Below are 56,082 nucleotides of genomic sequence, written 5' to 3' on the forward strand. Positions count from 1 at the left end.
GAGACGGAGGGATTCGAACCCTCGATACAGTTTAACCCGTATGACGCTTTAGCAAAGCGTTGGTTTCAGCCACTCACCCACGTCTCCGGATCGCAGCAGCGAGCGGGCTGTAGCGAAGGCGGAAGGCGGGTTCAACCGGGGAGAATGGTCAATTATTGGTGATGTTCGACTTCGACTTAACGATCGTCTTCGCTGCCGCGCCCGCGCTTTCGCACAGCCCATCGGTATTGCGCAGGGTCATCGGCAACCAATCATCCATGCCCGCGGTCCGCGCCCCCTTGAGCATCTTGACGTCGTAAGTCGGCTTTACCGCGCTCAATTGCGGGGTCGCCGGCCCCCATTCCTTTACGAACGTCACCGGCTTGTGCTGGCGCTTGCCGGAGGCCAAGCCGCTGGCGGCGTCGCGCGGGCCCTTCACCTGGTACCAGGTCTGGGTCAATTTGCCGTCCGAGCAGGCGAGTTTCAGATAAGCGTCGTCGGACACGCCGTCGCCGTCGAGATCGCCGGCCTGGACGACAATATAGGTCGCCGGACTGGTCGGGGACGGGCTGCCGACCGAAATGATCGTCGCCGGGAGCCAGTCGTCGTGGGCCATTGTCTTGGCTTCGGGCGCGGGGGATGCGAGCGCGAACAAGGTGATGAGCAACATGGGGCGTCTCCTCGTGCCTGATGCGAGAATATTGCGCCTCCGTTCCGAGTCGCGCAATGGCCAATCAGGCGAGACGCCAGCCCAGCGCCTGACCGGCATGGAACGGAATCAGGTCGCCAATCGCATCGGGAACCTGGTTTGGCGCGCGGTGCAACGTCACTGATCCCTGGTTTAGCGGCAGGCCGTAGAAACGCGGGCCGTGTTCGGCGGCGAAGCCCTCGAACTTGTCGAGCGCGCCTTCCTCGTCGAACACGCTCGCATAGCTTTCGAGCGCAAACGGGGCGTTGAAAATCCCGGCGCAGCCGCACGCTGATTCCTTGGCGTCGCGGGCGTGCGGCGCACTGTCGGTGCCGAGGAAATATTTCGGGCTGCCGCTGGTGGCGGCGGCGCGGACCGCGAGACGATGCTCCTCGCGCTTGAGGACCGGCAGGCAATAAGCGTGGGGGCGAAGGCCGCCGTCGAACAAGGCGTTGCGACTGAGGTGGAGATGCTGCGGGGTGATGGTCGCGGCGACCGTGGCAGGGGCGTCGGCGACGAACTGCGCGGCTTGCCTGGTCGTGATATGCTCGAACACGATCTTGAGCGCCGGGAAATCGGCGATCAAGCCGGTCAGGATATGGTCGATGAACATTGCCTCGCGGTCGAACACATCGACCTCTGGATCAGTTGCCTCGCCGTGGACGAGGAGCGGCATGCCAATCTTCTCCATCCGCGCGAGCGCCGGGCGGATATTGGCGATGTCGGTCACGCCGCTGGCGCTGTTGGTGGTCGCGCCCGCGGGGTAGAGCTTGGCCGCAACCCACACGCCGTCGGCAAGGCCGCGCGCGAGGTCATGGGGGTCGGCCTGATCGGTCAAATAAGCGGTCATCAGCGGGGTGAAATTGGGGCCGGCCGCGGCAATGATTCGGTCGCGATAGGCGGCGGCTTGCTCGACCGACGTTACCGGTGGGGCGAGGTTGGGCATGATGATCGCGCGGGCGAATTGCCGTGCTGTGTAAGGCGCGACCCGCTCCAGCATATCGCCGTCGCGCAAGTGGACGTGCCAGTCGTCGGGGCGGCGGATGGTGATTGTATCGGTCACCCGCGCCTCTTAGCTAAGGGCGATGGCTCAAACCACCCTCACTGACCGCGCGGTCATCCGCCTCAGCGGCGAGGATGTGCGCGGGTTCCTCGACGGGCTGGTGACCAACACGCTCGATATGCTTCCCGCTTATGCCGCCCTACTCACGCCGCAGGGCAAGGTGATCGCCGATTTCATCATCTGGGGTGATGGCGATGATGTGTTACTCGATGTAGCGGATGCGGATGCGGAGGCGCTGGTGAAGCGGCTGTCGATGTATCGCTTACGACGGGCGATCGTGATTGCGCGTGATGAGGCGCTGGCGGTGCATTGGAGCCGCGACGGTGCCGATGATCCCCGTCTTCCCGCGCTTGGGGGGCGGTGGATTGGACCGCCCGACGATCGTGCGCGTGGCTGGCTCGAACATCGATTGCGACTGGGGGTGTGCGAAGGGGCGAGCGAACTTGGCGACCTGCTGTGGCTCGAGTGCAATGCCGACGAACTTCACGGCGTGAGCTTCACCAAGGGTTGCTTCGTCGGGCAGGAGAATACCGCCCGGATGAACTGGCGAGCGAAGGTCAATCGGCGGTTGTTCGTGGTTGAGGGCGATGGCGGGGAGCGTGTTCGCGTGGCCTATCCCGAACTTGGGTTTGCAGTGGTTCACGCGCGGGTCGAGGCCGTGCCGGCGAACGCAATCATTCCGGAGTGGCTGAACCTTGCCGATTGACGTCGCGCCGGTCGAACAGGCGATCATCATTACCGGCCACGGGCTCGAGGCGGACGACAAGCTCGCCGCCGCCCGCATCATCGACCGCGCCGCGATCGAGCGGTCGGCGTCGGGGCGGCTCGAGGATGTGCTGCGCGATGTCGCCGGGCTGGCGAGCTTCCGGCGATCGGACTCGCGCTCGGCGCACCCGACGAGCCAGGGGCTGACCCTGCGCGGGCTGGGCGGAAATGCCGCGAGCCGGGTCACGCTGAGCCTCGACGGGGTGCCACAGGCCGACCCGTTTGGCGGCTGGATCGCGTTCGGCGCGATCGACCCGCACGCGATCGACCGTATCCGCGTGGTGCGAGGCGGCGGGATAGATGGGCTGGCGGGGAACATCGAGATCGACAGTCGCAAGCCCGATCACAGTATCGCCGGGTTGCTATCGGGCGGCTCGCGGTCATCGTTCGAAGCGCGTGGCTTTGGCGGCGTGCAATGGGCGAGCGGCTTTGCCAGCCTATCTGGAAATTTCGGACGCGGCGACGGGTTCGTGCCGGTGGTCGCGGCTGATCGCGGGGCGGCCGACGAGCGCGCGCCCTATCGCCAAGGCGGCGGCCGGGTGCGGCTCGTGCAATCACTGGGCAGCGACGTCGAAGCGCAATTCAGCCTGTCGACCTATCGCGACCGCCGGAGTCGCGGGACCGATTTCTCTTTCAGTCGCCAGCACGGGACCGATGCATCGGTGCGGCTGGTCGGGCGCGGCGGGCTGCGCTGGTCGGCGCTCGCTTATGCCCAGCAGCGGACGTTCGACACCCAGTTCGCGGCGGTCAATGCCAGTCGCAGCGCCGCCAGCCTGACGCTCGACCAACATGTCCCCGCAAGGGGGGTTGGCGCGCGGCTGGAGGTGCAGCCCAAGATTGGCGCGGTGCGGCTGACCGCCGGAGCCGAATGGCGGCGCGTGACCGGCAAAACCGACGAAGACTTCCGCTTCATCGCCGGATCGCCGACCCGGACGCGGGAAGCCGGCGGGCGCAACGTCACGGCGGGGCTATTCGGCGGCGCGGCCTGGTCGGCGGGCGGGTGGAGCCTTGCGGGCGATGTGCGGGCGGATCATTGGACGATGGCCGAGGGGCGATTGATCGAGGCCGATCTGTCCGGGGCCTTGCTCACCAACAGCCGGTTTGACCGGCGGTCGGGCTGGGAATGGTCAGGGCGGATTGCGGCCGGGCGCAAGCTCAGCGATGCATTGGCGCTTCGCACAGCGGCCTATCACAGCTGGCGCTTGCCAACGCTCAACGAACTCTACCGCCCGTTCCGTGCCGGAGCTGACGCCACCGCCGCCAATGCCGCGCTCGATCCCGAACGGTTACGCGGGGTTGAGGCCGGGGTGGACTGGACCCCGGTCGACGAAGCCAAATTGTCCGCCACCGCCTTCGCCAACCGGCTGTCGGGCGCGATCTCCAACGTCTCGCTGGGTCGCGGCCCGGGCGTGTTCCCCGGGGTCGGCTTTGTTGCCGCAGGCGGGGTCTATCGCGCGCGGCAGAATGTCGACGCGATCGACAGCCGCGGGGTCGAGATTGACGGGACGCTCCAGCGCGGCGCTTGGCGGGCGGAGTTGAGCTACGCCTTCACCGACGCACGCGTCCGGGCTTCAGGCCAAGCAGCTGCGCTCGACGGCAAGCGCCCGGCGCAGGTCGCGCGGCACAGCGGCTCGGCGTCGCTTGGATGGGCCAGCAGCAAGCTGTCGCTCGACGCCACCGCGCGGCTGACCGGGCGGCAATTTGAGGATGACAGCAACAGCCGCGCTTTGCCCGCCGCTTTAACCTTCGACGGAGTCGGCCGGGTCAACCTCAATCGCCACATCGGGATTGGACTTCGCGCGGAAAATATCTTCGACCAAAAGGTGATCGCGACTCTCGCCGCCGACGGCACCCGCGAGCGCGCGCTTCCGCGCACCCTGTGGATCGAATTGAAGCTGCGCTAGCCGATCCGGGCGTAGGCACGGACCGGGAAGGTGCCCATGCCCTTCACTTTGGGCGTGACGGCGGAGAAACGGAAGCCTTGGTCGGGCAGTTTGCCAAGTCCCGTGAGATGCTCGCCGATCGGAATGTCCGCGCCAAGCAGGATCGTATGCACCGGCCGCGAGCGCTGCGCGGTGTCGTCGATATTGTGGCTGTCGATCCCGACGAACGCCGCGCCATTGGCGACGAGCCACTGCGCGGCGGCGGCAGTGAGGAAGGGGTGATCGGTGTAGTAGGCCTCGGTCCGCCAGTGCCGATCCCAGCCGGTGTGGACCAGCACCGCCTTGCCCCGCAAATCGATGCCGGCGAACGCCGCCGCATCGACCGCAAGCCCGCCCTCAAACGGCGCGCGGACGACCAGCCCATCGAGATCGGCAAGCGACTCCAGCGGCAGTTCGGACAGATCCTTGCCGTCGGCATAGCGGTGGAACGGGCTGTCGACGTAGGTGCCGGTGTTGGCAACCATGTCGATCCGCCCGATCTGGAAGCTCGACCCGTCATCATATTTCTCGGCCGACGCTTCACGGGTCCAAAAATCGCAAATGTGCGGTCCGGGCAGGCCCTTGAAGGTAACCATGTCATGCTCGATGACATGGCTCAGGTCGATCAACTGGTGGCTCATTGCGAGATCAACTCCACAGCACGGATAGCGGATAAAGCAGGATCAGGACGACGAGCGCGCCAATCACGACCCGGCGCTGGTTGCTGAGTGCGGCGATGATCGCCAGCGGGAAGAAGGCCCAGCTGATGACGATCGTCCGGATCGCGAACATGTCGCCCATCACGCCAAACCCGATTGCCGTCGCCAGCAACGCGACGTTGCACAGGAAGATTGCGCCAAGAACGGTTCGGCGATGCTTCCAAAAATGCGCGTCGAGGTCGCGCCATTCCTCGGGATCGTCGGGGAAGATCAGCGAGGCGGCGATGTAATAGGTCGCGGTGACCAGGAACCCCGCGAACAGGCTCGGCCAGCTGAACGTCAGCAAGGTCCGCATTGACCAACCATAGGCCCAGAAGGTGACGACGTCGCATGACACAAACAGTCCGAGCAAGGCAGTCAGCCAGCCGATCCGCACCGCGTGGCTGGCCTTCAAGGCGCGCGCGAGGCCGCCAAGTCCCTCTGCAAGGGCAAGCCCAAGCAACAGCCCGAACAGCGAAAAGGCAAACTCGAACCCGCTCATCGTCTCGCCCCTCGGCAGATCAAATTCAGCGAGCAACCGCGCTGCGCTTCATTGCTATCCCGATCAGCGCGACGACGCCAATCCCGACCCAGATGATATTGAGCACCGCCGATGGCCAGGCGCCGTTCCACGCCGAATTGGCGATGAAGCCGAGCGCGCCGACGACGTTCATCAGCTGATAGGAGATGCTCTTGGCGGTGACCTTGCCCGCGGTCAGCAGGCCATAGCCGGCAAGGATCAGCACCGCGCCGATCCAGCCGACGATTTCCATGAAAAGTGCCAAGGTCACGCCGCCAGATTCCGCAGCACATATTGCAGGATGCCGCCTGCCCGATAATATTCGAGCTCGTTATAAGTATCGATCCGGCACCGCGCGATCAGGTCGAGTGTCTCGCCATTAGCGCGCACGACCTTGACGGTGATGTGCTGGCGGGGCTCGATGGTGGCGACCCCATCGATCGAGAAAGTCTCGGTCCCGTCGAGGCTGTAGGTGCCGGCATTTTCGCCGTCGCGATATTGCAGCGGGATCACGCCCATGCCGACCAGGTTGGAGCGGTGGATGCGTTCGAAACTCTCCGCCAGCACCGCGCGGACGCCGAGCAGAATCGTTCCCTTCGCTGCCCAGTCGCGCGACGATCCGGTGCCATATTCCTTGCCAGCTAGCACCACCAACGGAACGCCATCGGCCTGATAGGCCATTGCCGCATCGTAGATGGGCTGCGTGGTGCCGTCGGGCCCGCGCGTCATCCCGCCCTCAACCCCGTCGAGCATCTTGTTGCGGATGCGGATGTTGGCGAAGGTGCCGCGCATCATCACCTGGTGATTGCCGCGCCGCGCACCATAGCTGTTGAACTCGGCGCGCGGGACTTGATGCTCGCTGAGGTAGCTCCCCGCCGGGCTGTCGAGCTTGATCGCGCCGGCAGGCGAAATGTGGTCGGTGGTGATCGAATCGCCGAACAACGCCAGCGCCCGCGCACCGACAATGTCGGTCAGCGGCTTGGGGGTCATCGTCATCCCCTCGAAATATGGCGGGTTCTGGATGTAGGTCGAATGCGCTGGCCATTTGTAGGTGTCACCGCCGGTCACCGCGATGTCGCGCCACTGCTCGTCGCCATGATAGACGTCGGCATAGCGCGCGCGGAACATATCCGAATGGACATGCGCGTCGATCAGTTGGCGGACCTCGTCATTGGTCGGCCAGATGTCGGCCAGCATGACGTCCTTGCCATCGCGGTCCTGCCCGATCGGGCATTTGGTAATGTCGCGGGTGACGGTACCGAATAGAGCGTAAGCGACCACCAGCGGCGGCGAGGCGAGGTAATTGGCGCGGCAATCGGGCGACACGCGGCCCTCGAAATTGCGATTGCCCGACAGGACCGAGGCAGCGACGAGGTCGTTATCGGCGATGGCGGCGCTGAACTTGGGGTCGAGCGGGCCCGAATTGCCGATGCAGGTGGTGCAGCCATAGCCGACCAGGTTGAAACCAATCGCGATGAGGTCTTCGCTTAGGCCCGCCGCGTCGAGATAGTCGGTGACGACCTTGGAGCCCGGCGCGAGGCTAGTCTTGACCCACGGCCGGCGGTCAAGACCCAGCGCGCGAGCCTTTCGCGCGACCAGTCCGGCGGCGACCAACACCGAAGGATTGGAGGTGTTAGTGCAACTGGTGATCGCGGCGATCATCACGTCGCCATGGCCGACGGTGAACTCCTCGCCCGCGATCGCGACCCGCTCGCCGCCTTCCTTCTTGTACGTGCCAATCAATTCGGCGTTGAACAATTCGTCGACTTCGGACAATCGCACCCGGTCCTGCGGGCGCTTGGGGCCGGCGAGGCTCGGCTCGACGATGCTCATGTCGAGTTCGAGCGTGTCGGTGAAAAAGGGATCGAGAGTCGTCGCGTCGCGCCACAGGCCCTGCGCCTTGCAATAGGCCCGGACCAGCTCGATCCGCTCTGCATCGCGGCCGGTCAGTTCGAGATAATCGATCGTCCGCTCGTCGACCGGGAAGAAGCCGCAGGTCGCGCCATATTCGGGCGCCATGTTGGCGATCGTCGCGCGGTCGGCGAGGCTGAGCGCATCGAGGCCGGGGCCAAAGAATTCGACGAACCGCCCGACCACGCCCTTGGCGCGGAGCATCTGGGTAACGGTCAGCACCAGGTCGGTGGCGGTAATGCCTTCTTTCAACTGGCCGTCGAGGCGGAAGCCGACCACTTCGGGGATCAGCATGCTGACCGGCTGGCCAAGCATCGCCGCCTCGGCCTCAATCCCGCCGACGCCCCAGCCAAGTACGCCGAGGCCGTTGACCATCGTCGTGTGACTGTCGGTGCCGACCAACGTATCGGGATAAGCGACTTCGACCCCATCCTGGTCGGGGCCAGTCCACACTGTCTGCGCGATATTCTCCAGATTGACCTGGTGGCAGATGCCGGTACCCGGCGGCACGACCTTGAAATTGTCGAAGCTCTGGCTGCCCCACTTGAGGAATTCATATCGCTCGGCATTGCGCTGATATTCCAGCTCGACGTTACGAGCGAACGAACTGGGGCGTCCGAATTCGTCGACCATCACGCTGTGATCGATCACCAGGTGGACCGGCACCTGCGGATTGATCTTCTGCGGATCGCCGCCGAGCTGCTTCATCGCATCGCGCATCGCGGCGAGATCGACCACCGCTGGGACCCCGGTGAAATCCTGCATCAGCACGCGGGCGGGACGATACTGGATCTCCCGGTTGATCGAGCGGAGCTTCAGCCAGTCGGCCATCGCCTGGAGATCGTCGCGGGTGACCGTCACCCCATCCTCGAAGCGCAGCAGATTCTCGAGCAGCACCTTCATCGAGAAGGGCAATCGTGACACATCGCCAAGCGACTCCGCCGCCTTGGGCAGCGAATAATAAGCGAAACTCTTGCTCCCAACCTCAAGCGTCGAGCGAGTGTTCAAGCTATCGTGGCCCGTCGGGATCATGTTTGCCTCATCTGCTGCGGCGCGGGGCCGAACCCCACGAAACTGCCCGCGCCCTAGCAAGAAGACGCCTTCAAGACAAAGGGCCTAGAGCCAGCCCTTCTTGCGCGCATACCAGTAAGGGAGGATCGCGCTGGCAACGATCAGGGTCAGCGCATAGGGATAGCCAAACAGCCATTTCAATTCGGGCATATGCTCGAAATTCATCCCGTAAATCCCGGCGATCAGGGTCGGCGGCATGAACACCACCGCGAACACCGAGAATAATTTCATCACATCATTCTGCTCCAGGCTGATCAGGCCCAACGTGGCGTCGAGCAGAAAGGTGAGATTGTCGCCGAGGAAATTGCTGTGGTCGTTGAGCGCGAGCGTGTCGGCGACCAGGCTTTTGACGTGGCGGCGGTTGGCTTGATCGGCCTCCATCGAGTCTGTCGTCTGGAGAAAGGTCAGCAAGCGGGTCGAGCTGACCGAGGTTTCGCGCAGCTTGGCGAGCAATTGCTGGGCCTTGCCGATCCGCATCAGCAAGGCTTCGAGCCGCCGCTCGGGGGAGCCGCCGCGGTGGGTGTGGCGATGGAAGATCTGACGGCTGATCGCCTCGATTTCCTTGCCGGCAATCTCGAACTCGTCGGCCAGCCGGTCGATCACAGTATCAAGCAAGCGGACAAACAGGGTGCGCGCATCGCTCGCCATGTCGGGCTCGGCATAAAAATGCTCGGCAAACAGGACGAACGGGCGCGGATCGACGTAGCGGATCGTCACCAGATGCTTATCGGTCAGGATAAAGCCGATCGGATCGCTTGACGGCGACCCTTCGTCGATCCCGTACAGCACCGACATGGTCATGAAGGTTGCGCCGTGAAGCTGGTAGAGGCGGCTCGACGGCTCGATTTCGGCCAGATCTTCGCGGGTCGGGATATTCACCCCGACCAGCTTCTCGGCCAGTTTCTCCTCGTCGGGCGTCGGTTCGAGCAAATCGACCCAGATCGTGCCCTTGGGCAACGTCTTGACCTTGCCGAGATCGATCGGCTTGGCGGGACATTGGGGGCCGAATACTCGAAGCATGGCGCGGGTGATTGCCCGAAGACCCAACTTTTGCAAGCGGCGCCTGTGCAAGTCGTCACGCTTTGCTATGCCGTTCGCCATGACAACAACAACCCGCCGCGCCGCACTCGCCGCGATCCTGTTATTAGCCCTCGCCGCAACCATCCTGTGGGTGATGGGGCGCCCGTCGATCTGCACCTGCGGCACAGTCGATCTGTGGGGTCAGGTCGGCCCCGAACAGAGCCAGATGCTGGCCGACTGGTACTCGCCCAGCCATTTCATCCACGGATTGATCTTCTATGCCTTGCTGTGGCGCTTTGCCCGGCGGCAATCGCTTGAACGGCGGTTCCTGTTGTCGCTTGTCGTCGAAGCGGCGTGGGAGATTATGGAGAATACGCCGCTGGTCATCGACCGCTACCGCGAGGCGACGATGGCGCTGGGCTATAGCGGCGATACGGTCCTCAATTCGATGAGCGACATTGCGATGATGGCAATTGGCTTTCTCGCCGCGCGGCGGCTGCCATTGTGGGCGAGCGTGGCGCTGGTGATCGGATTGGAATTGCTCACGCTGGTGGTGATCCGCGACAATCTGACGCTCAACGTCTGGATGCTGCTTGCGCCGAACGATGCGATCCGTAATTGGCAGGCGGGCACCTGAGGCTAAGGCATTGGCAAAGCGTTGAATTTGCGCCATCAATAGGCGAAAATCTGGAGACGCCCGATGAAATCACTGATCCTGACCGGCCTGGCAATCGCCCTTGCCGGCGCTGCCCCTGCCAATGCCGGTGAGCTGTTCGGCGGACTTTATGTCCACGGTGTCGACACCCCGCTGAGCCTTGGCGGGTCGCCCGAAGGCGGACTCGATGTGCAACTCGGTTATCGGGGCAATGGCGTGACCGGCCTCAAGCTCGAGCCGTACATTTTCGGTGCGGTCAACACTTCAGGCGACACCAATTATGCGGCAATCGGGCTATCGCGGAAGTTCGGCGACAGGATCTACATCCGTCCCGGCGTTGGCCTCGCGATCCACACCGGATCGGCGCGCAATTTCGACAATCCGTTCAACGACAAGATCGAATTCGGCAGCCGCATCTTGTTCGAGCCCGAGCTTGGCATCGGCTTCAAGGCTAGCGAGCGCATGAGCATCGAGGCGAGCTGGGTCCATTTGAGCCACGCGACCTTGTTCGGCCGCCAGAATCCCGGCATCGACAACATCGGCGCGCGGATCAACTTCAAGCTTTAGCGGCCGCGAATTCTCGCCAGATTGCGCTGGGTCACTGGCGCGGCCATTTCTGCCACCGGCCGCAGGGTCGCGCTCGATCCGCCCCGCGCGAAGATCTGATGCGCCTCAAGTGCCCTGCTCAATGTCTGGCCGACCAGCCGGCGATAATCGCGATCGAAATCGGACGATGCCGCGAGCATTGCCAGCTCAGCGGCCAACTCTGGCGACATTTCGGCGCGCGGCAACAGATCGACCCGGCGACCGGCGAAGCTCAACTGCGATCCGATCCCGCGCTGGTCGGCCGCGACCTCGCGCGCATCGGCCAGGATACCCGCGTTGCGCGATTGCTGTTCCGCCAACTCCGATGCGCGGACCGCAAACAAGGCCGCGTTGCTGACCAGTTCCATGTAGATCGCTGGCGACAAGGATGCGGCTGCGCTCGGCAAGACAGTGACCGCTCGCGGCGCTGGGCGCGGGCTGCTCGAGCAAGCGGCGAGGGCGAGCACAAGAGTCACTGCCGCTCCGCGCAGGATCGACGATCTAACGGCCAAGCATGGCTTCCGGTTTGACGACACGATCGAACGTCTCCTCATCAACGAGGCCCAGATCGAGCCCGGCCTGTTTCAGCGTCACGCCCCTCTTGTGGGCATGTTTGGCGATCGTCGCCGCATCGTCATAGCCTATTTCGGGCGCCAGCGCAGTGACCAGCATCAGCGACTGGTTCATCAGCGCCGCGATCCGCAGCTCATCGGCTTCCAGCCCGTCGAGCGTGCGCTGTGTGAAGCTTTCCATCCCGATGCTGAGCAGGTTGATCGAGCGGATCACATTGGCGGCGATCAGCGGCTTGAACACATTGAGCTCGAGATGGCCCTGCAGCCCGCCGACGGTCACCGCGACATGATTGCCCATCACTTGCGCCGCGACCATCGTCAGCATTTCGCACTGGGTCGGGTTGACCTTGCCCGGCATGATCGAACTGCCCGGCTCATTTTCAGGCAGCTTCAATTCCCCAAGCCCGCAGCGCGGCCCCGATCCGAGCAGGCGGATGTCGTTGGCGATCTTGGTCAGGCTGACTGCGAGCGTGTTGAGCACCCCCGACAGCTCGACCATCGTATCATGCGCGGCAAGCTCGGCGAACTTGTTCGGTGCCGAGGTGAATTTGAGCTGGGTCAGGTTGGCGACTTCCTTGGCGAAGGCCTCGCCAAATCCCTTTGGCGCGTTCAAGCCGGTGCCGACCGCCGTCCCGCCCTGCGCGAGGCGCATCACCCGCGGCAACACGCCTTCGACCCGCGCAACATTGTCGGCGATCTGCGCGGCGTAACCCGAGAATTCCTGACCCAGCGTGAGCGGGGTCGCATCCTGCAAATGCGTCCGGCCGATCTTGACGATCGAATCCCACTGGCCCGCGAGCGCATCGAGCCGTTTGTGGATCAGGCGCAGCGCGGGGATCAGCTTGCGACTGACCGCAATCCCGGCAGCGATGTGCATTGCGGTCGGGAAGCTGTCGTTCGACGACTGGCCCGAATTGACGTGATCATTGGGGTGGACCGGGGTTTTGCCGCCGCGCGTCCCCGCCAGCGCTTCGTTGGCGCGCCCGGCGATCACTTCATTGGCGTTCATGTTCGACTGGGTGCCGCTGCCGGTCTGCCAGATAACCAACGGGAATTGCCCGTCGAGGTCGCCGCGCGCCACTTCGCCCGCCGCTTGCTGGATCGCTTCGGCGAGTTGCGGATCGAGCCCGCCAATCCGCGCATTCACCCGTGCTGCGGCCTGCTTCACAAAGCCCAGGGCGTGGACGATCTCGGCCGGCATCCGCTCGGTGGTGCCGAACGGGAAATTGGCCGACGAACGTTCGGTCTGCGCCCCCCAATAGCTGTCGGCCGGGACTTCCAATGGCCCGAAGCTGTCGGTTTCGGTGCGAGTAATGCTCATTGTTCGCCTGTGCTATTGAGAAATCTGCTCGCCAGTCCACCGGACTGGCTGCGCTATTTCTTCTTGGTGAAATCGACGCTGACGACGTTCGAGCCATCATCGACCGCCTCGACGATCGGGCGGTCATTTTCGGGCTCGTCATGATCCTCATGCTCAACCGGCGCGCCATTGGCCTGGAACTTGAGGCTGAAATCGACCGCCGGATCGACGAAATCAGTGACCGCCGCGAACGGCACGATCAGGGTCGAGGGGATGCCGCCGAACGACAGGCCGACGGTGAAGAACTCATCTTCAACCTTCAAATCCCAGAAGCGGTGCTGAATGACGATCGTCATTTCATCGGGGAAGCGGTCCGACAGATGCTTGGGGATGGTTACGCCGGGCATCTTGGTCTGAAAGGTGATGTAGAAATGATGCCCCCCGGGCAACTGCCCGCCCGATCGCTCAACCTCATACAATACCCGCCCAACGACATCGCGCAGCGCCTCCTGGACGATCTCGTCGTAGGGAATCAGGCTCTCGGGTGTGTCGTCGGTCATCGATTTTCGTGGTAGCGAGCGGGCAACCACGGTCAAGCGGAGTAACAGATTTTCATGCCGATCGATCACAGCCTGCCGTATGACGACAGCAATATCTTCGCCAAAATCCTGCGCGGCGAATTGCCGTGCAACAAGGTGCTCGAGACCGAGCATTCGCTCGCCTTGCACGACATCAACCCGGTCGCGGCGATCCATGTACTGGTCATCCCCAAGGGCGCCTATGTCAGCTGGGACGATTTTGCCGCCAAGGCGAGCGATGCCGAGATTGCCGATTTCGTCCGCGCGGTGGGTGAGGCAGCACGGCTCACTGAGGCCGACACCCAGGGCTATCGAGTGCTGAGCAACACCGGCAAGCGCGCGGGCCAGGAAGTCCCCCACCTTCACGTCCACATCTTCGGTGGCCAGCCCTTGGGGCCGATGCTTGCACGTTAGGCCCAATGCTTTGCACGTTAGGCATTGCGCGCCCCGATTGAGGCGCTAGGCTCCCTCCCCGACAGTCAATGATGAGCATCCGCACCTCAAGCGGGGCCGCCGACCAAGGGGAATTTTTCATGCTACTCGACCGCGTCAAACCGCTCGACGCCATTTTGGCGACGGCCGAACGAAAATCGCTGCATCGCTCATTGGGCTGGTTCCAGCTGATGCTGTTCGGCATTGGCTGCATCATCGGCACGGGCATCTTCGTGCTCACCGCCGCCGGTGCACAAAAGGCCGGTCCGGGCCTGATGCTGGCGTTCGTCATTGCCGGCGCGGTGTGCATCGTCGCCGCGCTTTGTTATGCCGAAATCGCGGCGATGATCCCGGTCGCGGGCTCGGCCTACACCTATAGCTACGCGACGATGGGCGAATTTCTCGCCTGGACGGTCGGCTGGGCGCTGGTGCTCGAATATGCCATCGCCGCTTCCGCCGTCTCGGTCGGCTGGTCCGGCTTCTTTACCGGCACGATCCTGCAGGAGACCTTCGGAATAGCTTTACCCGCCTATCTGACCGCGGGGCCGCTCGCGCTCGGCGGCGCGCCCGGTGGGTTCATCAACTTGCCGGCGATGATCATTGCCTTGCTCGTCACTTGGCTGCTGATGATCGGCACCAGTGAGAGCGCCAAGGTCAATGCCGTGCTGGTAATGATCAAGCTGACCGCGTTGACCGCCTTCCTTATCCTCACCCTGCCGCGGATCGACTCCGCCAATTTCAACCCGTTCCTGCCCGCCGGCATCTTCGGCGGTTTCGGCACCGGGGTCGGCGCGGTTGGCGCGGCGGCGACGATTTTCTTCGCATACGTTGGCTTCGATGCGGTCTCGACCGCGGCGGAAGAAACCAAGAACCCGCAGCGCAACGTGCCTATCGGCCTGGTCGGATCGTTAATTTTCTGCACGATCATTTACATCCTCGTGGCGGCTGGTGCGGTCGGGACGATCGGTGGTCAGCCGATCATGGACGCGCTCGGCATACCGCTTGAAACCGGCTCGCCCGAATTGGCTCGCCAGTGCGCCATGCCGCAATATGCCGAGGCTCTGGTCTGCTCGAACGAAGCGCTGGCGCATGTCCTGCGCGTGATCGGTTTCGGCACGGTTGGCAATTTGCTCGGCTATGGCGCCATCCTCGCGCTCCCGTCGGTCATCCTGATCCTGCTGTTCGGCCAGACTCGCATCTTCTTCGTGATGGCGCGCGACGGCCTGCTTCCGGAAAAATTGAGCGAGGTCCATCCCAAGTGGAAGACCCCGTATATCGTGACTGCAATCACCGGGATCGTGGTTGCCGTGGCGGCGGCTTTCCTGCCGGTCGGTAAGCTCGCCGACATTGCCAATGCGGGGACGCTCTATGCGTTCATGATGGTGGCGATCGCGGTCATGCTGTTGCGCAAGCGCGATCCGGGCCGCAAGCGGGCGTTCAAGGTTCCGGCGCTGATCATCATCGGTCCGCTGACCATTGCCGGCTGCATCTTCCTGTTCTTTAACCTGCCGACGACCGCGATGCTGGTATTGCCGATCTGGTCGGCGATCGGCTTCCTGATCTACTTTGGATACAGCCGCCGCATGAGCCACCTCGGCCAGGGGCGCGTCGAAGTTCACGAGGGCGAGGTGGAGGATATCAAGCCGCACGTCCCGGGGGTCGATGTCCCCAAGTCGTGATAAGCCGACGAATATGAACGAAGGGCGGTCCGGAAACGGGCCGCCCTTCTTCGTTTCAATCGAGCAAATCGCCCGCCAGCGCCTTCAGTGCCTTCTCCGGCCGCGCGCCATAATGCTGGATCACTTCGGCGGCGGCGATCGCGCCGAGCTTGAGCGAGCTTTCCAGCCCCAGCCCGCGCGCCTCGCCCGCGAGGAAACCGGCGGCGAACAGATCGCCCGCACCGGTGGTGTCGACCAGTCGCTCGATCGGCTCGGCCGGGACCGATGCCCGCTCACTCCCGCGCACCGCGACCGCGCCATGCTCGGACCGGGTGACGACCAATGTCTCGACCCTGGCCGACAATATCGCCAGTCCGGCGGCGAAGTCCGCCTCCCCGGTCATCGCCGCCAATTCGGCCTCATTGGCGAACAATATGTCGATCTTGCCCGCATTGATCAGCGCCAAGAAGCCGTCGCGGTGGCGGTCGATGCAGAAGGTGTCGCTAAGCGTGAACGCCACCTTGCGGCCGGCATCGCGCGCGGCAGCAATCGCCGCTTCCATCGCCGCGCGGGGCTCGGCCGGATCCCACAGATAGCCTTCGAGGTAGAGGATCGCAGCGTCGGCGACCTTGGCCGGGTCGATGTCCTTCGCCTCCAGCCGCTGCGCCGCGCCGAGGAAGGTGTTCATCGTCCGCTGCGCATCGGGGGTTACCAGGATCAGCGACCGCGCGGTCGCACCGACATCGCCGCGCGCGGGGACGAGGAAATCGACCCCCAAGCTTGTCACATCGTGGCGGTAAATGTCGCCCAGTTCGTCGCTCGCCACCTGGCCGATGAAGCCCGCCTTCAATCCGAACGACGCCAGCCCGGCCGCGGTGTTGCCCGCCGACCCGCCGCTGATCTCACGGCCCGGGCGCATCACGCCATATAATCGCACCGCCTCGGCTTCATCGATCAGCCGCATCGATCCCTTGTCGAGCTTTTGCTCGCTCAGGAAAGCGTCGTCGGCGTCGGCGATGACGTCGACGATGGCATTGCCGATGCAAAGCACATCGAGGTGGGCTGCGGTCATGAATTTATCCTGTCGGGAAGGGGAAAGTCGCGGCGCGCCTAGCCGGTGGATGGCGGCGCGGCAAGCTTGCAAGCCCACGCCCCAGCCGCCATGCTTGGCCGATGCGTCGCCTCACCCCTGCCCTCGTCATGGTCCTCGCGGCCTGCTCGACCATCCCCAAAACCACCCCGATCCCGGTCGCGACCAAGCCCAGTCCGCGCCCCAGCGGCGAACTGGTCGGGTTGACCGTCCACGATCTCGGCCAGCGCTTCGGCCAGCCGCAATTCCAGGTCCAGGAAGGCCCCGGCACCAAGCTGCAATGGGCCGGCGGGGGGTGCGTGCTCGACGTCTATCTTTATCCCCCGGCGAGCGGCCAGGGCGCGGTCCGCGTGACCTATGCCGACGCCCGCCGCCCGTCAGGCGCGGACATTGACGTGCGCAGCTGCCTGTCGCTGATGGGGCGCTAGGCCAGCCGCGCCAGCGCCCACCGCGCTGCTTCCGCGACCACCGGATCGGGATCGCCGAGATGCGGTTCGACCGATGTTGTCAGTCCCGCCTCCTTGCTGTTCCCCGCCGCGATCAGGCAGTTGCGGATCATCCGGTTGCGGCCAATCCGCTTGATCGGCGACCCCGCAAACGTCTCGCGAAACGCCGCATCGTCGAGCTCGAGCAGGTCCGCCAATCGCGGCGCGGCAAGTTCGGCACGCGGCAGGAAGGCACGATTGGCCTGCGCAGCTTCGGCAAAGCGGTTCCACGGGCACACCGCGAGGCAATCGTCGCAGCCATAGATGCGGTTGCCGATGCTGGCCCTGAACTCCTCGGGGATCGGACCGGCATGTTCGATCGTCAGATAGGAAATGCAGCGCCGCGCATCGATCCGCCCCGGACCGGTGATCGCCGCCGTCGGACAGGCCTCGATGCACCGCATGCAGCTTCCGCAATGCTCCTCGGCCGGGGCATCGGGCGCAAGCTCCAGGCTGGTCATGACGACCCCGAGGAACAACCAATTGCCATGCTCGCGGCTCAATAAATTGGTATGTTTGCCCTGCCACCCCAGCCCCGCCGCGGCGGCGAGCGGTTTCTCCATCACCGGCGCAGTATCGACGAACACCTTCAATTCGCCGCCATGCGTTTCGGCCAGCCAGCGCCCAAGCGCTTTCAGCGCCTTCTTGACCGTCTTGTGGTAATCGGTCCCTTGCGCATAGACCGAAATCCGCCCCAGTTCGCCATGCTCAGCCAGCGCCAGCGGATCGACCGCCGGGGCATAACTCATCGCCAGCGCGATCACCGATTTCGCCGCCGGCCACAGGCCGTTGGGGCTGGCGCGCTGCTCGGCGCGATCCTCCATCCAGCGCATGTCGCCATGCCGCCCCTCGCCAAGCCACGCGCGCAAGCCATCCCCCGCCTGCGGCGCGGCGTCGGCACGCGCGAAACCGCAGGACGCAAAGCCCAGTTCGACCGCCTTGGCGCGGATTTCATCTTCGATGGTCATTGCCATTTAAGCATCAGCCCTTAGCACAGGCTCCATGAGCACAAGCTACGCCGTCGAGGCGCATGATCTCGTCAAGGATTTCGGGGACACCCGCGCGGTCGACGGGGTCAGCCTCGCGGTCCCGACCGGGTCGATCTATGGCATCCTCGGCCCCAATGGCGCGGGCAAGACCACCACCATCCGCATGCTGCTCGGGATCATCGATCCAAGCTCGGGCACCCGCCAACTGCTCGGCCGCGACAAGCCGCTCGATGCGGCGCAGGAGGTCGGCTATTTGCCCGAGGAGCGCGGTCTCTACCCGGCGATGACATGCGTCGACGCAATTGCCTTCATGGGTGCCCTGCGCGGGCTGCCGCTGCGCGAAGGCAAGCGCCGCGCGGTCGGTTTGCTTGGCGATCACAACCTTGGCGACTGGGCGAGAAAGCCGATCCGCAACCTGTCCAAGGGCATGGCGCAGACCGTCCAACTGCTCGGCACTATTGTCCACAAGCCCAAATTGATCGTGCTCGACGAACCTTTCTCGGGCCTCGACGCGATCAACCAGGGCAAGCTCGAGGATCTCATCCGGCGCGAGGCGGCGGGCGGCGCGACGATCATCTTCTCGACCCATGTCATCGCCCATGCCGAGCGATTGTGCGAGCGGGTCGCGATCATCGCCGGCGCCAAGGTGGCGTTCGAAGGCGAAGTCGACGAAGCGCGCGGCAAGCTTCGCCCGATCGTCCGCCTCAAAACCCGCGCGGCCGACGGCCCGTGGCGAAGCGCGCTGCCCGCCACTGCCCGGCTCGACAATGGCGACTGGACATTCGAACTCCCGCCATCCGGGCCCGAACCCTTGCTCAAGGCGCTGATCGACGGCGGCGCGGGGATCGAGACATTGAGCATCGAGCGTCCCGGCCTCCACGATGCCTTCGTCGCCATCGCCGGTGAAGCCGCCGCGCGCCAGATGGACGAGCCAGTCGGAGAAGCCGCATGAACCTCCCCCATTTGATCCGCTCGTCGTTCGTCATCGCGCGGCGGGATTTCACTGCGACGGTGATGAGCAAGACTTTCCTCATCTTCCTGCTCGGGCCGCTGTTCCCGGTGCTTGCCGGGGTCGCCTTTGGCGGGATTGGCGCATCGATCGACCGCAACGGCACGCGGCCGGTGGTCGCAGTGATCGGCAGCGCGGCGGAGTTTCAGGCGCTCGATGCGGCCCGCGCAACGATGCAGCCCTTGCTGATCCAGGGCAATGGCGTCGTGCTGAGCGCGGTTGCGCCCGCCGGCGATCTCACGGCCCAGCGCGCCAAATTGCTCGCCCAGACCGATCCGCCGGTGCTCGGCGTGCTCGACGGCGGGATCGACGCGCCGCACTTTACCGGTGCGGTCAATGCCGATGGCACCACCGTGAGGCAGCTCGGCTTCATCATCGACCAGGCCCGCCGCGCCCGCGCCGCGCCCGTTCCGGCGGGCAAGCCGCTCGACGTCGCGCTGATCCAAAGCTCGTCGGGCTCCCTGCTCTCGGCCCGATCGGCGACCGCGCGCGCCGGACAATTGGTGTTGTTCACCCTGACCTTGTTGCTCGCCGGCATGCTGCTGTCGCAATTGATCGAGGAGAAATCGAACAAGGCGATCGAGGTCATTGCCGCCGCCGTCCCGGTCGAGGCGATCTTCATCGGCAAATTATTCGCGATGCTGGCGATGGCATGGGTCGGGATCACCGTGTGGACCCTCGCCGGTGCCGCCGGAATCGCCTTCTACCTCCCCGGCGGGCTTGGCGCCTTGCCCGCGCCCGCGGTCGGCTGGCCGACCTTCATCGCGCTCGGGATGATCTATTTCTCGATGAGCTACCTCCTCATCGGCTCGCTGTTCCTCGGTATTGGCAGCCAGGCCTCCACCGCGCGCGAGGTGCAGACTTTGTCGATGCCGGTGACCATGGCGCAGATGATGATCTTCGGCCTCGCCGCGCTTGGCGTCGGCCACCCCGGCAGCCCGATCGCGATCACCGGCATGCTGTTCCCCTTATCCTCGCCGTTCGCGATGTTCGGGCGGGCGGCGGAAATGCCGGCGATGCTGCCCCATCTTTTGGCGCTGGCGTGGCAGATATTGTGGGTAGCCCTGATCCTCCGCATCGCCGCCAAACTGTTCCGGCGGAGCGTCCTCAAGAGCGGTCCGGCGTTTCGGTGGCCGTGGCAGAAGAGAGTGGCGGCTTAAGTTGTAGAAATGGCCAGAGCGGAGTTTTGGCATGAGCAAGTTCGACGATGTTATCAAAGCGCCTCGGACACACCCAGTCGGTGTGCTGGTGACACACATTCCGCTATTCTTATTGTGGATCGCTTTTGCGGTGCGGGACTTGGTCGACGGGAGCTTCAAAATGAGGGGCGGAGGCCTAGTGTCTCTCGCTGCTGAACCGATGAAATTCTACGTGGTTGCAGCGCTGATCCTCGGCGTAGCCGCAGTCGTCGCAATTCGCATCTTGCAGGCAGGCTTTGCTATTGCTGACAAAGACGGCGCCTAAAATCACCCGATCGCCGCCTTCGCCATCTCGGTCAGCGTCGCCATCAGCGCCTTGTGCGGGAAGGGGCCGTGGCTGATCCGCGCGACTCCCGCCGCCGCCCACTCGGCCTTGGGCGGAGCCCCGGGGAAGGCGATGGCGTTCAATGGCAGCGGCACGTCGCGCACCACGCGTTCGATATGGCGCGGGTCGGCGATCCGGGGGACGAAGAATCCGCTTGCCCCCGCGTCGGCGAACGCCTTGCCGCGGACAATCGCCTCGTCGATCAGCGCGTCGTCGGTGTCCTTGTGCTTGAGCAGCAGATCGGTCCGCGCGTTGATGAAGAAGTCGTCGCCAACCGCCTTGCGAATCGCGGCGATCCGGCGGACTTGCAGCTCGAGCGGATGAATCCCCTCCCCGCCAACCACCTGATCCTCGAGATTGCACCCCACCGCGCCGGTTGCCTTGAGCGCCGCGACATTGGCCGCGCCTTCCGCTGGATCGACCGAATAAGCCCCTTCGAAATCGACCGACAGCGGCAGGTCGACCGCCTTCATGATCCGCCGAGCATTGGCGAACACATAATCGAGCGGCACCTGGTGGGCGTCGCCAAATCCCGAGGCATCGCCGACCGGATGACTCCCCGTCGCCAGCGCCTTCGCCCCCGCCGCTGCAACCGCAATCGCGCTGCCCGTGTCCCAGATATTGTACAGGATTACCGGATCGCCCGGCACATGAAGCGCGGCAAAGGTGGCGAACTTGCTCATCACGGGGCCCCTCCAATTTGTTGAAACAGCTCGACCTTGACCCCGTCCGGATCGAGGATCCACGCAAACTTTCCATAATCCTCGTCTTGCCGCCCGAGGATCGCGACCCCCTTGCCTTCAAGCTCAGCGATCATCGCGTCGAGGTCGTCGACCCGCAAATTGATCATGAACGCGGCATCGCTCGGCGCGAAATAATCACTCTCGGCCTTGAACGGCGACAGCAAGGCATAGCCTTCCGGATCGTCGCCCTTGAACGGAAACATCGCGCCCCACTCGCCGCCGACCCCAAGCGTCTCAAGATACCATTTCTGAGTCGCCGCAGGGTCCGCCACCTTGTAGAAAATCCCGCCCAATCCCGTCACCTTGGCCATTCAATCCCCCCTCGGATCAATGCTGCGCGAAGACCTTCCTTTTGCCGTCGCGGGTAAAGATGATCGTCTGATACGCTGGCTTGTTGGCGCCCATCTCCATGCCCGGCGATCCCGCGACCATCCCCGGCACCGATAGCCCCGCCGCCTTTGGCTTTTCCTTAAGCAAGCGCGCAATATCAGCCGCGGGCACATGGCCCTCGATCGCATAGCCGCCAACGCTTGAAGTGTGGCACGAGCGCAAATCGTCGGGCACGCCGAGCTTGTGCGCGGTCGGGGTGACATCCGCGACATTGGTCACGCGCACGTCATGGCCGGCTTTGCGCATATGCTCGACCCACTTGCCGCAGCAGCCGCAGCTGGCGGTCTTGACGACATTGATCACCGCAGCCGCAGCGGGCGTGGCGCAGGCGACCATCGCGAGCGGGGTGGCGATCAGCAAAAGCAATTTCCGGCCGGTATTCATGGCATTCTCCGTGTTGCGCGTTCGTCGGCCAGATGGCCGCCCGCCGCTGACCGACTAATGAACGAACCGCGCCACCACGTCGCGATAGCTTCGGCTGACCTTCACCTGCGCGCCCGAATCGAGCACCAGGAAGCATTCGCCATTGGTGTGCGGCTTGACCTGGCGGACGAGGTCCAAATTGACGATGGTCGAACGGTGGACCCGCTGAAAGCGGCGCGGATCGAGCCGTTTCTCCAGATCCTTCATCGTCTCGCGCAGGATCAGCGTGTTGTCCCCGGTCATGATGCACATATAATCGCCCGCGGCATCGATCCGTTCGATCGTATCGACATCGACCCGGAAGATCTGCCCCTGGTCGCGGATGTTGATCATTTTCTCGAAGCGGTTGGCGGCGGGGCCTTCGGCGGCGGTTTCTTCGGCCAGTTCCTCGGCGGCTTCGGGAGCATGCTCCTCGAGCGCTTCCTTCAGCCGTTCGGCTTCCTCGGCGCCGCGCTTCTCCGCCAGGCGCTGGCGCACCCGGTCGAGCGTCGCGGCCAGCCGGTCTTCCTCGACCGGTTTCATCAGATAATCCGCCGCCTGCGCCTCGAACGCGCGGATCGCATGCTCGCCAAAGGCGGTCACGAACACGAACAAGGGCGGCTCGACCTCCATCAACCCCTGGACCACCGAGAAGCCGTCGAACCCCGGCATCTGAATGTCGAGGAACACGAGATCGGGCTTGTGGGTCTTGATCGCTCGGATCGCCTCGCGGCCATTGGCGGCGGTGGCGATGATCTCGACATCGTCATGCGCCTGGAGCCGCAACTGCAGCCCCTGCGTCGCCAGCGGTTCATCGTCGACCAGGATGGTTCGAATGGTCATGAGTTGGCCTTCTTCAAATGGAATCCCCCGCGTTATCGTCGAGCGGGATATCGATAATGACGCTGAACCCGCCATGGTCGTTCGACTTGGTCGAAAAGGCATGGCCCCCGCCATAGGCTTGCGCCAGACGGTCCTTGATATTCGCCAGTCCGACGCCGGTCGACTGATGACCGCCGAACATGGCCGCTTCGCCGGCCCCGCTGTCGGCGACCTCGATCCTGACCCCCTGCCCCTGCCGCTCGGCCTTGATCCAGATTTCCGCGCCGGTCTCGCTCGGGGTGACCGCATATTTGATCGCATTTTCGATCAATGGCTGGAGCAGTAGCGACGGCAAGCGCGCACCGATGGTCGAACTGTCTATCTCGAAATGCGGCCGCAGCCGGTCCTCGAACCGCATCTTCTCGATCTCGAGGTACAGCTTCAATGTCTCGACCTCCTGCGCCAGCGTGACCTGCGCGGTCGGCTCATTGGCCAATGTATAGCGCAGGAACGACGACAGTCGCGCGAGCATCGCATTGGCGCGTTCGGTCTGTTTCAATAGCACCAGGGTCGAGATGGAGTTCAACGTATTGAACAGAAAATGCGGGTTGAGCTGGTAGCGTAGCATCGCCAACTGCGCGCTCGATGCGGCGCTTTCGAGATGCGCGCGCTGGTCGATCTCTTCCTCCAGCAGGAGGTAATAATTGATCCCGTAATAAAGCGCGGTCCACGCCACCAGCAGCACGAAATCGAGCAGCAGGGCGCCGAGATATTCAAGCCCGACCGGCTGGTAATCGGGCTTGAGGAAGGTGACGTAGCTCCACGTCTCGATCACCGAGAAGGTCGCTGCCGCGATCGACACCGTCGCGAACGACAGGATCAGCGTCCACAGCACTTTCTTGGTGATCAGCCGGCGGAACAGGCTCGCCATCAGCAGGGTCAATGAATAGCCGGTGGCGGTCAGCAGCAGCGTATGGACGATGAACATCGCGCCCATCGAATTGGCCAAGCCGGACAACGATCGGAGGATGAAATAGCCGCCCCAGCCGATCGACTGGAGCACCCAGAAAGCACGATTCTTGTCGTCGAAAAATGGCGCGTCGAGCCCAACCCCCTTGAGGATCGGCTTGGCCGGCCCCTTCGGCTTGGCCTTCAATGACACGGGTGCGGCGGGCAGCACGGCGCGCTCACCCGCATCAATCAACCGGGCGCCATCGCTCGCCATTAGCCGTTGAGTTCCGGAGCCTGCATCATGTCGATATAGGCGAGCCGGGATCGATCCCCAAGCCGCTTGCGAACCCGGCCCTTTCATCGCCACGCCGAAACGCGCTAGACCGTGGTCGGAGGAGACGATGATGGACGATTCCAACACCCAGGCAGGCTTCCGCCAAATGGACGAAAGCACGGCGGAGGATTGGGCGATCATCGGCCAGCATTTCGTGCCGTTCGCCGGCCGGCTTGCCGATCGAGTGTTGACCCACCTCAAGATTCTCGACGGCGATTATGGCGGTTTTCCGATCGACCGGCTGCAGCACAGCCTGCAGACCGCGACCCGTGCGCATCGCGGCGGCGAGAGCGAAGAATATGTCGTCGCCGCCTTGCTCCACGACATTGGCGACACGCTCGGCAGCTACAATCATCCCGACATCGCCGCCGCGATCCTCAAGCCGTTCGTGTCCGACAAATTGCATTGGATGGTCGAGCATCACGGCATCTTCCAGGGCTATTATTTCTTCCATTACATTGGGATGGACCGCGACATGCGCGACAATTTCCGCGGGCATGAGCATTTTGAGGATACCGCGCTCTTCTGCGAAATCTACGACCAGACCGCGTTCGACGCCGCTTATGACGCCGCCCCGCTCGAATTTTTCGAGCCGATGGTGCGCCGGGTGCTTTCGCGCCCGGTCAACAGCGTTTACAAGGCCATCGGCGAATCTGGCTAAATTTCAAGGACTTCCCAATGAAGCATATGATCGTCGCCGCGTCGGCCTTGCTGCTGGCTGCCTGTCAGTCGGGCAGCGCCCCGGCGCCCCAGGCCGATAGCGCCGCCGGCATCGCGCCGATCCTTGCCACGCCCGATGCGGTCGATGTGCACAGCTATGCCAGGCCGCTCGAGGCGCGGGTGACGCACATCGCGCTCGACCTCGGGGTTGATTTCACCGCCAAGCGCATTGCCGGCACTGCGACGCTCGATATCCAAGCCAAGCCCGACGCCAAGTCGATCATCCTCGACGACAAGGGGCTGGAGATTTCGAAGATCGCCGCTGCCGACGGCACCCCGCTGAGCTACCAAGTCGGCGCGGTCGATGCCAACCTTGGTGCCCCGCTCGAAATTGCGATCGGCACCGCGCGCAAGATCATCATCACCTACAAATCCGCGCCCGATTCCGAGGCGCTGCAATGGCTGACCCCGGCGCAGACAGTCGGCAAGAAACAGCCATTCCTGTTCAGCCAGGGCCAATCGATCAACAACCGAAGCTGGGTCCCGACCCAGGATTCGCCCGGCATCCGCCAAAGCTGGGAAGCCAGGATTCGCGTCGCCCGGCCGCTTACCGCGGTGATGTCCGCGCCCAAGGCGGCCGAACCCATCACCGACGGCGATGCGCGCATTTTCTCATACAAGATGGACAACCCCGTCGCGCCTTATCTGATCGCGATTGCGGTCGGTGACCTTGCGTTTCGTGAACTCGGCCCGCGCACCGGGGTGTGGACCGAGCCCGGCATGCTCGACAAGGCCGCCGCCGAATTGTCCGACACCGAAAATATGGTCGCTGCGGCGGAGAGACTCTACGGCCCCTACGCCTGGGGTCGCTACGATCTGCTCGTACTGCCGCCGTCCTTCCCGTTCGGCGGCATGGAAAACCCCACCCTCACCTTCCTCACCCCGACCTTCATCGCCGGGGACAAGAGCAACAACAGCCTGATCGCGCACGAGTTAGCCCATAGCTGGTCGGGCAATCTCGCGACCAACGCCACGTGGAGCGATTTCTGGCTCAATGAGGGCATGACGACCTATGCCGAGCGGCGCATCGTCGAGGCGGTTTACGGCCCCAAGGTCGCGGCCCAGCAGGTCGCCTTGGGGATCGACGCCCAGGATAAGGCCGTGGCCGACGCCGGCGGCCTGACCGGCGGCGACACGCGGCTCCACATCGACCTCAAGGGCCGCAACCCCGATGATGGCCTGACCGACATCGCCTATGAAAAGGGTGCGGCCTTCTTGCGGGTGATCGAAACCAGTGTCGGGCGCGAGAAGTTCGACGCGTGGCTCAGGGGCTGGTTCGATCGCCACCGGTTCCAGCCGGTGACCTCGGCACTATTCCTCGCCGACCTGCGCGCCAACCTCATCAAGGGCGACGCGGCGCTCGAAGCAAAGCTGATGCTCGACCAGTGGGTCTACCAGCCCGGGATCCCGGCCAATGCGGTCAAGGCCGATGCGCAGGCCTTCGTTGCGGTCGATACCGCGAGCACCGCCTTCGCCACCGGCGGCGCGCCCGATGTCACGGCGTGGAATGCCTACACCACCGACGAGCGCCTGCGCTTCCTCAACCGCCTGCCGCGCAAGCTCGACAAGTCGCGGCTCGACACGCTCGCCTCGGCCTTCGCCTTGGGGTCGACCACCAACAATGAAGTGATCTTCGCCTGGCTCGATCTCGCCACCCGCAATCGCTACGATCCGGCAGTTCCGGCGCTAACCGCGTTCCTGAGTTCGGTGGGGCGCGGCAAATTCGTCCGACCATTGTACAAGACGCTTTATGCCGACGCGGCTTGGGGCCGACAGATCGCCCAGCGCCTGTATCCGCAGGCGCGGCCGCTCTATCATCCGCTTGTTACCCGCGAGGTTGACAAGACCATGGCCGGCAAATCCTAGGCTTGCGGCTCATCAGGACCGCGTGAACCAGGCGTTGAACGACACCGTCATTCGCTCGCTCGATGCCTGGTTGGGGTGAACCCAATGCTTGAGATAGGCCGGCCACAACAGCAACGTGCCGGGGCCGGGCCGGACAGTGAACTTGGGCTTGGTGAACGGCGTTTCGATCTGCACGCTGCTGCCCAACGAGCCGCGCGGGTCGATGAATTCGATCGCCCCCGATAATTTGTCGTCGGGATCATCGGGCAACGGCACCAGCGCATAATAAGTACCTGACCAGAACGCCCCGGCATGATCATGCGGCGCGTTCATGGCGTGGGTCGGATTGATGTTGACCCAGCCGTCAAAGTTGAGCGTCAGCTTCTTGGGCAGCGCAGGCATGGTGCGCCCGCAGCCCTGGTCTGTGAAGCTGCGGATAATCTTTGCCAATTCGCTATGCGCAGGCTCCTTGCGGCTGAAAAAGTCGGCCTCGGAATGCCAGCCGTAACGGTTCGATCGGTCCATCCCCGGTTCGTTCTCCCGCCGGATACGCGCTTCGGCGAGCAGCCGCGCATCGAGCGCCGCGCTGTCATCCAGCCGCGCCATCAACAATGGCACCGGGAACATGGTGTGAATGTCGATCGGCCCGAATGCGTCGCTCATCTTCCCCCCGATCATCGAGCGCATCTACAACAGCGCTCTCGACCACGAAACGATACGCAAACCGCGTTGGCAGGTCGAAACAAATTATGGTAACCTGCATCAGCTATTTCGGAATACATGGGTTCAACCAACAGGGGACGTTGAAATGAAATGGTTTTTACTTGCAGCGGTGGCCACGAGCGCGATCAGCGCACCGGCGGCGGCCCGCGATCACAATTGGTATATGGGGATCGAAGGCGGCCTGATGTGGGCCAAGGACCTCGACTTCGATGGCACGGCCAACTTCGAGGGGCCGGTGACGATCAATGATTATTACCAGCTCGATTTCAAGACCGGCCTCGATATCGACGTCATCGGTGGCTATGATTTCGGCTTCGTCCGGACCGAAGTCGAGTTCGGCTACAAGACGGCCGACATCGACCAGGTTGGCGGCGCCGGGTTTACCGAAGGTTCGTCAATCGACGGCGACGGATCGGTTCGGGTCAAGTCGGTCATGGCCAATGCCCTGATCGATTTCGGCAATGAGGACGGCTTCAGCGTCTATGGCGGCGGCGGTCTTGGCTTGGCCGAGGTCAAGGTCAGCGACTCCACGAGCTCGAGCAACAACTTCAGCCTGAAAGATTCGGGCCTTGCCTGGCAATTGATCGCCGGCGTCCGTTACGCCGTGTGGGACAATGTCCAAATGGGTCTGAAATATCGCTATTTTCAAGGACCGAGAATCGAAGATAATCTGACGTTTTCGAATCAATTTTCGGTCGATCTGGACAGCAACCGCTTCCGCTCGCACTCGCTGCTGTTCAGCGTAATCTATCATGCGGGCGAGAGGTATGTTGCGCCGCCACCGCCGCCACCACCGCCACCACCGCCACCGCCCTTACCACCGCCCGCGACCCAGACTTGTCCCGACGGGTCGGTCATCCTGGCAACCGACGCCTGCCCGCCGCCCCCGCCACCACCGCCGCCGATGGCGGAACCCGAGCGCGGCTGATCATCGGCGAATATTGAAATCGCGGCCCGGGAAGTGGCATTCCCGGGCCGCTTTTCAATGTGCCGCAGTTCACCATCGGAACGGATATGTTTTAACCCCGCTTAAACCCTCTTGGTCTACCGCTTTTCGTGAACTTGATTTCAGGAAGCGGAATGTACGAAGCACCGGATCGGTATAAGCGCATGGTTTCTGCCCGGCTCCCGGGGGGGGAATCGCTTGCGTTGAGTACCCAGGACGGTGACGACAATGCCTCGCCGTTGCGCGATGCCCAGCTCATGGCCCGCGCCCAAATGGCGCTGTTTTTCGCCGCTGCAAACATCATTGCGGCGCTGCTGATCGTCGGCAGCCTGATGACCAGCCTGCCCTCGACGACCTTGTTCATCTGGGTCGGCTCGGTGGTCACGGTCAACCTCGGCGCGCTGCATGTCGCGCGGACCCAGGCGATCACCAATGTCGGTCGATCGGGGCGGATGGTCCCGACCTGGTTCCTGGTCGGCGACATCGTGCTTCGTGCTGCAGTGTGGCTAAGCCTGCCGCTTTATTATTTCCCGTCGCTCGACCCAGCCAGCCAATTGGTTACCGCCTCGCTGATTTCGGGGCTCGGCATTGCCGCGCTCGGGCTGGTGGTAATCCCCGCCTGCGTAAATGGCTGGCTGGCCAGCTTCACTGCCGGTTTATGCTTCGCGCTGTTCACCGCGAATGACGCCATGCCGTTCCTCAACAAATTGCAGATATTGTTCACCCTCGGGGTCGCCGTCGTCGGCGTGTTCGCGGTGGCGCGCTGGGCGTTCCGCCAGTTGCAGAGCAATGCCGACATGGGCTCGGCCAGCGAGAGCGCCTCCTTGCTGCTCCAGGAATATGAGCAGCGCGGCGTCGGCTGGCTGTGGCAGGTCGATGCCGAAAATCGAGTCACCTACATTTCGTCGCGAATGACCGCTTTGCTTGGTCGCCCGGCCAGCGCTTTGCTCGGCCATTCGCTGCCGTCCTTGCTTGGCGGCCATGCCGAATTGGGCCGAATCCTGCTCGAACGCCAGGCGTTCAATTCGCTCGAAATGGAATTGAAGACCGCGCGCGGCCCGCGCTGGATTTCGATTGCCGGCGATCCGATCGTCGATACCGCCGACCGCTTCGAAGGCTTCCGCGGGGTTGGTTCGGACATCACCGAAATCCGCCATACGCAGGAACGGCTGACCCACCTCGCCAACATGGACGTCTTGTCTGGCCTGCCCAATCGCGGCCGCGTTCGCCAGTTGCTCGGCGAGTCGCTTCGTGCGGCGGTTACCAGCAATGTGCCGTGCGCGATCATGTTCCTCGACCTCGACGGGTTCAAGCCGGTCAACGACACCTTTGGCCATCCCAAGGGCGACGCGGTGCTTCAGGCCGTCGCCAAGCGCTTGTGCGAGCAGGTTGGCCCCGATGGCCATGTCGGGCGCAGGGGCGGCGATGAATTCGCCATCGTCGTGACCGACGCGCAAAGCCGCAAACAGGTCGAGCTGCTGGCCGGCGCGATCATCAAGTCGGTCGCCGAACCGTATATGATCGACCAGACCGAAATCCGCATCGGCGTGTCGATCGGCTGCGCCTTCGGCCCGATCGACGGGGCAACCGTCGACGATCTCATCCTCAAGGCCGATCTTGCCTTGTACCAAGCCAAGGATGCCGGGCGCGGCGTCGCCAAATATTTCTCGGCCGAACTGCAGTTTGAGCAGGACGACCGGATGCAGATGGAAAATGATCTGCGCCAGGCGATCGCCAGCCACCAATTCCATCTGATGTTCCAGCCCCTGGTCAGCGCCAAGACCCAGTCGTTGGTTGGCTTCGAAGCGCTGATCCGCTGGAACCACCCCAAGCGCGGGCTGGTCCCGCCGCCAGTGTTCATCCCCGTGGCCGAGGAAGCCGGACTGATGGGCGCGATCGGCGAATGGGTCATCGACGAGGCGTGCCGCGCCATCGCCACCTGGCCCGAGCCGCTGACCATGGCGATCAACATCAGCCCCAAGCAGATCATCCTGCCGGCGCTGCCCAACGTCGTCAGCCAGGCGCTCTCGCGCTACAAATTGCCCGGCAACCGGATCGAGCTCGAAGTCACCGAGGGCGTGTTCCTTGGCGACGAGAATGCCACGCTCGACGTGCTCAAGCGGCTCCGCGCGCTCGGCGTCGGGATCGCGCTCGACGATTTCGGCACCGGCTACTCGTCGATCGGCTATCTCAACAAGGCGGTGTTCCACAAATTGAAGATCGACGGCAGCTTCGTCCGCGCCGCCGGCACCCGGCCGGAGAATGTCGCGATCATCCAGTCGATCGTTCAGCTCGCCAAAAGCTTCCGCATGAACGTCACCGCCGAGGGCGTCGAGACCGCCGAGGATTTCGAGCGCATGCGCGATCTCGGGGTCGACACCATCCAGGGCTATCTGTTCGGCAAACCCTTGTCGTTCGAACGCGCCAACCAGATGGTGATCGGTATCGGCAACAAGAAGAAGGCCGGCTGAGCGCGGCGCCTCCCGCAAGCTTTGCGAACGCGGTCGAGACTGCTAAATTGCCGGCATGTTGCTTGACCTCGACCATATCCGCGACGCCAGCGTCCGACCCGCGCCCTTCCCGTTTTTCGTCGTCCCCCTTGCGCTTCGCAGCGATCGCGCGGCCGACATTGCAGCGGCCTTCCCGACGATCGAGCGGCCCGGCGCGGTGGGCGTCGATCAGGTCGATCAGGCCCCGTTGTTCGCTACCTTGCTGGACGATCTTCGCAGCGACGCGTTTCGCGCCATCATCGCCGACAAGCTCGACCTCGATCTCGACCAGCGCGATATCGTCATCAACGTACGCGGGCAGGTTCGCCTGACCGACGGCAATATCCATACCGATACGCCGTCCAAGCTGGCGACGGTCTTGCTCTATTTCGATCGCCCCGGCGACGCGTCGGACACCGGGCTCAGAATCCTGCGCGGCAACAAGAATCTCGACGATTTTGTTGAGGAAATACCCTCGACGCTCGGTACCATGCTGGTGTTCAAGGTGACCCCCGATTGCTGGCACGGCCACAAGCCGCACGTCGGTCGGCGCCATTCGCTGCAGCTCAATTATCTCAGCGGGGTCAAGACGATCGGGAAGCACCAATTGCTTCACCGCCTGATCGGGCGAACCAAGCGGAAGTTCAACGCGCTTCGATAAATTCCCGTGCGCGGTCATATTCGTAGGTAGTGACGCGCCCGTCGCGATTGCCGTCGGCCAGTTCCTTGAATGCGGTCAGCGCCGGCTGGGCCTCGTACAAGGTCAGCCAGCCATCGCGATTGCGGTCATACAGCCGTACCGCCCATGCCTTGATCGTTGGATCGCGGTCGAACAAGGCGTTGGCATTGATGTTGACCGGCGCGCTGGCATTGACCGGGCTCGATGCCGCCACCGCCGCCTCGGCCGCCAGCCCAAGGATCATTGCCATCATTGCGCGTTCCCAATTTCCGACCAAGTTTCAGCCGCCCAACGCGCGATTGGCTAATTATGTCCCTTGGCCGAGCGCCTCGCGCACCGCGGCGTCGAGCGCGTCGGGGCGGAATGGCTTGGCCAGCATCTGTGCCAGCGGCGCGGCGCTGCTGATCGCCTCGCTTTCGCTATAGCCCGACACGAACAGGATCGGCTGACCCGGGACGGCGTTTAGGATCTGCGCCGCGACCTCCCCGCCCGACAGGCCGGGCATCGCATAATCGAGCACCACCAGATCAGGCCGCTGCTTGCCAAACATTTCCAGGCCTTCGACCCCATCGGCCGCCGCGCGCACGCGATAGCCATAATCACCGAGGCTGGAGACGATGAACTCGCGCACATCGGGGTCGTCGTCGATCACCAGGATCGACGCGTTGCGAATGGCGGGTTCGCTCGCATTGACGTCGGCCTTGGCGAGCTCCCCTTCAGCGTCACCGTCGGCGCATTTGAAATAAAGCTTGATAGTCGTTCCCTCGCCCGGGGCACTATCAATCCGCGCGGTACCGCCCGACTGGCGAGCAACCCCGTAAACCATGCTCAGGCCGAGCCCGGTGCCCTTGCCGACCTCCTTGGTGGTGAAGAACGGATCGAACGCGCGGGCCACGACGTCTGGCGGCATACCAGTGCCGGTGTCGTTGACGCACAGCTCGAGATAGTCACCATCCTCCAATTCGGGATCGTCGACGATTTGTACCGCTTTCGTCGCAATCGTCAGCTTGCCGCCGTCGGGCATGGCGTCGCGGGCGTTGATCGCCAAATTGAGCACCGCCAACTCGAGCTGGGTCGGGTCGGCCATCACCGGCATCCGCTCGTCATGAAGCTTGAATTTCTTGACGATCGATGGCCCCAGGACATTGCCCAGCAAAGGCCGCATGCCTTCGATCAGCGGCGCGACATCGGTCGCCCGAACCTCCAGCCGTTGCACCCGACTGAACGCCAGCAATTGCGCGGTCAATCGTGCGCCGCGCTCAGCTGCGGTCAGTGCGTTGGTGGCATAGCGTTTCAACCGTTCGTCGGTGACGTTGCGCAAAATCATGTCGAGCCCGCCGACCACCACGGTCAGCAAATTGTTGAAATCATGCGCGATTCCACCGGTCAATTGGCCCAGCGCCTCCATCTTCTGGCTCTGGCGCAATTGCTCCTGAGCGGCCTTCAAATCGGTGATGTCGCGCGCTTCGGCGAGGAGGTAGATGATCTCGCCATGATCGTCGCGGATCGGCTGGATCGAATAATCGAGATAGGCCGTCGCTACCCCGGCGCGCTCCATCTTGAATTCACCGTTGAACGGCTCGCCCTTTGCCGCGCTCGCGACTGCCGCCTTCATCGCCGGAATATGCTCGGGGTATGCCAGCATGGTCGGCGCATCCCAGATCTTGCCGCCGAGCGAACGCTCGGGATTGGTGTCGCGCCACGGCGTGCTGACCCGGTTGATCTCGAGGATCGTCCCGTCGGGCTCGAGCAATACGATCACTTCAAGCACGGTGTCGAAGATTGCCCGCACCCGCGCCTCGCTCGCCTGCAGTTCGGCGGTCCGTTCCTCGACCTGGGTGCGAAGCTCGATTTCGGATTGCTTGGCCAACGTGATGTCGGTCGAGACACCGATGTAGCCGATCAGGTCGCCATCGGGCCCGAAGCGCGGCTGCGACACCGCGCGCATCCAGCGCCAGTCGCCGGGCCGTCTTTCAAACCGCGCCTCGGTGACGAAGCTGCCGCCGCTTTTTTCGCCGGCGATGGTATCCTCGATGACCTTCGCTTTATCGTCGGGGTGAACCCGCCGCATCCAGTCGATCCGCCGCGATTGTTCCGCATCGACACCCATCAGCTCGACATAGGCCTGATTGACGAAGTCGCGGCTGCGGTCGAGCCGGGTGACCCACATCGGCACCGGCGCGGAATCGGCAATCCGTCGGAACCGCGCCTCGCTCTCTTTCAGCGCGCGCTCGCTGACGCGTTGTTCGGTGACGTCACTGATCAGCAGCACCAGCCCGAACACGTTGCCGTCGCTGCCGACCTGCGGCAGATATTCGGACTGGATCGCGAGCGGCCCGCGGGTTGGATGATCGAAGTCGGCGGCGAACCATTGCCGCTCCCCGGCCAGCGCCGCATCGAGCATTGGCCGACGGTCGGCCATCGCCTTGGGGTCGAGCACCTCGGCCATCGTCAGTCCGAGCAACTCTCCGCGCGACCGCTCCAGGAATTCGGCCAGCGCCCGGTTGACGAAGCGATAGCGAAACTCGCGATCGACGAACGCCAGCGCCACCGGCAGCGCATCGGCCACTGCCAGCATCTGGGCGAAATCAAACCGCCCAGTATCGCTCGAATCGTCGTTGCGGTCGCGCGCCATGCCGCTGAAATGCCTCCACCTGCCCGTCGAGACAATAACCAAGCACCGCCCCACCCGTTCCGGCCAAACCCGTTGCGCCCATTGCCGTCGCAGCCGCGCAACCCCATCTCATATTGCAACCGATCATCAGGAGCCACGCATGGCCGATAATACTTACACCCCACCCGCAATCTGGACCTGGGACGCGCCCAGCGGGGGCAAGTTCGCAAGCATCAACCGCCCGACCGCTGGCGCCACCAGCGACCGCATTCTCCCCGTCGGCGACCATCCGCTCCAGCTTTACAGCCTCGGCACCCCCAATGGCGTCAAGGTCACGATCATGCTCGAGGAGTTGCTCGCAACTGGTCATAAAGATGCGGAATATGATGCGTGGAAGATCGACATTGGCGAGGGCGAGCAGTTCGGCTCGGGGTTCGTTGCGATCAACCCCAATTCCAAGATCCCCGCTCTGCTCGACCGCACCGACCCGGCCCGTCCCCAGCGCGTGTTCGAAAGCGGCGCGATCCTGCTCTATCTCGCGGAGAAGTTCTCCGCCCTTCTCCCGACCGATCCGGCCGCGCGCACCGAGGCACTGAGCTGGCTGATGTGGCAGATGGGCGCGGCCCCATTCCTCGGTGGCGGTTTCGGCCATTTCTACGCTTACGCGCCGGACAAGTACGAATATCCGATCAACCGCTATGCGATGGAGGTGAAGCGCCAATATGACGTGCTCGACCGCCATCTCGCCGACCATGAGTATATGGCCGGGGCAGATTACAGCGTCGCCGATATCGCGATCTGGCCCTGGTATGGCGCGGTGGCGCTCGGCCAGGCCTACGACGGCGCGGCCACATTCCTCGGTCTCGACAATTACAAGCACGTCCAGCGCTGGATAAAGCGGGTCGGGCAGCGCCCCGCCGTCCAGCGCGGCCGCCGCGTCAACCGCAGCCCGAGCGACACCGAGCCCGACTTGATCCGCGAACGCCATTCCGCCGCCGATCTCGACTAGAATCTATTTCAGTCAGCTTAAAACGGTTCAGTTTGGCTGACACAGACGTTGAGCGATCAGCTCGAACGCCCTTATCCCGCCATCCTGAGCGCCATGAACGTCAGCACGATCGCCGCCGCGAGCAGCAGCCACTTGCCGATGCCGCCAACGCCGACCCGGCTCTCGCTGCCTGTCGAACCGACATAGGCTGGCGCCCCCGCCCCATCGAACACGCCTCGCTTCTCGCCACCCGACGCTGCCGCGACCGGAGCCGCCTTCACCGCCGCCGACTTCACCGCCGCCGGCTTGACCGATGCAGCCTTTACCTTCGCTGCCTTGGCCGCAGCCGGCTTGGCCGCAGCCGGCTTGGCCACAGCCCGCTTGGCCGCCGTCGGCTTTGCGACCTTGACCGGCTTGGCCGCCGCAGCACCGGCAGCGCCAAAGCTGAACGATCCTGGCGCGCTCGCCGCGCCGCCAAACAAATCATGCTTGCCGAAATAATCCGCCAGCAAATAGTAAACCGTGACTCGGTTCTTGGTCCGGTCCGCCGTCATCAGGCGCTTGACCGCATCCAGCCCGGCATCAAGGTCGGCGTCGGCCGCGGTCAGCCCCAATTTCTTGCGCAAAAACCGCTCGCGCACCCGCCCGACTTCGGCAGTATTGCTGAACGCTACCAATGACGAATCGCGGTTGCGCAGCGCAATCCCGAGGTAATTACTGATCTTCTTGACCACGCCCTCATCCGCGCCCGGATGATATTTGCGAACGTCGGCTAACCAGTCTTCAGCCATGCTTGAGCCCCTTCCCCATCATCCCAAGCGGCCGATGCTAGCCCTTATCCGCCCCACCGCAACGATTCATTTCGCCTCCTTCATTGGTTAAAAGACTTTCCTACAGCAAACCGTTATGGTTTGTGCGTGGCCATGAAAAATCGCACCCCAGCTATCGCCAATGGCGGCAAGCCGATCGCCTTCGCCCCCGTCCCGCGCAAGCATCGCCATGACGGCTGGACGCCCGAGCGGCAACGCGCCTTCATCGACGCGCTGGCCGATACCGGCAGCGTCAGCCGCGCCGCCGCCATGGTCAACATGTCGTCGGTGGGCGCCTATTACCTCCGCCGTCAGCCCGCTGCGGAGGACTTCGCCGCCGCCTGGTCCGCCGCGCTCGACCATGGCGTTCTGCGGATGAAGGACATCGCCTTCGAGCGCGCGGTCGAGGGCGAGCTGGTCCCGATCCTCGCCGGCGGCAAGCTGATCGGTTACCGCCGCCGCTTCAACGATCGCCTGCTGCACGAGACAGCCATATCAAATTGTTCGATCCTTTATCTCGGTCGGCCCAGGGGCGAACTTTTATCGAAAGGCACGTCGATGCACTTCAGGGTGTGGGGCCAGAATTGTTGACCGCAATCCCTGCGCGCCGCGCAAAGGCTGAAGAATCCAGAGACTCCTCCGTTCGCGAATGGGCTAGGTTTGTGAATGGAAAAATCAGATAGCGTTTAATGGCCGCCATAGCGCTTTGCCGTCACGAGCGCCGCTTTGGGTTCACGCCCCACGTGAACCGTCACGGCGTTTCCGCAGCGCCTATCGCCCTCCTTCCCCTCCCATGGGCAATGCGGCAATAAAAGCCTCGTGCGGGATAAACACATTCCCCGCACTGCGCTCGCTCAGCGCCCCGCGCTGACGTGCCCGCACGTTCCGAGTCACAAACAAAAAGCGGCCGGTCCCGGCAAAGCCGTGACGTCGATCCAGTCGGCCTACGGCCGCTGGTCGGTCGGAATGCGCCGTCTCTGCGCGCTGCTTCCCGGTTTGCTGAAGCAACCGCTCACCTGCGCTCGGCGGCTTATTCATCTCCCATCTTCAACGCAGCAATAAACGCCTCCTGCGGGATGGACACATTGCCATATTCCCGCATCTTGGCCTTGCCCTTCTTCTGCTTGTCGAGCAGCTTGCGCTTCCGCGACGCATCCCCACCATAACACTTAGCCGTCACGTCCTTGCGCATCGCGCTGATCGTTTCGCGGGCGATGACTTTGCCGCCGATTGCCGCCTGGATCGGGATTTTGAACAGATGGCGGGGGATCAGGTCCTTGAGCCGCTCGACCATCCCGCGCCCGCGTAGTTCGGCGGTGCCGCGGTGGACGATCATGCTCAGCGCATCGACCGGCTCCTCGTTGACCAATATGCTCATCTTGACGAGGTCGCCCTCGCGGTGGCCGATCTGGTGATAGTCGAAGCTGGCATAGCCCTTCGACATGCTCTTCAGCCGGTCGTAGAAATCGAACACCACTTCGTTGAGCGGAAGCTCATAGGTCAGCTGCGCGCGGCCCGCGACATAGGTCAAATTCTTCTGGATCCCGCGCCGGTCCTGGCACAATTTCAATATCGGGCCGAGATACTCGTCGGGGACGTAGATGGTCGCCTCGATCCACGGTTCCTCGATCGTCACGATCCGGCTCGGGTCGGGCATGTCGGCCGGATTGTGCAGCTCGATCGTGCTGCCGCCATCCTCGCCCTCGCCGACCACCACCCGGCCCGACGTCGCGCCGGGGTCGCCGCGCTTGGCCCGGCCGAGCTGGATGCGATAGACCACGCTCGGCGCGGTGGTGATCAAATCGAGGTCATATTCGCGGGTCAGCCGCTCCTGGATGATCTCGAGGTGGAGCAGGCCGAGGAAGCCGCAGCGGAAACCGAAGCCGAGCGCCGCGCTGCTCTCGGTCTCGAAGCTGAAACTCGCGTCGTTTAGGCGTAATTTATACAAGGATTCGCGGAGCTTGTCGAAGTCCGCCGCGTCGGTCGGGAACAGGCCGCAGAACACCACGGGCTGGACAGTCTTGAAGCCGGGCAGTGCCGTGGCCGTTGGGCGCTTCACGTCCGTAATCGTGTCGCCGACTGCGGTCTGGCTGACTTCCTTGATCTGCGCGGTGATGAAGCCGATTTCGCCCGCGCTCAAGCTTTCGAGCTGCTCGATCTTGGGGGTGAAGCAGCCGACGCGGTCGACCAGATGCTGGGTCCCGGTGGCCATGAACTTGACCAATTGTCCGCGCCGAAGCACCCCGTCGATCACCCGGATCAGGATCACCACGCCGAGATATTGGTCATACCAGCTGTCGACCAGCATCGCCTTGAGCGGTGCCTCGCGGTCGCCCTTGGGCGGGGGGATTTTGTCGACGATCGCCTGCAGCACTTGCTCGATCCCGATGCCGCTCTTGGCGCTGGCCAGCACCGCTTCGGACGCGTCGAGGCCGATCACGTCCTCAATCTCCGCCCGCACCTTTTCGGGCTCGGCGGCGGGCAGGTCGATCTTGTTGATCACCGGCACGATTTCATGGTCATGCTCGATGCTCTGATAAACGTTGGCCAATGTCTGCGCTTCGACCCCTTGCGCCGCGTCCACGACGAGCAATGCGCCTTCGCACGCGGCCAGGCTGCGCGATACTTCATAGGCGAAGTCGACATGACCCGGCGTGTCCATCAGGTTCATGGTGTACGTTTCGCCATCCGCGGCCTGCCAGTTGAGGCGCACCGTCTGGGCCTTGATGGTGATCCCGCGTTCCTGCTCAATCTCCATGTTATCAAGCAGTTGCGGGGACATCTCACGCGCGGTCAGCCCGCCCGTGGTCTGGATCAGCCGGTCGGCCAGCGTCGACTTGCCATGGTCGATGTGCGCAATAATCGAGAAATTGCGAATATATTTCATCTCACTCATCGCGCGCCGCTAGCAGAGGCGAATGGCGCTGTCAGCATTTGCAGTCTCGCATCGCGGGCGCGGTGATGGTAAGATGTCCTGACTACATCTTAACGGGGGTTATCATGATACGTTTTGTTTCCGTGGTGGCATTGGGCGCGGCGTTTGTCCTAGCAGCACCGGCCAGCGCCCAGACCAGCAACACGCGCGCCAGCCAAAGCCGCAACATGCAATTGAACGCGATGAGCGAAATTCCGGTGTGCCAGCGTCGGCTCGGCACGATCGCCATCGTCGAGCCCGACAATCAATGGTGGCGCGAGCTCAACCTCGGCAGCCCCGAAGCGATCCTCAAGATCTTCATCTCGCGCTCGGGCTGTTTCGGCTTGGTCAATCGCGGCCGCTCGATGCAGAGCCGCGCGATGGAACGCGCGATGGCCGACAATGGCGAATTGCAGGCCGGATCGAATGTCGGACGTGGCCAGGTCAAGACCGCCGATTATTTCCTTGAGCCCAACATCGTCACCGCCAACCGCAACTCGGGCGGCGGCGGCGTTGGCGCCGGGCTTGGCGGCGCGATCGGCGGGCTGTTTGGCGGCAGCGCGGGCAGCGTGATCGGCGGCCTGGCCGGCGGGATCAGCGTCAAGAAGGGCGAGGCCAATGTCACCTTGTCGGTGGTCAACGCCCGCACCACCGAGGAGGAAGCTTTGGTGGAGGGCTATTCCCGCAAGAAGGACGTCAGCTGGGGCGCGGGCGGCGGCGCCGGCTGGTGGGGCGGCTTCGGCGCGGCCGGTGCCACCGGTTATCAGAATACCGAGATCGGGCAGGTCATCGTGCTCGCCTATCTCGATGCCTACATCAAATTGGTGACCCAGCTTGGCGGCTTGCCGTCCAACGCGGCGCAGGCGGCCCCGCAGGCCCGCTAAAGCGACCATGCCGAACGAAAGGAGGCGCGGCTGGCAACGGTCGCGCCTTTTGCTTGCCGCCGCCGCCCTGCCATTCGTCGAATAATCGCGACCGCTCCCGGCGAATCCTGTTGCGGATGCACTAACGCCGCTTAGGGTGCGGCCACGCCGACTTTCCTTCGGAGATCAATCATCATGCGTTCGACCCTTCGCTCCTCGCTGCTGCTCGCCAGCGCCTCGTTCCTCGCCGCCTGCGCCGCCAACCCGCCGCTGCAATCGACCGCGCCACCCCCGCCCGAAGCGATGCCGCCAGCGCCGATGGCACCCGCCGCTGCCGAGCCTGCGTCGCTATCCACGCTGGTCAGCCAGGTCGATATTCCGCACGAGACCTTCAAGCTGGCCAATGGCCTGACCGTAATCGTCCATGAGGATCGCAAAGCGCCCGTGGTCGCGGTCAGCACCTGGTATAATGTCGGGTCGAAGGACGAACCCACGGGCAAGACCGGGTTCGCCCATCTGTTCGAGCATCTGATGTTCAACGGTTCGGAAAATCTGCCGGCCGATTATTTCACCTACCTGCAGCAAATCGGCGCGACCGATTATAACGGCACCACGTGGTTCGACCGAACCAATTATTTCCAAACCGTACCGACCGGCGCGCTGGAACGCGCCTTGTTCATGGAAAGCGACCGGATGGGCTATCTGCTCGCTGCGATCGACCAGAAGAAGCTCAGCAACCAGATCGGCGTCGTCCAGAACGAGAAGCGCCAGGGCGATAATAATCCGGGCGGACTGGTCGGCTATGAAGTGCAGGCCAATCTGTTCCCCGAGGGCCACCCCTACCACCACGACACGATCGGTTCGATGGCCGATCTGGACGGCGCCAGCCTGGCCGATGTGAAGCAGTGGTTCATCGACAAATATGGCCCCAACAACAGCGTGCTGGTGCTGGCCGGGGACATCAACGCCGAACAGGCACGGCCATTGGTCGAGAAATATTTCGGCGCGATCCCGGCGGGCAAGGTCAATAATCCGGCGCAGGCCGACGTGCCGACGCTGGCCGCGTCCAAATCGATCGTAATGAAGGACCGGGTCGCCGCGACCCAATTGCAGCGTCACTGGGCGGTGCCCGGGCTGAACAGCGATCAGTTGCCGGCGATCGACCTTGGCGCGTCGATCCTCGGCGGGCTTGCAAGCTCGCGGCTCGACCGCATCCTGGTGCGGGAGGAAAAGCTCGCCGTGGCGGTATCGGCCGGCGTTCAGGCGTTCCAGCGGGTCGGCATGTTCGAGGTCAATGCGACGGTCAAGCCGGGGGTTGATCCGGCGCTGGTCGACAAGCGGCTTGACGAGATCATGGCCGATTATCTCGCCAACGGCCCGACCGAAGATGAGGTCAAGCGTGCGGCCACGTCCGATGTCTCGGGCCGGATCCGCGGGCTCGAGCAGGTCGGCGGCTTCGGCGGCAAGGCCGTGGCACTGGCCGAGGGCCAGGTGTTCACCGGCGACAGCGATTATTACAAGCGCAGCCTGGCACTCTACGCTGCCGCCACCCCGGCCCAGATCAAGGGCGCGATGAACCAGTGGCTGAGCCGCCCGGTGTTCAAGGTGGCGCTGGAGCCGGGCGATCGGCCCGCTTATGTCGACGCCAAGGGATCCAAAGCGGCCAAGACCGACCTTCCGAGCAAGAAGACCGTGCGCCCGCTGCCCAGCGTCACGGATACCCCGCCGCTCGACTTTCCCGATATCCAGCACGTCCGCCTGTCGAACGGCATAATCGTCAATTACGCCATGCGGGCGAGTGTCCCGACCACCCAGATCGCTTTGTCGTTCGACGCCGGCTTCGCCGCCGATACGCCGAGCCAGCGCGGCCTGCAGAGCCTGACCCTGAGCTTGCTCGACGAGGGTGCGGGCGGGATGACCGGCCAGCAGATTGCCGAAGCCGGCGAGCGGCTTGGTGCGGGCATCGGCAGTGGCGGTTCGGCCGATCGCAGCAGCGTCTCGATGTCGGCACTATCGGCCAATATCGACCCGTCACTCGATTTGCTGGCGACCATCGTCCAGCGCCCTGACTTCAACCCGACCGACATCGACCGGCTTCGCAGCCAGACGCTGACCGGTATTGCGCAGGCCCAGAAGGACCCCAATTCGATGGCCGGGCGTGCGCTTCCGGGGCTGCTTTACGGTGCCAACCATCCCTATGCCTCAACCGGAATCGGCGACGTGGCGTCGGTGACGGGTTTCACCCGCGACGATCTGGTTGGCTTCCAGCAGCGCTGGCTGCGTCCCGACAATCTCAAAATCTTCGTTGTCTCCAGCCTGCCGCTGGCCGAACTGATGCCCAAGCTTGAGCAGCGCTTCGGTACCTGGGCGGCACCGGCGGTGGCCAGGGGGGTGAAGAATTTCACCGCCCCGCCGGCACGTCCGACGGCGCAGCGGATCGTGCTGATCGACCGTCCGGGGTCGCCCCAGTCGGTGATCCTCGGTGGGCAGCTGACCCCGATCGACCCGCGCGGTAACATCATCCCGGTCAGCGGCGCGAGCGAAGCGCTGGGCGGCAACTTCCTGTCGCGGATTAACATGGACCTGCGCGAAACCAAGGGCTGGTCCTATGGCGTTCGCAGCTCGGTCGGCTACACGCTCAACGCCTCGCCTTACCTCGTCAACGCGCCGGTTCAGGCCGACCGCACCGGTGATTCGATCAAGGCGCTTAACGACAATATCGTCGACTATCTTTCGAAGAAAGGCATTACCGCCGAGGAACTGGCGCGTGCGGTGTCGAACAATGTCCAGGCACTGCCCGGACGGTTCGAAACCTCCAACGCCGTGCTGGCAGCAATGATGAGCAACGACATGTACGGCCGCCCCGACAATTATTTCGAATTGCTCGGCGATCGCTATCGCGGGTTGACCCGGGCCAGCACCGATCAGGCGTTGCGCAGCGCGCTCGATCCCAAGGGTTTCGTGTGGGTGGTGGTCGGCGACGCCGCGAAGGTCCGCCCGCAACTCGACAAGCTCGGCATCCCGGTCGAAGTGATGCAGGCGAAATAAGCGCGCATCTGGTAAAATTGGTAACTTGGGCCGCGTCACTTCAATCGGGTGACGTGGCCCATTTTGCGTCCGGGCCGCGCTTCGCCCTTGTGGTAGAGGTGCAGGCTGGCGTCGGGGGCGGCCAAAATCGCGGCCCAAGCGTCGACGTCGCCACCTATCAGATTGTCCATCACCGCGCCATCGGCGACCAAGTCCGCGCTGCCCAGCGCGAGCCCGCAGATCGCGCGGACATGCTGTTCGAATTGCGAGGTCACGGCGCCTTCGATCGTCCAGTGACCGCTATTGTGGACGCGCGGCGCGATCTCGTTGACCAATGCCCCATCGGCGCAAGCGAAAAACTCCACCGTGAACATCCCGACATGGTCGAGCGCGTCGGCGAGCGTGGCGGCGGTGGCGATCGCGGTTTCGGCCATTGCCTCGATCGGCTGGCCTGCGGGCACCGTGGAATGGCACAATATCCCGTCCGAATGCACGTTGCGCGGGGGCGGGAAGGCACGGGTCTGGCCATCGTGCGTGCGCGCAATCAGCACCGAAAATTCAGCCTCGAACGCGACCCCCGCCTCGGCCACCGCCGGCGCATTGCCGATGCTGTCCCACGCGCTCCGTGCCTCGGCCGGATCGCGCACCCACGCCTGGCCCTTGCCGTCATAGCCAAGCCGTCGGCTTTTGAGCACCAGCGGCACCCCGAGCGCGGCGACCGCCGCGTCCAATTGCTCGACCGACCCAACCTCGCGCCACGCCGCGACCCGCGCGCCGGCGCCTTCGAGGAAGCGTTTCTCGACGGCGCGATCCTGCGCAATCTCGAGGCTGCGGGTACCGGGGCGGAGCTTGTCGCCAAGTGCTGCGATCGGCCCGACCGGCACATTCTCAAACTCGTAAGTGACGACGTCGCAAGCGTCCGCAAACCGCGCCAGCGCTGCTTCATCATCGAACGCGCCACGGGTAAATTCCGCGCTTACCTCCGCCGCGCACGGCGCTTCATGCGGGTCAAAGATGTGGCACCGATAGCCCAGCCGAGCCGCTGCCAGCGCCATCATTCGGCCCAGCTGGCCGCCGCCGATAATGCCGATTGTCGATCCGGGCGGAACGATCATGCGCTGCTGCTCACTCGGGCGCCTCGGGCACTGCATCGGTCTGCTCGGCACGCCATGCCGCCAACCGCGCGGCAAGGCCTTCGTCGGTCGTCGCCAGCATCGCCGCCGCAAGCAGGGCCGCATTGATCGCACCGGGCTTGCCGATCGCGAGCGTACCGACCGGCACCCCGGCGGGCATCTGGACGATCGACAGCAGGCTATCCATGCCCTTCAATGCCTTGCTCTCGACCGGAACGCCGAGCACCGGCAGCGGGGTCATCGATGCGGCCATTCCCGGCAAATGCGCCGCGCCGCCCGCGCCGGCGATGATTAACTTCAATCCTCGCGCCTTCGCGCTGCCGGCATAATCGTACAATCGCTGCGGGGTGCGGTGGGCCGAGACGACCTTGACCTCATGCGTCACGCCGAGCGCATCGAGCGTCTCTGCGGCATGGCACATCGTCTCCCAGTCGGAGCGGCTGCCCATGATGATCCCGACCGTCGCGTCGTTCATCGAAACGTCCTTGCTCCCTGACCGAGAAGGCGGTGTAGAAAGACTAGTCGCCGTGCGCAATTGGGACGGTCATTGCAAAGGCGATTTCCTTTATCGCTTGATGCAGGTTATGAAATCCACCGCAACAATGGGCGTGCCGGAGATGAACCGAGTCGTGTACAGCGTCGATACCCAGGCGCTGATGGAGGAAATTGCGCGGTTGCGCGGCCAAGTCGCGCGCCTCGAATCGCGAGTTGAGGAACTTGATCGCGAGGCGCATCGCGATGCCTTGGTCCCGGTTGCCAACCGCCGCGGACTGGTGCGTCAGCTCGACATGCTGATTGCCCGCTGCGACCGTCATCACGTCCCCGCCGCCTTGCTGTTCGTCGATGTCGACGGACTGAAGACGCTCAACGATTCGTTCGGCCATTGCGCGGGCGACGCGGCCTTGGTTTATCTCGCGCAGATGATGGTCGACGGGGTTCGCCAGAGCGATCTTGTCGCGCGGCTGGGCGGCGATGAATTCGCCATCCTGCTCGATCATGCCGATGAGGCCAGCGCGATGGACACCGCCAACCGGCTGGTCAATTCGATCGCCGCGAGCAATTTCGTTTTTCATGGCCAGCCGCTGCCGCTGAGCGTCGCGATCGGCATCACCGCGATCGAAAAGGGTGACACCGCCGAAACTGTGCTCGATCGCGCCGACCAGGAAATGTACCGCGAGAAAGCGGTCGCATAGGAAGTCCGGGGGACTTTCGTGAGGCGGCCGCTGCCTAGCGCTCGCTTAGGTTGTACCGTTCCTTGACTGCCAGATCGTCGCCAAGCTCATAGACAATTGGTTGCCCGGTCGGAATCTCCAGCCCGACAATCTCGTCGTCACCGATGTTCGATAGATGCTTCTCAAGCGCGCGCAAGCTATTGCCATGCGCCGCGACGATCACCCGCTGGCCTTCACGCAATTTCGGAACGATCTGCGCCTCATAATAAGGCAGCACGCGGTCGATGGTGTTCTTCAGGCTCTCCGACCCCGGCACCGTAACCCCGGCATAGCGCCGATCGCTCGCCACCTGATATGGACTGTCCGCCTCCATCACCGGCGGCGGGACGTCGAACGATCGCCGCCAGATCTTGACCTGCGCCTCGCCCACCTTGGCGATCATCTCAGCCTTGTTGAGCCCGGTCAGCCCGCCATAATGCCGCTCGTTCAATTGCCAGTCCTTGGTCACCGGCAGCCACAGGCGATCCATCTCCATCAGCATCAGGTGAAGCGTGCGGATCGCGCGGGTCTGCAGGGAAGTGAAGCAATGGTCGAAGTCGAACCCCGCCTCGCCGAGCAACCGCCCCGCCGCGCGCGCTTCGGTGATCCCCTTGTCGCTCAAATCGCTGTCCCACCAGCCGGTGAAGCGATTCTCGAGGTTCCACTGCGACTGGCCGTGGCGGAGCAGGACCAGGGTCGGCATTACGCCGCGACTTCCACTTTCTTGCCCCGTACCGCCGCATAATCGCGAAGCTCGGGAAGTATGGCGTGGAGCGCATCGAGGCACGCCCCGGCGAGATATTTCGACCGCTCTGGCGACCAGCCGTAAATCTCGTCGGGCAAGTCCCCATTGTCCTTGAACGGCATCTCCAGAGTCATCGACACCGCGCCAAACCGCTCGGCCAGCTGGGTGGTCGACATCGACATGTTGGCCTGACCCTTGGGCGGAATTTCATAGCCCTGGCGAGTCTGGAAATCGGGCGATACCCGCTCGAGCGTATTGGAAAACAGCTTGAACAATTCGCTCTGCCGCTCGGTCAGCGAGGGAATGCCCTCGAAGCCGGCGAGGAAGTTGGCCGGAATCGCTTCGTCGCCATGAATGTCCATCGCGAACAATGGCGGTTCCTCGTCCATCGCATTGCGCACGTACAACACTTCGGGACTCTTCTCGGCCGACGGATTATGCCATTCGCGGTTGAGGTTGGTGCCCGCGGCATTGGTCCGCAAATGCCCGCGGCGCGACCCGTCGGGGTTCATGTTGGGGACGATGTGGAAGGTGCAGTCACGGCGCAGCACGCGGCTCACCGGATCGTCGCTGTCGACCAGTTTCTCCAGCGCGCCTTCCATCCACCATTCGGCCATGCTCTCGCCGGGATGCTGGCGGGCGTAGAGCCACACCGTCAGCTCGCCCTCGCCGATCGTCAGGCAGTCAATGTCCTGCCCATCGAGCGTCTGGCCAAGGATTCGGTAATCGACCCCCGGAAGCGCGGCAACGGTCGACACCAGGTCATGATGCCGCTCCATCGAATAAGGCGCGAAATAGGCCAGCCAGACGCAGTCGGTCTCGGGCGTGAAGCGGATCGTCAGCGTGCCATCGGCAAAGGACGTCCCCGGCACGCGCACCCAATCCTCGCGGTCGAGCGACATGCACGCCTGATAGCCCGGCCAGCCATCGGGATAGGCCGACTTACCGCAATTAGTGATCTTCAGCGTTACCTCACGCCCGCCCGCGCCGGCCAGCCGGAAGTGAAACCATTGATAGAAATCGCTCAAATGATCGGTGACGATTTCCAGTTCGACCGTATCGCCACTCTGGCTGATGACGCGAATATTACCCGCGTCGAATGCGCTGGAAATCGTGATGGACATGAGGACCTTCGGTGTAATGGATGCTGGCCTACGTGATACTGTCCCCAAGCGGCACTGCAAACCCCCGATGTCGGATGGGCAGGATGCCTTGACTAACCCGGCTGCCCCCTCTAGTGGAGCCGCCGGTCCTAACCGACCTTCCAGTTCATTCACGCATAGCAAAGCAGGCGTCCCGGCCATGAAGATTCGCAATTCCCTGAAGTCGCTCAAGTCGCGCCATCGCGATTGCCGGGTGATTCGCCGCCGTGGCCGCACCTACGTCATCAACAAGACGAATCGCCGCTTCAAAGCTCGCCAAGGCTAAGCTGCGGGGCAGCTTGGCCGACCGAGCTCGCCAGGGCTAAGCCCGGTCGCTTCCGGGCCACGGCACTCCGACCCGTCGCTTAAGCAAACATCAGCAATTCACCGCTATCGAGCAGCCTTGGGCATGTCCGCCCTGGCCGCGAAAGTATGCTCGATGCGTTTCATCCTCGGTGTTGGCCTGATCGTTTCGATCGGCGCGTGCAGCAATCCCGCGACCCAGGCACCGGTCGACTTACAGCCCGGCCTGTATGACGTCGTCGCCACCGGCGAGAGCTATGTCGAGATTGAGGCCAGCGCGACGAGAGCCAATATCTGCGTGACCGATTTTGACTCGCGCGAGTTCGAGCGTTTCCCGATGGTCCACGCCACCCGCCGCCGCAACGACTGCGTCGATACCGTCGAGCCGCGTCAGGGCAATCTCGTTCTTGGCAAACGACGCTGCGCGGCAACTTTCAGGGGCAATGACGAAAGCAACTGGACCTATCGACTCGAGCTTCGGCCGACCCAATTCAGGATCCAGGGCATGGTCAAGGACCATGAGGACGGCAGCGGCAGCGAGACCGGTCCGTTCACCGTCGTCGGCACCCGCACCGGCGATTGCTGAACCGCTCAGCGCGCGACCTTGAGCGCTCGAACGGTCAGCACCATGCCGAACAACAGCTCGACCAACCCGACGGCCAGAATCATTCCGCCGCCAAGCCCTGTCACCTCGAAAACCTCGCCAAGCCCAAGTCCTGTAACCAGCGCCGCCAGCAGCCAGTAAAGCCGATTGCCATAAGCGGTCTTGAACACGAAATAATGGGTTCCCACCGCGACTGCGGCGAGTGGGAATGCAAGCTCGGGCTTGAGCGGCAGGATCAGCCATGCGGCGAGCAGGCAGCCGATCATCGCAATCGTACTTTCCAGCGCCACCATCCCCATCGGATTATCGCCTGATTCGCGCGCCCGGCGAAACAGTAAGCGCGACGCGGCAAGGCCCAAGGGGAAGATCAGCATCCCGCCGAAAAACAGCGCGATGAATGCCGTGCGCGTGCCGTGACGAGCCTCGACCCACGCAGCAATGAACCACAGCAGGCCGCTGACGAACGCGCCGGGCCCGCCACCGACATAAGCGCGGCGCAGGTCGGCTTGGGCTTCGGTGATGGTCATGGCTCATTCTCCCCTTTGGTGGCATTACGCACTGGCGACGATCGCGGCCCACTCGGATTCGGTCGCTACCCGCACGCCAAGTTCGGCGGCCTTCTTCAGCTTGGATCCTGCCCCGGGCCCGGCGACGACCAGATCGGTCTTGGCGCTGACCGACCCCGCCGATCGCGCACCCAATCGCTCGGCCTGCGCCTTGGCTTCGTCGCGGCTCATCGTTTCCAGCGTGCCGGTGAACACGATCGTCTTGCCGGTCCATTCGGTCGCGCGCGCGGTCGAGACGAAGGCGGCGGGCTGCGCCAGCGCGAGCAATTCGGTGAGTTGCTCCCGATTGTGCGGCTCGTGGAAAAAATCGGCCAGTGCCTCCGCGACCACCGGCCCGACGCCTTCGACTACCGACAATTCGGTCTTGGCATCGTCACCCGTTGCCGCCGCCTGCAGCGCCTCGACCGTCCCGAATGCCTTCATCAAATCCTTGGCGGTCACCGCGCCGACGTGGCGGACGCCGAGGCCGAACAGGAAACGCGCCGGGTCAAACCCCTTGCGCGCCTCGATCGCTGCCAGGAGCTTGTCGACCGAGACCTGCTTCCACCCCTCGCGCCCGATCAGTTCGTCGCGGTACGCTTTTAACCGGTAGATATCGGCCGGCCCGTGGAGCCAGCCGAGGTCGACGAATTCGGCCAGGCTCTTCTCGCCCAGCCCATCGATATCCATCGCCCCGCGCGACACGAAATGCTTGAGTCGCTCCAACCGTTGCGCTGGGCAAATGAGGCCGCCGGTGCACCGAACATCGACTTCGCCTTCCTCCGCCACCGCCTCCGATTGGCACTCAGGACAGCGATCGGGGAAGACATAAGGCGCGCGCTGCTCGTCCCGCGTCAGGTTCTCGACCACCTGCGGGATGACATCGCCAGCTCGCTGGATCCGTACCCGGTCGCCGACCCGTACGCCCAATCGCTCAATCTCGTCGCGATTGTGGAGCGTGACATTCGCGACGATTACGCCGCCAACCCCAACGGGCTTGAGCCGCCCGACCGGGGTCAGCTTCCCCGTCCGCCCGACCTGGATGTCGATCGCCTCGATTATTGTCTCGGCCTGCTCGGCGGGGAATTTATGTGCCAGCGCCCAGCGTGGGCTACGCGCCACCTGCCCCAGCCGCTCCTGCCAATCGAGCTGGTCGACCTTGTACACCACCCCGTCGATATCGAATGGCAGATCGGCGCGGGCTTTTTCGATGGCCGCATAATGGGCAAGCGCCGCATCGATGCTCTCGACCCGCACCAGCATCTCGCTGACCGGGAACCCCAGCCGCGCCAGCCGAGCCATCGCCTCGCTCTGCGTCGCCGCCAACGGTTCGGACAACTCCCCCCAGCCGTGCGCGAAAAAGCGCAGCGGCCGTACCGCGGTTACGCTCGGGTCCTTTTGTCGAAGCGACCCCGCCGCAGCATTGCGCGGGTTGGCGAACAACTTGCCCCCCGCCGCTTCCTGCCGCTCGTTGAGTGCGGCGAAATCACCCTTGTCCATATACACTTCGCCGCGCACTTCGAGCACGGCGGGCGCCCCGCTCAGCACCTGCGGGATGTCCGCGATCGTCCGCACATTGGCGGTGACATCCTCGCCGACGCTGCCATCCCCGCGTGTCGCGGCGAGCACCAATACTCCATCCTCATACCGCAGAGAGCAGGACAATCCGTCGATCTTCGGCTCGGCGGTCAGCGCCACCTCGGCATCGGTGGCAAGCGACAAGAACCGCCGCACCCGCGCAACGAACTCGGCCACTTCTTCGTCGGAGAAGGCATTGTCGAGGCTGAGCATCGGCTTGGCATGCGCCACCTTGGCGAGGCTCGACGTCGGCGCCGCACCCAGCCGCTGCGACGGCGAATCGGCCCGCACCAGCGCTGGAAACTGCGCTTCCAACGCACGATTCTCCCGCACCAACGCATCATACTCCGCGTCCGAAATCTGGGGCTCGTCGTGATCGTGATACGCCCGGTCATGCCGCGCGATCTCCTTCGCCAGCCGCATCAACCGGTTGGCCGCTTCGGCTTCGCTCGTCATGCCAGCATCGCCGCCATCTTCGCCACGCTGTTCATGTTGCGCGCGGTACCGTGCTTGACCGCCGGCAGCTTGAGCCGCGTCTTGCCAATGCCTTCGCCATAACTGACAATGATCGATCGCGGTCCCAGCGCCATTCGCTCGCCGACGACATCGCGTGCTTCGGCCAGCATCGCCTCGACCGGCTCTTCCTCGATGAAATGGGCCATCACCCGGCTCGGCTTGTCGTCATCGAACGAATTGGCGGCGGCCGTCGCGGTCAGCTCGCCCGCCGTTCGAACGAACACCGGCACGCTTTTGCCGAAATATTGCTGCAGGCCAGCCTCAATCCGCGCTCGCACTTCCGCCTCACCAAGATCGCTCTCGAACAGCAAATTGCCGCTGGCGATGAAGGTGCGCACGTTGGCGAACCCACATTGTTCGCCGATCCGCCGCAGTTCGGCCATTGGCAGCTTGCCGGTGCCCGCGACGTTCATCGCGCGCAGCAAAGCGACATAGGACGTCACGCGGCCTCCAGCAGTTTCGCTGCCTGCGCCCTCGCTTCATCGGTGATCGCCGCCCCCGACAGCATCCGCGCCACTTCCTCACGACGTTCGTCGGCGGTCAGCTTGCGCACCGTGGTCCGCGTGCCAGCGGCACCGTGAGCCTTCTCAATGCGGTAATGATGCGCCGCGCGCGCCGCGACTTGGGGCGAATGAGTCACGACCAGCACCTGCGCCCCCTCAGCCAAGCGCGCCAGCCGCTCGCCGATCGCGCTCGCCACTGCGCCGCCGACGCCGCGATCAACCTCGTCAAAGATCATCGTCCCCGCCCCGCCCGCCTCGGCCAGGGCGACCTTGAGCGCCAGGATGAAACGCGACAATTCGCCGCCCGATGCGATCTTGGTCAGCGCCCCGAATGGCGCGCCCGGGTTGGTCGACACCTCGAACTCGACCCGGTCGGTGCCGGTTGGTCCGGCGTCGATTCCGGCGATTGCAGTGCGAAAGCGCGCCGCATCGAGCTTTAGCGGGGCAAGCTCGCCCGCCACCGCCGAATCGAGCCGTACCGCCGCCGCAGTCCGCGCCTCGGTCAGCGCCAGAGCAGCCGCCGCATAAGCCTCCACCGCCGCCGCCAACGCGCGCTCCAATTCTTCAATTGTCTCGCTGCCAAGCTCGATCGCCGCGCGCCGGGCCAGCAAATCGGTCAGTAGCACCGGCAATTGGTCGGCCTCGATCCGATGCTTGCGCGCCATTGCCCGTATCTCGAACAATCGCGCTTCGGCCGATTCGAGGTCGATTGGCGAATGCGCCAGCGCCGAGGTCGCCGCTGCGATCTTGGTCTCGGCCTCGTCGGCCTCGATGATCGCGCGGTCGGTCGCGGCCAGTGCTTCGGCCAGCAACGGATGCGCATCGGCGATCCGCTGCAGCCGCCGCGCCGCCTGGCGAAGTTGCGCCAACCCGCCCTCCGATCCAGCAAAATGTGGCCCCAGCGCCTGCAGGTCATCCTCGATCCGCGCGGCCGATTTCATCTGCGTCCGGGCATCGGCCAGCCGCACTTCCTCGCCCGCCTCGACACCCAGCGCGACGATTTCGTCGATCGCAAAGTCGAGCCAGTCGCGGTCGCGGTCGGCCTCGGCCAGCGACTGGCGCTGTTCGGCTAACTGGCCCTCAAGCGCACTTCGACCGGCCCACGCCTCGCTCACCCCGGCGACATCGATCCGGCCAAAGGCATCGAGCAAGGCTCGGTGACCCTTGGGATTGAGCAGGCCGCGGTCGTCATGCTGGCCATGAATCTCGATCGCTGCCGCCGCAATATCGCGTAACACCGACGCTGGCACGGCCGCACCCCCGGCAAACGCCCGGCTGCCGCCATCGGCCTTGAGCGTGCGCCGCAGCAGCAACGGTTCGCCCGGCTCGCATTCGATCCCGGCGGTGTCGAGCGCGGTGAAGGCGGAATGTCCCGCCGGAAGGTCGAATTCGGCGCTGACACTGGCGGCTGCCTGTCCGGCGCGGACCAGCCCAATGTCGGACCGGGCGCCAAGCGCAAGCCCGAGCGAATCGAGCAGGATCGACTTGCCCGCCCCGGTCTCGCCAGTCAGCACGCCGAGCCCCGGCTCGAACTCAAGCTCGAGCCGGTCGATCAACACGACGTCTATAATGACAAGCTGCCTCAGCATCGCGGCCCGTTTTCAAAGGCGGGCGCGGACAGGATCAGCTCTGCGGCGCCGCCGGCACGTGTCGCTGGATCAATTTGTAGCTGCGATCGTACCATTCGCTGCCCGGATAATTGACGCCGAGCACGGCCGCCGACCGACGCGCTTCCTCGGGAATGCCGAGCGCGAGATAGCATTCGACCAAGCGCTCGAGCGCCTCGGGCGTATGGCTGGTAGTCTGGAATTTCTCGGCCACGGTGCGGAACCGGAGCGTCGCGGCAAGCCAATTGCCCTGGCGCTGGTAAAAACGGCCGACCTCCATCTCCTTGCCGGCAAGGTGATCGTTGATCACGTCGAGCTTCAACCGCGCGTCGGCGGCATAGCGGCTGCCGGGATAGCGGCGGGTCAATTCACCGAACGCGTCGGACGCCTGCTGGGTGATCTTCTGGTCGCGGTTCACATCCTCGATCTGCTGATAATAGCTCATCGCGATCAGATAATTGGCGTAGGCCGCGTCCTTGTTGCCCGGATGGATCGTCAGGAATCGCCGCGACGAACTGATCGAATCAGCATAGGATTGCGCCATATAATAAGAGAAGCTGCTCATCAGCTGCGCCCGGCGGGCCCACACCGAATAAGGGTGCTGGCGCTCGACTTCGTCGAACAATTTCGCTGCGAGCAGATAATTGCCCTGATCGAGGCGCTTCTTGGCGAGGCCGTAAAGCGTATTGACGTCGCGCGCGACATATTCGGTGTCGCCCTTGACCTTGTTGCGGGCGCAGCCGCCGGCCGGAAGGATGATTGCGGCGGCGATGAGCGGCAAAGCGATACGGGACAGGTTCGACATGACTGACCTTCTAGCGTGGAGCCGGGCCCGGGCCAAGCGCCGAGATTGGAGCTTGGAGAGTTGGACTGGCGTGGATGAACTGCGGATGGCCGTGATCATGCTTCCTGCGGCCGCGTACCGGGCGGGGCATCGGTCTTGAGGAAGCTGTCAGGCTTGACCCCAAGCCACACCAGGATCGGCGAGGAAATATAGATCGACGAATACGTGCCGATGAAAATGCCCAGCAGCACCGCCGCGGTCAGCGCGAAGATCACGTCGGGGCCGAGCAGCAGTAGCAGCAGCAGCGCCAGCATGATCGACAATGAGGTGACCAGCGTTCGCGACAGCGTTTCGTTGAGCGACAGGTTGATCAACGGGACGATCGCCATCTTGCGATATTTGCGCAAATTCTCGCGGATCCGATCATAGATGACGACCGTGTCGTTCAGCGAGTAGCCGACAATCGTCAGGATCGCCGCGACCACGTTCAAATCGACTTGAAGGCCCGTGATCGAGAAAAAACCGAGCGTCATGGCCACGTCGTGGAACAGGGTGACCAGTGCCCCGACACCGAACTGCCATTCGAAGCGGATCCAGATGTAAATCGCAATCCCCAGCATCGCCAAGGTGATCGCCAGCGCGCCGTCCCACGCCAGCTCGCCGCTGACCTTACCCGATACCGATTCGCCGGCATCGACCCTGGCTCCGGGATAGCTTTTCTGGATCATCGTGCGCAGCTTGGTAACCGCTGCACTGGCCGCATTGTCCGACCCTTCAGGCTTGGGCAATCGCACCTGATAGGTCTTGGCATCGCTCAATTGCTGGATGCTGGCTTCGCCCAACTCGAGCGCATCGACCCGCTTGCGTAGATCCTCGATGTTCACGGGTTGCGCAAAGTTGGTCCGCACCACCTGCCCGCCGACAAAGTCGATGCCCAGGTTGAGCCCCTTGACCGCAACCAGCGCGATCGATGCGACGGTAAACAGGATCGAGATTACCAGCGCAAAATTGCGCCAGCGCATGAAGTCGAGATTGGTATTGTCGGGGACGAGTTTGAGCAGTTTCATCTGATCGCCCTTAAATATGCAACGTGCGCGGACGCTTGGCGCGGACCCAGCCGGCGACGAGCATGCGGGTGAAATTGACCGCGGTGAACACCGAGGTAACGATCCCGATCATCAGCACTACGGCGAAACCGCGCACCGGGCCGGAACCGAACAGATACATGATCGTCGCGGCGATGACGTTGGTGATGTTGGCATCGAAAATCGCGGTCGAGGCTTCCTTATAACCGGTATCGATCGCATCGAGCACCTTGCGGCCGCGGCGTTGTTCTTCGCGAATTCGTTCGTTGATCAGCACGTTGGCATCGACCGCCGCGCCGATCGTCAGGACGAAGCCGGCAATTCCCGGCAAGGTCAGCGCGGCACCGAAGATAGCCAGGCCGGCGAGAATCAGGAAAGCGTTGGCGATCAAGGCAGCGGTCGCATAGACCCCGAACCGACCATAAGTGATCAGCATGAACAAGATCACGCCAAGCGTTGCTGCAACCGAGGCGATGGCGCCCTTCTCGATTGAGTCGGCGCCCAATTCGGCGCTGACTGTCCGCTCCTCAATCACGTTCAGCTTGACCGGCAATTTGCCCGACGCCAGCGCGATCGCCAGCTGGTTGGCGCTTTCGACCGTGAAACTGCCGCTGATCTGAGCCTGGCCGCCAAGGATCGGCTCGTTAATGTTGGGCGCCGACAATACCTTGTCGTCGAGGATGATCGCGAATGGCTTGCCGACGTTTTCCTGGGTCGTGCGGCCGAAGCGCTTTGACCCTGCTGCGTTAAAGGTGATCGACACCGTCGCCTGGCTATTCTGGTCGAAGCTCTGGCTGGCCTTGATCAATTGATCGCCCGAAACCATCACCCGGCGCTGGACGGCGATATTGCCCGACCCGTCGGCCATCGCCAGCACCTGGCTGCCCGCCGGTGCGCGCCCGGCGGCCACTTCGGTCGGGTTGGCGGTCAGGTCGACCAGCTTGAATTCGAGTCGTGCGGTCTGGCCGATCAATGCTTTGAGCGCGTCAGGATTCTCGACCCCAGGAACCGCAACCAGGATGCGCCGCTCGCCCTGGTTGATGACGGTCACTTCCTTGGTCCCGTTGGGATCGATCCGGCGCCGCACCACGTCGCGAGCGACAACCATCGAATCCTTGAGCGCCTGGACCGAGCCTTGTGGCGTCGGGGTCAGCACGATCCGGGTCGAATCGACCACCTGCACGTCCCAATCGCGCGCGCCGGTCAGCCCCAGCGGCTGCGTCAGCTTGCGCATCCGGTCGACGGCTTCATCGAGCTGGGTCGGATCGCGGACCAGGAACGACAAGCGCCCGCCCTGGGTCGAGACATCGCTGATCTCGACCCTCGGCTCACCACGGCGAAGATCAGTAGTGACTTCCTCTTCCTTCGCCGCAAGCCGTTGCTTGGCTGCGTCGCGAACGTCGGCTTCGAGCAGCAGCTGGCTTCCGCCGGCCAGATCGAGCCCGAGGCTGATCTGGGTATGCGGGACGAACTTCGGCCAGGTGGCAACCTCGGCCTTGGGGAAAAAACTCGGGATCGAAAAGGCGACCCCCAGCAGGATCACCAACCAGATC

The 56,082-nt window shown here is 63.7% G+C and carries 55 protein-coding genes (1 of these 55 only partly in view); 22 read left to right on the plus strand and 33 right to left on the minus strand.

Going from position 1 to position 56,082, the window contains the following annotated elements:
• Positions 1-148 precede the first annotated feature (148 nt).
• A complete protein-coding gene (locus RMN73_RS05910; RefSeq protein ID WP_309602396.1) occupies positions 149-649 on the minus strand; it encodes a hypothetical protein in 501 nt (166 codons plus the stop codon).
• A 64-nt stretch (positions 650-713) separates the two neighbouring features.
• Positions 714-1,730, minus strand: a complete 1,017-nt coding sequence (gene pyrC, locus RMN73_RS05915; RefSeq protein WP_309602397.1) for a dihydroorotase — start codon at positions 1,728-1,730, stop codon at positions 714-716.
• A 22-nt stretch (positions 1,731-1,752) separates the two neighbouring features.
• Here pyrC and RMN73_RS05920 point away from each other — a divergent pair, with 22 nt between their 5' ends.
• On the plus strand, positions 1,753-2,436 hold the full coding sequence (locus RMN73_RS05920) for a folate-binding protein (RefSeq protein WP_309602398.1): 684 nt from the start codon (positions 1,753-1,755) through the stop codon (positions 2,434-2,436).
• Complete coding sequence (locus RMN73_RS05925; protein ID WP_309602399.1) at positions 2,426-4,399, plus strand: TonB-dependent receptor domain-containing protein; 1,974 nt, start codon at positions 2,426-2,428, stop codon at positions 4,397-4,399. The genes RMN73_RS05920 and RMN73_RS05925 overlap by 11 nt, the downstream gene beginning before the upstream one ends.
• Here RMN73_RS05925 and RMN73_RS05930 read toward each other — a convergent pair.
• From RMN73_RS05930 to RMN73_RS05950, 5 genes are all read right to left on the minus strand, one after another.
• Positions 4,396-5,058, minus strand: coding sequence for a cyclase family protein (locus RMN73_RS05930; RefSeq protein ID WP_309602400.1), 663 nt, complete (start codon positions 5,056-5,058; stop codon positions 4,396-4,398). The genes RMN73_RS05925 and RMN73_RS05930 overlap by 4 nt on opposite strands.
• 7 nt (positions 5,059-5,065) lie before the next feature.
• The gene (locus RMN73_RS05935; protein WP_309602401.1) at positions 5,066-5,653 is read right to left on the minus strand and encodes a hypothetical protein; all 588 of its coding nucleotides are present in this window, start codon (positions 5,651-5,653) and stop codon (positions 5,066-5,068) included.
• The gene (locus RMN73_RS05940; RefSeq protein WP_309602402.1) at positions 5,643-5,906 is read right to left on the minus strand and encodes a hypothetical protein; all 264 of its coding nucleotides are present in this window, start codon (positions 5,904-5,906) and stop codon (positions 5,643-5,645) included. Before RMN73_RS05940 ends, RMN73_RS05935 begins: the two co-directional genes overlap by 11 nt.
• Positions 5,903-8,578, minus strand: coding sequence for an aconitate hydratase AcnA (gene acnA / locus RMN73_RS05945; protein ID WP_309602403.1), 2,676 nt, complete (start codon positions 8,576-8,578; stop codon positions 5,903-5,905). Before acnA ends, RMN73_RS05940 begins: the two co-directional genes overlap by 4 nt.
• 84 nt (positions 8,579-8,662) lie before the next feature.
• The gene (locus RMN73_RS05950) at positions 8,663-9,637 is read right to left on the minus strand and encodes a magnesium transporter CorA family protein (protein WP_309602404.1); all 975 of its coding nucleotides are present in this window, start codon (positions 9,635-9,637) and stop codon (positions 8,663-8,665) included.
• Positions 9,638-9,716: 79 nt separating this feature from the next.
• Here RMN73_RS05950 and RMN73_RS05955 point away from each other — a divergent pair, with 79 nt between their 5' ends.
• Positions 9,717-10,274, plus strand: a complete 558-nt coding sequence (locus RMN73_RS05955) for a DUF2585 family protein (RefSeq protein WP_309602405.1) — start codon at positions 9,717-9,719, stop codon at positions 10,272-10,274.
• A 63-nt stretch (positions 10,275-10,337) separates the two neighbouring features.
• Positions 10,338-10,859 carry an acyloxyacyl hydrolase gene (locus RMN73_RS05960; protein ID WP_309602406.1) on the plus strand — a complete coding sequence of 174 codons (522 nt, stop codon included), beginning with the start codon at positions 10,338-10,340 and terminating at the stop codon, positions 10,857-10,859.
• On the opposite strand, the gene RMN73_RS05965 is transcribed toward RMN73_RS05960, so the two are convergent.
• The 3 genes from RMN73_RS05965 to RMN73_RS05975 all read right to left on the minus strand — a co-directional run bounded on the left by RMN73_RS05965 (position 10,856) and on the right by RMN73_RS05975 (position 13,309).
• Complete coding sequence (locus RMN73_RS05965; protein WP_309602407.1) at positions 10,856-11,284, minus strand: DUF4142 domain-containing protein; 429 nt, start codon at positions 11,282-11,284, stop codon at positions 10,856-10,858. The genes RMN73_RS05960 and RMN73_RS05965 overlap by 4 nt on opposite strands.
• Before the next feature lie 94 nt (positions 11,285-11,378).
• Positions 11,379-12,770, minus strand: coding sequence for a class II fumarate hydratase (fumC, locus tag RMN73_RS05970; RefSeq protein ID WP_309602408.1), 1,392 nt, complete (start codon positions 12,768-12,770; stop codon positions 11,379-11,381).
• A gap of 53 nt (positions 12,771-12,823) precedes the next feature.
• A complete protein-coding gene (locus RMN73_RS05975; RefSeq protein WP_309602409.1) occupies positions 12,824-13,309 on the minus strand; it encodes a ClpXP protease specificity-enhancing factor SspB in 486 nt (161 codons plus the stop codon).
• Positions 13,310-13,363: 54 nt separating this feature from the next.
• Here RMN73_RS05975 and RMN73_RS05980 point away from each other — a divergent pair, with 54 nt between their 5' ends.
• Positions 13,364-13,741, plus strand: coding sequence for an HIT domain-containing protein (locus RMN73_RS05980; RefSeq protein WP_309602410.1), 378 nt, complete (start codon positions 13,364-13,366; stop codon positions 13,739-13,741).
• Positions 13,742-13,860: 119 nt separating this feature from the next.
• The gene (locus RMN73_RS05985) at positions 13,861-15,438 is read left to right on the plus strand and encodes an amino acid permease (protein ID WP_309602451.1); all 1,578 of its coding nucleotides are present in this window, start codon (positions 13,861-13,863) and stop codon (positions 15,436-15,438) included.
• Positions 15,439-15,493: 55 nt separating this feature from the next.
• Here the strand turns inward: RMN73_RS05985 and RMN73_RS05990 are convergent, their stop codons facing one another.
• Positions 15,494-16,489: an adenosine kinase gene (locus RMN73_RS05990; protein ID WP_309602411.1), complete on the minus strand. Its 996-nt coding sequence runs from the start codon at positions 16,487-16,489 to the stop codon at positions 15,494-15,496.
• Positions 16,490-16,590: 101 nt separating this feature from the next.
• Here RMN73_RS05990 and RMN73_RS05995 point away from each other — a divergent pair, with 101 nt between their 5' ends.
• Complete coding sequence (locus tag RMN73_RS05995; RefSeq protein ID WP_309602412.1) at positions 16,591-16,935, plus strand: hypothetical protein; 345 nt, start codon at positions 16,591-16,593, stop codon at positions 16,933-16,935.
• Here the strand turns inward: RMN73_RS05995 and queG are convergent.
• On the minus strand, positions 16,932-17,960 hold the full coding sequence (queG, locus tag RMN73_RS06000) for a tRNA epoxyqueuosine(34) reductase QueG (RefSeq protein WP_405051541.1): 1,029 nt from the start codon (positions 17,958-17,960) through the stop codon (positions 16,932-16,934). The two genes, RMN73_RS05995 and queG, sit on opposite strands and share 4 nt — an antisense overlap.
• A gap of 34 nt (positions 17,961-17,994) precedes the next feature.
• Here queG and RMN73_RS06005 point away from each other — a divergent pair, with 34 nt between their 5' ends.
• The 3 genes from RMN73_RS06005 to RMN73_RS06015 are packed head-to-tail and all read left to right on the plus strand — an operon-like array spanning position 17,995 to position 20,454.
• A complete protein-coding gene (locus RMN73_RS06005; protein WP_309602414.1) occupies positions 17,995-18,933 on the plus strand; it encodes an ATP-binding cassette domain-containing protein in 939 nt (312 codons plus the stop codon).
• Positions 18,930-20,150, plus strand: a complete 1,221-nt coding sequence (locus RMN73_RS06010; RefSeq protein ID WP_309602415.1) for an ABC transporter permease — start codon at positions 18,930-18,932, stop codon at positions 20,148-20,150. The genes RMN73_RS06005 and RMN73_RS06010 overlap by 4 nt, the downstream gene beginning before the upstream one ends.
• A gap of 31 nt (positions 20,151-20,181) precedes the next feature.
• Entirely contained in the window at positions 20,182-20,454 is a 273-nt protein-coding gene (locus RMN73_RS06015) for a hypothetical protein (RefSeq protein WP_309602416.1), read from the plus strand.
• 2 nt (positions 20,455-20,456) lie between these two features.
• Here RMN73_RS06015 and RMN73_RS06020 read toward each other — a convergent pair whose 3' ends face one another.
• From RMN73_RS06020 to RMN73_RS06040, 5 genes are read right to left on the minus strand one after another with little or no spacing between them, the layout of a single operon-like run.
• The gene (locus RMN73_RS06020; protein ID WP_309602417.1) at positions 20,457-21,197 is read right to left on the minus strand and encodes an isocitrate lyase/phosphoenolpyruvate mutase family protein; all 741 of its coding nucleotides are present in this window, start codon (positions 21,195-21,197) and stop codon (positions 20,457-20,459) included.
• A complete protein-coding gene (locus RMN73_RS06025; protein ID WP_309602418.1) occupies positions 21,197-21,568 on the minus strand; it encodes a VOC family protein in 372 nt (123 codons plus the stop codon). The genes RMN73_RS06020 and RMN73_RS06025 overlap by 1 nt, the downstream gene beginning before the upstream one ends.
• Positions 21,569-21,584: 16 nt before the next feature.
• Positions 21,585-22,031, minus strand: coding sequence for a DUF411 domain-containing protein (locus RMN73_RS06030; protein ID WP_309602419.1), 447 nt, complete (start codon positions 22,029-22,031; stop codon positions 21,585-21,587).
• A gap of 54 nt (positions 22,032-22,085) precedes the next feature.
• On the minus strand, positions 22,086-22,892 hold the full coding sequence (locus tag RMN73_RS06035; RefSeq protein WP_309602420.1) for a LytTR family DNA-binding domain-containing protein: 807 nt from the start codon (positions 22,890-22,892) through the stop codon (positions 22,086-22,088).
• A 13-nt stretch (positions 22,893-22,905) separates the two neighbouring features.
• Positions 22,906-24,096, minus strand: a complete 1,191-nt coding sequence (locus RMN73_RS06040; RefSeq protein ID WP_309602421.1) for a histidine kinase — start codon at positions 24,094-24,096, stop codon at positions 22,906-22,908.
• Between the two features lie 130 nt (positions 24,097-24,226).
• Here RMN73_RS06040 and RMN73_RS06045 point away from each other — a divergent pair, with 130 nt between their 5' ends.
• Together RMN73_RS06045 and RMN73_RS06050 are read left to right on the plus strand one after the other, a co-directional pair.
• Complete coding sequence (locus RMN73_RS06045) at positions 24,227-24,817, plus strand: HD domain-containing protein (RefSeq protein ID WP_309602422.1); 591 nt, start codon at positions 24,227-24,229, stop codon at positions 24,815-24,817.
• A 17-nt stretch (positions 24,818-24,834) separates the two neighbouring features.
• A complete protein-coding gene (locus RMN73_RS06050; RefSeq protein WP_309602423.1) occupies positions 24,835-26,742 on the plus strand; it encodes a M1 family metallopeptidase in 1,908 nt (635 codons plus the stop codon).
• Between the two features lie 12 nt (positions 26,743-26,754).
• Here RMN73_RS06050 and RMN73_RS06055 read toward each other — a convergent pair whose 3' ends face one another.
• Positions 26,755-27,384, minus strand: coding sequence for a TIGR02466 family protein (locus tag RMN73_RS06055; protein ID WP_309602424.1), 630 nt, complete (start codon positions 27,382-27,384; stop codon positions 26,755-26,757).
• Positions 27,385-27,529: 145 nt separating this feature from the next.
• Here RMN73_RS06055 and RMN73_RS06060 point away from each other — a divergent pair, with 145 nt between their 5' ends.
• From RMN73_RS06060 to RMN73_RS06070, 3 genes are all read left to right on the plus strand, one after another.
• Positions 27,530-28,372: an outer membrane beta-barrel protein gene (locus RMN73_RS06060; RefSeq protein ID WP_309602425.1), complete on the plus strand. Its 843-nt coding sequence runs from the start codon at positions 27,530-27,532 to the stop codon at positions 28,370-28,372.
• A 221-nt stretch (positions 28,373-28,593) separates the two neighbouring features.
• On the plus strand, positions 28,594-30,861 hold the full coding sequence (locus RMN73_RS06065; RefSeq protein ID WP_309602426.1) for an EAL domain-containing protein: 2,268 nt from the start codon (positions 28,594-28,596) through the stop codon (positions 30,859-30,861).
• Positions 30,862-30,916: 55 nt separating this feature from the next.
• Positions 30,917-31,540 carry a hypothetical protein gene (locus RMN73_RS06070; protein ID WP_309602427.1) on the plus strand — a complete coding sequence of 208 codons (624 nt, stop codon included), beginning with the start codon at positions 30,917-30,919 and terminating at the stop codon, positions 31,538-31,540.
• On the opposite strand, the gene RMN73_RS06075 is transcribed toward RMN73_RS06070, so the two are convergent.
• Both RMN73_RS06075 and RMN73_RS06080 read right to left on the minus strand, forming a co-directional pair.
• Entirely contained in the window at positions 31,524-31,811 is a 288-nt protein-coding gene (locus RMN73_RS06075) for a hypothetical protein (RefSeq protein ID WP_309602428.1), read from the minus strand. The genes RMN73_RS06070 and RMN73_RS06075 overlap by 17 nt on opposite strands.
• A gap of 54 nt (positions 31,812-31,865) precedes the next feature.
• Positions 31,866-34,193: a PAS domain-containing protein gene (locus RMN73_RS06080; RefSeq protein ID WP_309602429.1), complete on the minus strand. Its 2,328-nt coding sequence runs from the start codon at positions 34,191-34,193 to the stop codon at positions 31,866-31,868.
• A gap of 139 nt (positions 34,194-34,332) precedes the next feature.
• Between RMN73_RS06080 and yghU the strand changes: the two genes are divergently transcribed.
• Positions 34,333-35,181 (plus strand): glutathione-dependent disulfide-bond oxidoreductase, encoded by an 849-nt coding sequence (yghU, locus tag RMN73_RS06085; protein WP_309602430.1) that lies wholly within the window; start codon positions 34,333-34,335, stop codon positions 35,179-35,181.
• A gap of 71 nt (positions 35,182-35,252) precedes the next feature.
• Here yghU and RMN73_RS06090 read toward each other — a convergent pair whose 3' ends face one another.
• Positions 35,253-35,951 carry a DUF2853 family protein gene (locus RMN73_RS06090; RefSeq protein ID WP_309602431.1) on the minus strand — a complete coding sequence of 233 codons (699 nt, stop codon included), beginning with the start codon at positions 35,949-35,951 and terminating at the stop codon, positions 35,253-35,255.
• A 132-nt stretch (positions 35,952-36,083) separates the two neighbouring features.
• On the opposite strand from RMN73_RS06090, the gene RMN73_RS06095 reads away from it, so the two are divergent.
• Complete coding sequence (locus tag RMN73_RS06095; RefSeq protein WP_309602432.1) at positions 36,084-36,560, plus strand: hypothetical protein; 477 nt, start codon at positions 36,084-36,086, stop codon at positions 36,558-36,560.
• Between the two features lie 439 nt (positions 36,561-36,999).
• On the opposite strand, the gene lepA is transcribed toward RMN73_RS06095, so the two are convergent.
• Positions 37,000-38,865, minus strand: a complete 1,866-nt coding sequence (gene lepA, locus RMN73_RS06100) for a translation elongation factor 4 (protein ID WP_309602433.1) — start codon at positions 38,863-38,865, stop codon at positions 37,000-37,002.
• Positions 38,866-38,969: 104 nt separating this feature from the next.
• Between lepA and RMN73_RS06105 the strand changes: the two genes are divergently transcribed.
• Both RMN73_RS06105 and RMN73_RS06110 read left to right on the plus strand, forming a co-directional pair.
• Entirely contained in the window at positions 38,970-39,767 is a 798-nt protein-coding gene (locus RMN73_RS06105; RefSeq protein ID WP_309602434.1) for a CsgG/HfaB family protein, read from the plus strand.
• A 174-nt stretch (positions 39,768-39,941) separates the two neighbouring features.
• A complete protein-coding gene (locus RMN73_RS06110) occupies positions 39,942-42,794 on the plus strand; it encodes a pitrilysin family protein (RefSeq protein WP_309602435.1) in 2,853 nt (950 codons plus the stop codon).
• Between the two features lie 35 nt (positions 42,795-42,829).
• Here RMN73_RS06110 and RMN73_RS06115 read toward each other — a convergent pair whose 3' ends face one another.
• A complete protein-coding gene (locus RMN73_RS06115) occupies positions 42,830-43,888 on the minus strand; it encodes a 5-(carboxyamino)imidazole ribonucleotide synthase (protein WP_309602436.1) in 1,059 nt (352 codons plus the stop codon).
• A gap of 10 nt (positions 43,889-43,898) precedes the next feature.
• Positions 43,899-44,381, minus strand: a complete 483-nt coding sequence (purE, locus tag RMN73_RS06120; RefSeq protein ID WP_309602437.1) for a 5-(carboxyamino)imidazole ribonucleotide mutase — start codon at positions 44,379-44,381, stop codon at positions 43,899-43,901.
• Between the two features lie 109 nt (positions 44,382-44,490).
• Here purE and RMN73_RS06125 point away from each other — a divergent pair, with 109 nt between their 5' ends.
• Positions 44,491-45,099 carry a GGDEF domain-containing protein gene (locus RMN73_RS06125; protein ID WP_309602438.1) on the plus strand — a complete coding sequence of 203 codons (609 nt, stop codon included), beginning with the start codon at positions 44,491-44,493 and terminating at the stop codon, positions 45,097-45,099.
• A 34-nt stretch (positions 45,100-45,133) separates the two neighbouring features.
• Here RMN73_RS06125 and gpmA read toward each other — a convergent pair whose 3' ends face one another.
• Together gpmA and RMN73_RS06135 are read right to left on the minus strand one after the other, a co-directional pair.
• Positions 45,134-45,820 (minus strand): 2,3-diphosphoglycerate-dependent phosphoglycerate mutase, encoded by a 687-nt coding sequence (gpmA, locus tag RMN73_RS06130; RefSeq protein WP_309602439.1) that lies wholly within the window; start codon positions 45,818-45,820, stop codon positions 45,134-45,136.
• The gene (locus tag RMN73_RS06135; RefSeq protein WP_309602440.1) at positions 45,820-46,986 is read right to left on the minus strand and encodes a M14-type cytosolic carboxypeptidase; all 1,167 of its coding nucleotides are present in this window, start codon (positions 46,984-46,986) and stop codon (positions 45,820-45,822) included. Before RMN73_RS06135 ends, gpmA begins: the two co-directional genes overlap by 1 nt.
• Before the next feature lie 178 nt (positions 46,987-47,164).
• Here RMN73_RS06135 and ykgO point away from each other — a divergent pair, with 178 nt between their 5' ends.
• Both ykgO and RMN73_RS06145 read left to right on the plus strand, forming a co-directional pair.
• Positions 47,165-47,290 (plus strand): type B 50S ribosomal protein L36, encoded by a 126-nt coding sequence (gene ykgO, locus RMN73_RS06140; RefSeq protein WP_006833921.1) that lies wholly within the window; start codon positions 47,165-47,167, stop codon positions 47,288-47,290.
• Positions 47,291-47,443: 153 nt separating this feature from the next.
• Positions 47,444-47,893: a hypothetical protein gene (locus RMN73_RS06145; RefSeq protein ID WP_309602441.1), complete on the plus strand. Its 450-nt coding sequence runs from the start codon at positions 47,444-47,446 to the stop codon at positions 47,891-47,893.
• A 5-nt stretch (positions 47,894-47,898) separates the two neighbouring features.
• Here the strand turns inward: RMN73_RS06145 and RMN73_RS06150 are convergent, their stop codons facing one another.
• The 7 genes from RMN73_RS06150 to secD form a co-directional block, all read right to left on the minus strand.
• Positions 47,899-48,438: a DUF7010 family protein gene (locus RMN73_RS06150; RefSeq protein ID WP_309602442.1), complete on the minus strand. Its 540-nt coding sequence runs from the start codon at positions 48,436-48,438 to the stop codon at positions 47,899-47,901.
• Between the two features lie 24 nt (positions 48,439-48,462).
• Entirely contained in the window at positions 48,463-50,490 is a 2,028-nt protein-coding gene (gene ligA, locus RMN73_RS06155) for an NAD-dependent DNA ligase LigA (protein ID WP_309602443.1), read from the minus strand.
• Positions 50,487-50,993, minus strand: a complete 507-nt coding sequence (locus RMN73_RS06160; protein ID WP_309602444.1) for a DUF1697 domain-containing protein — start codon at positions 50,991-50,993, stop codon at positions 50,487-50,489. The genes ligA and RMN73_RS06160 overlap by 4 nt, the downstream gene beginning before the upstream one ends.
• Entirely contained in the window at positions 50,990-52,642 is a 1,653-nt protein-coding gene (gene recN, locus RMN73_RS06165; protein WP_309602445.1) for a DNA repair protein RecN, read from the minus strand. Before recN ends, RMN73_RS06160 begins: the two co-directional genes overlap by 4 nt.
• A 34-nt stretch (positions 52,643-52,676) precedes the next feature.
• Entirely contained in the window at positions 52,677-53,465 is a 789-nt protein-coding gene (locus RMN73_RS06170; protein ID WP_309602446.1) for an outer membrane protein assembly factor BamD, read from the minus strand.
• 95 nt (positions 53,466-53,560) lie between these two features.
• On the minus strand, positions 53,561-54,511 hold the full coding sequence (gene secF / locus RMN73_RS06175) for a protein translocase subunit SecF (RefSeq protein WP_309602447.1): 951 nt from the start codon (positions 54,509-54,511) through the stop codon (positions 53,561-53,563).
• Between the two features lie 10 nt (positions 54,512-54,521).
• Positions 54,522-56,082, minus strand: partial view of a protein translocase subunit SecD gene (gene secD, locus RMN73_RS06180; protein ID WP_309602448.1) — the 3' portion only. The gene runs 32 nt beyond the window's last position; the window shows 1,561 of its 1,593 coding nt (coding positions 33-1,593); its start codon lies beyond the right edge, outside the window; its stop codon occupies positions 54,522-54,524.

The sequence above is a fragment of the Sphingomonas sp. genome (genome assembly GCF_031372575.1).
Classification (GTDB): domain Bacteria; phylum Pseudomonadota; class Alphaproteobacteria; order Sphingomonadales; family Sphingomonadaceae; genus Sphingomicrobium.

Bases quoted from the DNA above. Each gene is read 5' to 3' on its own strand.
- RMN73_RS05910 (WP_309602396.1), bottom strand. From the start codon at position 649: ATGTTGCTCATCACCTTGTTCGCGCTCGCATCCCCCGCGCCCGAAGCC.
- RMN73_RS05920 (WP_309602398.1), top strand. From the start codon at position 1,753: ATGGCTCAAACCACCCTCACTGACCGCGCGGTCATCCGCCTCAGCGGC.
- RMN73_RS05930 (WP_309602400.1), bottom strand. From the start codon at position 5,058: ATGAGCCACCAGTTGATCGACCTGAGCCATGTCATCGAGCATGACATG.
- acnA (WP_309602403.1), bottom strand. From the start codon at position 8,578: ATGATCCCGACGGGCCACGATAGCTTGAACACTCGCTCGACGCTTGAG.
- RMN73_RS05950 (WP_309602404.1), bottom strand. From the start codon at position 9,637: ATGCTTCGAGTATTCGGCCCCCAATGTCCCGCCAAGCCGATCGATCTC.
- RMN73_RS05955 (WP_309602405.1), top strand. From the start codon at position 9,717: ATGACAACAACAACCCGCCGCGCCGCACTCGCCGCGATCCTGTTATTA.
- RMN73_RS05960 (WP_309602406.1), top strand. From the start codon at position 10,338: ATGAAATCACTGATCCTGACCGGCCTGGCAATCGCCCTTGCCGGCGCT.
- fumC (WP_309602408.1), bottom strand. From the start codon at position 12,770: ATGAGCATTACTCGCACCGAAACCGACAGCTTCGGGCCATTGGAAGTC.
- RMN73_RS05975 (WP_309602409.1), bottom strand. From the start codon at position 13,309: ATGACCGACGACACACCCGAGAGCCTGATTCCCTACGACGAGATCGTC.
- RMN73_RS05980 (WP_309602410.1), top strand. From the start codon at position 13,364: ATGCCGATCGATCACAGCCTGCCGTATGACGACAGCAATATCTTCGCC.
- RMN73_RS05985 (WP_309602451.1), top strand. From the start codon at position 13,861: ATGCTACTCGACCGCGTCAAACCGCTCGACGCCATTTTGGCGACGGCC.
- RMN73_RS05990 (WP_309602411.1), bottom strand. From the start codon at position 16,489: ATGACCGCAGCCCACCTCGATGTGCTTTGCATCGGCAATGCCATCGTC.
- RMN73_RS05995 (WP_309602412.1), top strand. From the start codon at position 16,591: ATGCGTCGCCTCACCCCTGCCCTCGTCATGGTCCTCGCGGCCTGCTCG.
- queG (WP_405051541.1), bottom strand. From the start codon at position 17,960: ATGACCATCGAAGATGAAATCCGCGCCAAGGCGGTCGAACTGGGCTTT.
- RMN73_RS06005 (WP_309602414.1), top strand. From the start codon at position 17,995: ATGAGCACAAGCTACGCCGTCGAGGCGCATGATCTCGTCAAGGATTTC.
- RMN73_RS06010 (WP_309602415.1), top strand. From the start codon at position 18,930: ATGAACCTCCCCCATTTGATCCGCTCGTCGTTCGTCATCGCGCGGCGG.
- RMN73_RS06015 (WP_309602416.1), top strand. From the start codon at position 20,182: ATGAGCAAGTTCGACGATGTTATCAAAGCGCCTCGGACACACCCAGTC.
- RMN73_RS06020 (WP_309602417.1), bottom strand. From the start codon at position 21,197: ATGAGCAAGTTCGCCACCTTTGCCGCGCTTCATGTGCCGGGCGATCCG.
- RMN73_RS06025 (WP_309602418.1), bottom strand. From the start codon at position 21,568: ATGGCCAAGGTGACGGGATTGGGCGGGATTTTCTACAAGGTGGCGGAC.
- RMN73_RS06030 (WP_309602419.1), bottom strand. From the start codon at position 22,031: ATGAATACCGGCCGGAAATTGCTTTTGCTGATCGCCACCCCGCTCGCG.
- RMN73_RS06035 (WP_309602420.1), bottom strand. From the start codon at position 22,892: ATGACCATTCGAACCATCCTGGTCGACGATGAACCGCTGGCGACGCAG.
- RMN73_RS06040 (WP_309602421.1), bottom strand. From the start codon at position 24,096: ATGGCGAGCGATGGCGCCCGGTTGATTGATGCGGGTGAGCGCGCCGTG.
- RMN73_RS06045 (WP_309602422.1), top strand. From the start codon at position 24,227: ATGGACGATTCCAACACCCAGGCAGGCTTCCGCCAAATGGACGAAAGC.
- RMN73_RS06050 (WP_309602423.1), top strand. From the start codon at position 24,835: ATGAAGCATATGATCGTCGCCGCGTCGGCCTTGCTGCTGGCTGCCTGT.
- RMN73_RS06055 (WP_309602424.1), bottom strand. From the start codon at position 27,384: ATGAGCGACGCATTCGGGCCGATCGACATTCACACCATGTTCCCGGTG.
- RMN73_RS06060 (WP_309602425.1), top strand. From the start codon at position 27,530: ATGAAATGGTTTTTACTTGCAGCGGTGGCCACGAGCGCGATCAGCGCA.
- RMN73_RS06070 (WP_309602427.1), top strand. From the start codon at position 30,917: ATGTTGCTTGACCTCGACCATATCCGCGACGCCAGCGTCCGACCCGCG.
- RMN73_RS06075 (WP_309602428.1), bottom strand. From the start codon at position 31,811: ATGATGGCAATGATCCTTGGGCTGGCGGCCGAGGCGGCGGTGGCGGCA.
- RMN73_RS06080 (WP_309602429.1), bottom strand. From the start codon at position 34,193: ATGGCGCGCGACCGCAACGACGATTCGAGCGATACTGGGCGGTTTGAT.
- yghU (WP_309602430.1), top strand. From the start codon at position 34,333: ATGGCCGATAATACTTACACCCCACCCGCAATCTGGACCTGGGACGCG.
- RMN73_RS06090 (WP_309602431.1), bottom strand. From the start codon at position 35,951: ATGGCTGAAGACTGGTTAGCCGACGTTCGCAAATATCATCCGGGCGCG.
- RMN73_RS06095 (WP_309602432.1), top strand. From the start codon at position 36,084: ATGAAAAATCGCACCCCAGCTATCGCCAATGGCGGCAAGCCGATCGCC.
- lepA (WP_309602433.1), bottom strand. From the start codon at position 38,865: ATGAGTGAGATGAAATATATTCGCAATTTCTCGATTATTGCGCACATC.
- RMN73_RS06105 (WP_309602434.1), top strand. From the start codon at position 38,970: ATGATACGTTTTGTTTCCGTGGTGGCATTGGGCGCGGCGTTTGTCCTA.
- RMN73_RS06110 (WP_309602435.1), top strand. From the start codon at position 39,942: ATGCGTTCGACCCTTCGCTCCTCGCTGCTGCTCGCCAGCGCCTCGTTC.
- RMN73_RS06115 (WP_309602436.1), bottom strand. From the start codon at position 43,888: ATGATCGTTCCGCCCGGATCGACAATCGGCATTATCGGCGGCGGCCAG.
- purE (WP_309602437.1), bottom strand. From the start codon at position 44,381: ATGAACGACGCGACGGTCGGGATCATCATGGGCAGCCGCTCCGACTGG.
- RMN73_RS06125 (WP_309602438.1), top strand. From the start codon at position 44,491: ATGAAATCCACCGCAACAATGGGCGTGCCGGAGATGAACCGAGTCGTG.
- gpmA (WP_309602439.1), bottom strand. From the start codon at position 45,820: ATGCCGACCCTGGTCCTGCTCCGCCACGGCCAGTCGCAGTGGAACCTC.
- RMN73_RS06135 (WP_309602440.1), bottom strand. From the start codon at position 46,986: ATGTCCATCACGATTTCCAGCGCATTCGACGCGGGTAATATTCGCGTC.
- ykgO (WP_006833921.1), top strand. From the start codon at position 47,165: ATGAAGATTCGCAATTCCCTGAAGTCGCTCAAGTCGCGCCATCGCGAT.
- RMN73_RS06145 (WP_309602441.1), top strand. From the start codon at position 47,444: ATGCGTTTCATCCTCGGTGTTGGCCTGATCGTTTCGATCGGCGCGTGC.
- RMN73_RS06150 (WP_309602442.1), bottom strand. From the start codon at position 48,438: ATGACCATCACCGAAGCCCAAGCCGACCTGCGCCGCGCTTATGTCGGT.
- ligA (WP_309602443.1), bottom strand. From the start codon at position 50,490: ATGACGAGCGAAGCCGAAGCGGCCAACCGGTTGATGCGGCTGGCGAAG.
- recN (WP_309602445.1), bottom strand. From the start codon at position 52,642: ATGCTGAGGCAGCTTGTCATTATAGACGTCGTGTTGATCGACCGGCTC.
- RMN73_RS06170 (WP_309602446.1), bottom strand. From the start codon at position 53,465: ATGTCGAACCTGTCCCGTATCGCTTTGCCGCTCATCGCCGCCGCAATC.
- secF (WP_309602447.1), bottom strand. From the start codon at position 54,511: ATGAAACTGCTCAAACTCGTCCCCGACAATACCAATCTCGACTTCATG.